The sequence below is a fragment of the Paracoccus sp. NFXS7 genome, from assembly GCF_040148865.1.
Taxonomy (GTDB): Bacteria; Pseudomonadota; Alphaproteobacteria; order Rhodobacterales; family Rhodobacteraceae; genus Paracoccus; species Paracoccus marcusii.
In genome coordinates this window covers 170,653-225,998 of record NZ_JAKEKV010000006.1, presented here as the reverse complement: position 1 = coordinate 225,998, position 55,346 = coordinate 170,653, and the positions used below count along the sequence as shown (strand labels likewise).

Genomic DNA, 55,346 nt, shown 5'->3' with positions numbered 1-55,346 from the left:
ATACCTGATCCCGTGACGCGGCCCTGGTCCCTGCGCGGCAGGCTGGTGCGCCGGGTCGTGCTGGGGGCCTGCGCCGCGTGGCTGGCGGGGGTGGCGCTGGCCGCGACGGTGATCTCTCACGAGATGTCCGAGCTGATGGATGACAGCCTGGAGGCATCGGCCCGCCTGTCGCTGTCGCTGTACCGTGGCGCGGGTCAGGTCGGGACACTGGCCCCGGGCGACAGCGCGATCCGCATCATTGACGGGGGCGTGGCGGTGACCGACGCGCCCTGGGCGCCGGTCACCGCCGATGGCGGCCAGGACCTGCCCGGCTGGCGGGTGTTCCGCCTGGCCGATCCGGCGGGCGATCTGGTCGTCGAGGTCGGCCACACCACCGCCTGGCGCCGCGACGAGCTGCGCGAAAGCCTGACCTGGCTGGTGGGGCTGATGCTGCCGGTCCTGCTGGCCGCGCCCTTGGCGATCCGCGGGGCGGTCGGGTCGGCGCTGCGGCCCGCGACGCGCTTCGCGGGCGAATTGCGCCGGCGGTCGGCCCAGGACCTGTCCCCCGTCGCGACCCCGGACCTGCCGATCGAACTGGACCCGATCCCGCAGGCGCTGAACGGCTATCTGGACACGATCCGCGCCCGGATCGATGCGGAACGCCAATTCGCCACCAACGCCGCGCACGAGTTGCGCACGCCCATCGCCGCCGCGTCCGGCCAGGCGCAGCTGATCGCGGCGGGTCTGGCCGACGACGCGGCGGCGGGGCGGTTGGCGGGCGCGCTTTCCCGCATGGGCCACCTGGTCGAACGCCTGCTGCAGCTGTCGCGGGCCGAGGCGGGGGCGATGGGCGCGGGCCCGTGCGACCTGATCCGCGTGGCGCGGATGGTCATCGACGACATCGGCCAGCCGGTGATGTTCGACGACGGAGAGATGACGCAGGCCCCGGTGGCCGTCGATCCCGACGCGCTGGCGCTGATCCTGCGCAACCTGTTGCGCAACGCGGTCGACCACGGGACGGGGGACCTGCGGGTGCTGATTTCGGCGGGGCCGGCGTTGACGGTCAGCAATGCGGTCGGGCCGGGCGCGGCCTTTCGCCATGCGACCTTCGACAAGGGCGCGGGGTCGCAGGGTGCCGGGCTGGGCCTGGCCATCGTGACGCGCATGGCCGCGGCCCACGGGATTGCGATGCGCTATGCGATGACCGACGCGCGCGCCCGAGTCACGCTGGATTTCGGGCCCGGGGCGGATGCCTGACGCCGCGCCCGGCGATGCGCATCAAGCGACCTTTTGTCTTTTGCGCGGGTCGGGCATATGCTGGCCCGATGGATCAGGGACAGACAGTGCCACAGCAGGATGAGGGCGATCAGGGGTCGGTGACCCCCGATCCCGCGGGCCCCATGCCCCCTGCACTGAAAAGCGACACGCGGCAGACCAACTGGCGCCGCGCCAACCTGCTGAAATACAGCGCCCATCTGGCGGTACAGCGGGCGCTGGCTTCGGGGCAGCTGCAAAAGCGGCCCTGCGAGGTCTGCGGCGCAGAGACGGTCGATGCCCATCACGACCACTATGACCAGCCGCTGGCCGTGCGCTGGCTGTGCCGCACCCATCACGTCAAGCTGCACCATTACGGCGAGGACATGTTCCCTATCGGCAACACGCCCCGGGACCAGGACTGAGGGACGGCTCCGCATCGGGCCCGCGGCCCCGTCCGGGGCGTCCCAAAGTCCCCGGCTCCCGGGCTGCGGCCGTCACCAGGCGTTATAGGCCAGATACTTGCCCGGCATCTTCAGCTCGACGCGGTCGCCCTTGGGGTTGGTCTATCGGGTCACGGACATCTCGAAGTCGATGGCAGACATGATGCCGGTGCCGAACTTCTCCTCGATCAGCGCCTTGATGGTGGGGCCATAGACGCCCACGATCTCGTACAGGCGATAGAGGCAGGGGTCCGTCGGCACCGCCTGGCTCCAGATCTTGGTGGGCGGACAGCAGGTCGGCCGCATCGGCGGGCAGGTCCAGCGCCGTGACCAGTTCCTGCGCCTTGTCGAAGGGAAAGGCGTTCATGCCCATGCAGTCCGAATGCGTGAAGACCTGCGACATGCCGATGCGCTGGGCGATCCCCCGCAGGACAGGCCCTTGGCCTTTCTGGCGGCCAGGATCAGGGCGGTCACGTCCTCGCCGGTCAGGGTGTGGGCAATCTGGTCTTTCATGGTCGTCTCCTTGGGGTGAAGGGGGTTACAGGCCCAGGTCAGTCAGGCCAGGATGATCGGCAGGGCGCGGCCCTTGCGGCCAGCGGAACAGGCGGTCGGCATCGCCGATGGCGACATCGTTGATCGAGGCGTGGCGCGCGGTCATCAGGCCGTCCGCGTCGAACCGGCAGTTCTCGTTGCCGTGAGACCGGAACCACCGGCCCGCGGCATCGTGCCATTCATAACAGAACCGCACCGCGATGCGGTCGGGGGCGTGGCACCACAAAGCCTTGATCAGGCGATAGCTCTGTTCGGCCTGCCACTTGCGGATCAAGAACGCCTGCACCTGGTCGTGGCCATGCAGGAAGTCGGACCGGTTCCGCCAGACGGTGTCGGGCGTATAGGCCAGTGCGACGCGGGCCGGATCGCGGCCGTTCCACGCGTCCTCGGCCATGCGGACCTTGTGGATCGCGTTTTCGCGCGAGAAGGGCGGCACCGGCGGGCGGGTCATTCTCCGATGGCCCGCAGATGCGCCGGGACCGGTTCGGTCAGGTCGATGCGCACCGGATCGGGGCGTTGCGCCGCCCCGCGCGGGGCCTGTCCGGCCAGTTCCGCGGACCGCCTGCCCAGGAATTGCACCAGGTGGTTGCGGATCGGATAGTAGCTCGGGTGATCGGCGATGTCGGTGCGCGCGCGTGGCCGCGGGATGGTGATCTGGACTGATTCCGCCGCCCGCGCAAAGGGTCCGTTCGTCATCAGCAGGATGCGGTCGGCCAGCAGGATCGCCTCGTCGATGTCATGGGTGATCATGAAGACGGTCCGGTTGGTGCCGCCCCAGATCTTCAGCAGCTCGTCCTGGATGGTGCCGCGGGTCAGCGCGTCCAGCGCGCCGAACGGCTCGTCCAAGAGCAGCTGCTTGGGGTGGTTGGCAAAGGCGCGGGCGATGGACACGCGCTGGCGCATCCCGCCCGACAGCTGGCTGGGCTTGCGGTGGATCGCCTCCGCGCTCAGCCCGACCATCGACAGGTACCGGGTCGCGACCTCGTCGACCTGTGCGCGCATCCGGTCAGGATGGCGGGCGCACCCCGAAGCGGACATTGCCAAGCGCGGTCAGCCACGGCAGCAGCGCGTAGTTCTGGAAGACCACGCCGCGGTCCAGGCTGGGGCCGGAAATCTCGGCCCCGTCCATGGTCACGACGCCGGAGGTGGTTTGCGCCAAGCCCGCCAGGATGTTCGTGATCGTCTGTTTTCCGCAGCCCGAATGGCACAGGATCACCACGAATGCGCCCCGGTCTATCCTGGCGGGGCGGTGATGACGGATGCCCAGATGCGCATCCTGGCCCGCGACACCGTGCTGAACGCCATGCGCGAGGCGGGCGGCATGGTGTCGGGCCGCGACGGCGCCGCGGCCCTGCTGGGCGTTGCGGCCACGACGCTGTATTCGCGGCTGGCCAAGTACGGCGTGCTGGAGGCCGAGTGTGCACCCCCCCGCGGTCCCGACCAGCCAAGCCAAGGGGCGAGGCGGCGGCCCTGACGGCACGCGATGACCCAGGGTCCGGCGGGGCCCCAACGAACCCCGGTGCGGGCAGCAGCATCACGGGGACATGGCGCCGATGGCCGCCAGCCGGTTCAGGATGTCGGGCCGCGCAAGCGTGCCGGCCGTCAGCCCGCTCTCAAGGTCGCTCAGGGCATCGCGCAATTCGGACAGGCCCAGCAGCGCCACGGACCCGGCCATCCGATGGGCCAGATGCGCCGCGTCCGACAGGGTCGCCGGATCGGCCGTCAGGTCATCCAGCCGGGCCAGCCCGTCGTGGAACTCAGACAAAATGCGGTTCAGCATCCTGTCGGCATGCTCCGCCCCGATGTTGCCGGCCAGATGGCGCCGGGCGGCGTCCCTGGCCGGGGACGCGCCGCGCATGGTCGCGACGCGATCCAGCAAGGGGTCGAGGGCCTGGAAGGACAGCGGCTTTGTCAGCGTGGCCGACATGCCCGCCGCCTGGAACCGGTCCTGATCCGCGGGCCGGGCATGGGCCGTCAGGGCGATGATCGGCGTAGCGACGTTCGGGCCTTGCGCGCGGATCCGCGTCGCGGCGGTAATGCCGTCCATGCGGGGCATGCTGATGTCCATGAAGATCAAGTCGAATCGCTGCGCCAGCGCGGCATCCACGCCCTGTTGCCCGTCCACGGCCTCGACGACGTCGCTGTTGCGGGCATGCAGCATGTCGCGGACGACCATCCGGTTAACCTCGTTGTCCTCGACCACCAGCACGCGGCGCCGGGGACTGGGCGCGGGGAGCGCAGGGCGGGCGGGGGTCGTTACCGGGGGCGGCAGCGGCTGGTCGGCCAGCGGCACTGTCAGGATGAAGCAGGCGCCCTGTCCGATCGCGCTCTCCACGCGGATGTCGCCGTCCATCAGCCGGGTCAGGCGGCGCACGATGCCAAGGCCCAGGCCCGTCCCCTCGACCGTGCGGCGGAACGACGGGTCGAGGGTCACGAACTCCTGGAAGATGCGTGCGTGATCCTCGGGGGCGATGCCGATGCCGGTGTCATGCACGCGGAATTCGACCAGACCGCGCTGTCGCCGGTCGATGGTGACGGTGATGCGGCCGCCTTCGGTGAACTTGATGGCATTGCCGATCAGGTTCATCAGGATCTGCGTCAGGCGCGCCGGATCGCCCAGGACAGGGCAGGCTGCGTCCCCGATCATCTGCGCCGACAGCGTGTTCCCGCGTTGCCGCGCCCGCGCCTGCAGCGCCTCCAGAAGGTCTAGCACCAGCCTGTGCGGGTCGAAGGCAACCTGCTCCAGCCGCATGGCCCCCGCATCGGCCCGCGCGATGTCCAGGACCGAATTGACATGCCCCAGCAGCAGGGCGCCCGATTGGGCCATGACCTCGGCATAGCGGCGCTGCTGCGGGTTCAGCGGGGTGGCGGACAGCAGGTCCAGCGTGCCCAGCAGGCCGTTCAGGGGGGTCCGCATCTCGTGGCTCATGACGGTCAGCATCTCGTCCTTGGCACGCTCTCCGGCGACGGCGCGGTCGCGGGCGCGGATCAGCTCATCAGCCTCCTGCACCTGGCGGGTGACGTCGCGCACGAAGGCGATCATGACCGGCCCCCGTTCGCTGGGCGCGCGGGCGACGGTGACCTCGATGGGAAAGATCTCGCCGGACTTGCGCATCGCCGTCGCCCGGACCGGACGGCCCGGATCGGTGGCCGGTGTGGAGATGTCGGCCAGGAACCCCCGCACCTCGGCGCGGGCGGCCTCGGGGACGATCAGGGTCAGCATGTCGACGCCCAATGCCTCTTCCGCGCCATAGCCATAGATACGCTGCGCGGATTCGTTGAAATCCAGGATGCGGCCGTCGGTGTCGGCCACGACGATGGCGTCGTGGGATGTGGCGATCACCGTGCGCAGCCGTGCGTGCGTCGTGGCGATCCGTGCCGCCTGGCGCCGTGCGCGGTCCGCCATGACCGCGAGCGCCGCGACCACCAGCGTCACCGCCACGACCATCATCCCGACAAGCAGGGCCAGGTCGTGCATGGCCGCGGACACCTGTTCGCGCTGGCGGTCGGACTGCCCCGAAAACAGCCGCACCCCCTCCAGCGACGCGGACCGCACCACCGGGCGCAGGGCCGCAACCCGGGCCTGCAGCGTAGGCAGCGCGTCGCGCAGCCGGTCGTCGGACCCGTCGATCAGCGGCACGATGGCGTCCAGCGCGGCCTCTGTCTGGTCCAGCCTGCGGCGGGCGGGGTCGTCCTGACGCAGGGTCTGGAACACGCGTCCGGTCGTCAGCGTCCGCATGCGGGAATAGAGGATGTCGAACCGCGTCCTGACCTCGGCCGGCATCGCGGGGTCGCCGGGCTGCTCGCGGGCGTCGCCGACCGCGACCAGCAGGGCCAGCAGCTCGACCTCTGACTGGGCCAGCGACCACTGGATGCTGTCTGAATTCGCGGTGGCAAGCTGATCGATCTGGCGCCGCGCATCCGCGCTGACGACCCAGACCACGAACCCGCACACGGCGATCGAGACCGTCAGGACGGCCACCGCGACCTGCAGCCGGGTGCGGATGGCGCTCATGGTACCGGGGCGGTGCTGAGACGGTTGAGCTGCCAGATGCTGCGGGAGTAGATCACCTCGGTCTGGTACTGCCGGTCGGCGTCATAGGGATAGACGATCCACAGCGGTCCCTTGTCGCGAACCGACATCTCGCGGTCGTCCATCAGATAGGCCACCAGGGGCACGTCCGGGCCGATCTCGGCCAGGGGTATGCTGATGGCATAGTCGTTGATCGCGGTCGCCGACACCTCTCCTGTGCTGCCGGGGCCGGTGGCGATGCCGGCATCCGCCAGGATGCGGGCCAGCGGGACGCCGGTGAATCCGTGCACCCCTTCGGTCCAGACGGTCGAGGTGCTGATCTGCGCCTCGCCCAGGGCCTGCAGCGCCGGCAGGCCATAGCTGCGCGACCCGTCCGGGCCGTCGACGCTGAGAAGGGCCGCCTCCTGTGCCAGAGCCGGCCCGGCCAGGGCAAGGGCGGCGGACAGAAGGGTGCCGTGGAGGAATGTGCGAACCATGAGGGTATCCCGATGCAGTCTGGCGATCATGGTCGGAAATGTCGCATGGACGACACAGACACGCACGACATCATTCGTATCGGACGCTATACGAACGGATAGTCCGGTTGTATCCTTTGGCGCAGACGGGCGGGCCATGCGGATACGGGCGGATCGAAGAACTCCGATCATCGGGTATCACGGACCCCGGCAACACAGGCTAGCATGTCTGGCTTGCCGCGTAAGAGGTGAAGTCGTGAAAATTTTACTGGCTGATGACCATGACCTGATCCGAGAGACCCTGGTCCTGTATCTGGGCGCGCAGATCGACGCCCAGGTCGTCGAGGTCGGCGATGTCGCCGGCGCGGAACGGGCGATCGCGCAGGCGGGGGATGTTCCCTTCGATCTGGCGCTGCTGGATTACGACATGCCGGGGATGGACGGGCTGGCGGGACTGGCCGTGATCCGCGGCCTGATGGATCCGCGCCCCGTCGCGATCCTGTCGGGGACCGCCTCGCGCAGCGTGGCGCGGGACGCAATGGCGGCGGGGGCGCGGGGCTTTCTGCCCAAGACGATGAACGCGCGGTCGCTGGCCGCGGCCGTGACCTTCATCGCGTCCGGAGAGATCTTCGTGCCCTACGGCTATCTGGAACAGGACGACCACGCCCCCGTGGGCGAATTGACCGCACGCGAGACCCAGGTCCTGCGCGGCCTGACCGAGGGGCGGTCGAACAAGGCTGTCGGATCGTGTGACGCTGAACCTGGGTGTGACCGGACGCGGCGGGGCAGGGCGGAACCCCGACCTGAGCTATGCCCTGACCTGGCGCGCGACGGACCGCCTGTCGCTCAGCTATGCCAGCAGGCCCATCCGCATGGACGGGTCCTGGAGCGGCCTGCTGGACGGCAGGCTGCGGGCCGAACTGACCCTGCCGCGCATCCCCCTGCCTGCGGGACGGGGGGCCGATTGCCGGATGCGCGTCACGCTGCCCGATCCGACCCGCGATGCGCTGGTCCTGTCCTGTGGCCTCAGGCTGACCGAGCGGCTGTCCCTGGGCGTTTCGGCCCATGCCTATGCGTCGGGGGTGCAACGGCCGTGGGACCCTGATTACACCTACAGCGCGACCTGGAAGGTGACCGACCGCCTGCGCATCGGCTATGGCAATTACGCCGCCAACCGGTTTCCCTGGAACCGGGGCGACGGGCCCGGCGCCGGGCTGCGCGACGGCACCCTGTCGCTGACCTACGATCTGTCCTTCTGAGAGAGCCCGATGACCCGCATCCGCCTTGTCCTGCTGATCCTGCTGATGGCCATCGCCCCGCCCACCGTGTCGCGGGCTGACGTCTGGATGGGAGAGACGGTCTTCAGCCCCGTCCTGGGGCGTGCGCTGTCCTACGACATCTACCTGCCGCCGGGCAGCGAAGGGGGCACGCGTGCCTATCCGGTGCTGTACCTGCTGCATGGCGGCGGGACGGGGCAGCCGTCGGACTGGTTCACCCTGGCGGGGATCGACCAGGTCCTGGACCGGCTGATCGCCCAGGGGCGGATCAGGCCCTTGATCGCGGTTGCGCCCGACGGTCGGCGGCCGGATGACGGGCCGGCCAGCTATTTCCTGGACGATGCGGACGGGGCCGCCCGGTGGCAGACCGCCTTTCTGGACGACGCGATGCCGGGGATCGAGGCCCGTCACCCGGTGCTGCCCGGACGGCGGGCGGTCATGGGCATTTCGATGGGCGGGTTCGCCGCGCTGGTCTATCGGCTAGAGCATCCCGACCTGTTCGCCGGGGCCGCCGCCCTCAGCCCGGCGCTGCGCACGGACGACCAGCTGCTGGCCTTGTCGCCGGGTGACTATGCCGACCGTTTCGCGACCCTGCTGGGCCCGGATCTTGAGGGTGCGGCGCGGCTGACCGACCGGTGGGCCGCGTTCCGGCCCGCAGCGATGGCCGCGTCGGCGGATGCGGCCCGGCTGGCTCGCATCCCGTCGATCCATGTCCAGACCGGGTCGGATGACAGCTTCTTCGAGGGCACGGCCCAGCTGCACGTCGCCCTGCGCGATGCGGGCATCCGCCACCGTTTCCGCGTGATCGAAGCGGGCCATGACTGGCCCGCATGGCAATGCATGCTGGAGGACGCGCTGCTGCATGTCGATGCCGTGCTGTCGCGCGGCTATGGCGAATAGTTGTGCCTAATGCGCCGGGACGTGGGCGTCGTGGTCCTGCCGCGCGTCGCCCGATCCGCCTGTGCGCCGTTCGTGGCGCAGCAGATCGCCCCGCCGCCATTCCTCATAGCGCAAGCGCGTCGACGCGCTTGCATGATTGCGCAGGGCAGGGGCGTCCTTCCACAGGTCGAGGGAATAGGGTGTCATCAGCAGGCTTTCGACCCGGTTGCGCGCGGTCAGGATGACCGAATGCACCGGCAGCAGGATGTGGTGATAGTCGATGGGCCCATGATCGGGCCGCGCCATGGCGCGCCCGGCCTCGGCCAGGTGCCTGGCCTTGGCCCAACGCCCGCGCCACAGGATCCGGTGCAGCGGAGAGAACAGCTCTCCGTTCAGGTCGACGGGGCAATCCTGGGGGGTCTGCCCGGAACAGTGCCGCGCGCCCGTCCACAGCACCGGCTGGCGTCCGTCGGCCGTCATGATCGCGTCGCCCGCGCGGACATCGCGAACCGCGATCACGCCGGCGCGGGCGACGTCGACCTGCACGTCCGGTCCGAAACAGGGCGCCGCTGCCTGTCGCTGCGGGGCGGGTGCGATGTCATAGGCGCCGTTGCCGACCTGGAACGTCTGCGGCAGCGTGGCAAAGGAGCGGTCGCCGTTCGTGATCATGATCGGCCCGATCCAGGGCGACCCCGCCGCGGGCTGCATGACCGAGGTGTTGATCCGGGCATAGTGATCCCCCAGCCCCGACAGGTCGCCCTGGATATTGGCGGTCTGGCCGGGGTTCATGGGCCGGTATTCCGCCACCTGCCGGCCCGACCCGTCAAAGACCTTCATCCCGGTGATGCCGCTTCTGCCGGTCAGCTCGGTCCCCGTGTCGTCGATGGCCGTGATCTCGATCCGGTGATCCTTGGCCCACATCTGGCGACCCCATTGCACCGTGGCCGTGCCTTGAGAGGAGTTGGTGCCGACGGCGGGATCGACGATCAGCTGATCGCCCCGAATGCTGAACGTGATCACGGGAATGTCCTTCTGCAGGGTTTTCCCGACCCTTAGGGATTTGCATGTTCTGCAAGGTTAACATCCCGCGCGACGCAGGCCTTTTTTGCCGATCGTGGTTGACCGGGCGTTAATGTCGGGCTGTCCCGCCATCGTGTGCCAGAATGCCGGCGCAGGCCGCGCCGGGAGTCGGAATGCCGGATTGATCGGGCGCGGCCGGTCTGGGGGATGCATCCGGACCCGCGTCGGTTCGGCGCAGCTGATGGCTGCATGGCCCGATTCATGCCCCCGCGTCATCCTCCCGGATCGCCGTGCGAATGTCGGGAGCGGTTTTGGGCGAGCGTGCCAGCCGCATCACCCGACGGTCAAGGGCCACTCACGACTGTGCCCAGTCCGATCGGACCGGGCACGGTGTTCCGTTCTAGCGGCGGCCGTGGAACCGCGGCCTATTGCGCGGCGCGCATCAGGCCTGTGGACCAGAACAGTGTTTCGCCGGAACTGTCGTCGGTGCCGTCATTGTCGGTGACCACCCAGCCCATACCGGCCGCGTCGACTGCGAACCCCTCGACTTTGTCCAGGACATAGCCGTTCTGCGCCTTGAGGTCGGGGATCAGGTCGCGGACCAGCTCCTTGGTCACGACGGGCAGGGGGGCGCCCAGCCCTGCGGGCACCATCTCTGACAGCGGCACGCGGAACAGCGCCTTGAGCACGGCGGCGTCGCCGATCAGGTTGTCGCGTTCGATCAGATAGGCCCAGTCACCGTCGATGGCGATTTCCGAAAGGCCCGTCCAGCCGTCGCCCGCAGGGTCCAGCGGATAGGCGACGGCGCCCCAGTCCTGCGTCAGCAGGTCATAGGAGACCAGCTTGACCTGGCCGGCGGGGTCGTCGCCCCATTCGCGCTGGACGGCCATCCACAGGCGGTCGCCCTGCCGGGCGATCCCCTCGAACCCATAGCGGTCCTCGTGGGCCAGCAGTTCGGCGGGCAGGCCGATCTCCTCCTGGATCTCGCCCTGGGCGTCGACATGGATGATGGCGTGGGGGATCAGGTGGTCGCTGCGACCCTCGGACGCCAGCCAGAAGCCGCCCTGACCGTCGGGCGTGATGCCCTCCAGGTCCAGCTTCTGCGCCGGATCACCATTGCGGGTCACGATCGTCTTGGCGGTGATCCGCGCGGGTGTCCGCGTGGCGTCGATGGCATGGATCGCGGGCTGCGCGCCATAGGCGCTGTCCGACACGGCGAACAGCTGGCCCGGTGCATCACCCGCGGCTAGGCCCGACAGCGCGCCCCATCCGATCAGCCCGTCCGCGCCCTCCGCGGTGATCGTCGGATAGCGGGGGGGACCGTCGGTTGCGCCGAACAGCATGACGTGGGCGCGCGCGCCGCCCTCTGCGCCCAGATCGGCCTCGTTGGCGGTGACCAGCAGGTCGCGGGCGGGCAGGGCCACGATGCCTTCGGGGCTGATGCCCGACGGCAGCAGTTGCGTCAGCCGCGGCGCCGCCAGGTCGCTGACATCGTAGACGCCGATCAGCGATCCGCGTTCCGAGACGACGAAGACATGCGGGATGCCGTCAAAGGTCGCGACCTCGATCGATTCCGGTTCGACACCCTTGGCGTCCGAGCGCTTGTCGGGATAGTGGCCCGCCCGGATGACCGCGTGTTCGAAGCTGCTGCCCGAGTCGTAGACGACCGTGCCGTCGCGGTGAAAGATGCTCCATCCGCGCGATCCGCCCTGATAGTCGCCCTCGTTCGCGGTGGCGAAATGGTCGGCGTCGATCCACTTTACCGCATCGGGTTCGCGCGGAACGTCCGTCAGCGCCCCGTCAAAGGTCAGCGCCCCGTCGTCGCGCGTGTCGATGTCGTCCAGGCTGACCGTGCCGGCGCTGAAATGCGCGGCGATGGTGCCATCCGCGCCGATCACGACGACATGGTTGTTTTCCTGCAGGGTGACGACGATCTCTCCCGCAGCGTTGATGTCAACATATTCCGGCTCGGGGTCGTCGGGGGCGATGTCCGCCAGACCGGTCAGGTCGATGCGGGTCTGCCCGTCGCAGTCCAGTGTGCCGTCGGTGACGGCCAGCGTGACCACATGGCCCGCGGGCATCTGCGGCAGGGCACCGTCGTTCAGGTCCTCGTCGCGCTGATTCTCGATCGCGACGGCCAGAAAGCTGCCGTCATCGGTACGGGCGACCGCATCCGGCTGCCCGCCCAGGTCGCAGGATGCCAGCACCGCGCGGGTCTTCAGGTCCAGCACCCGCAGCTGCCCCGAGGGTTCGGTGAACGAGGTCGACGTGTCCACGCCCACATACACCCGGTCGTCGATGATCACGGCAGTGGTGGGTTCCCCGTCCATCGGCACGGTGCCCAGGGGCAGGGGGGCGGCCGGGTCGGTGATGTCCAGAAAGCCCAGCACCCCAAGCGGGCTGTCGGAATAGACCAGCGTGTTGCCGTCTTCGGAGGCCGAGATGATCTCGGCCGAGGTCGGGCGCGACCGGTCCTCTGCCGCGGCCATGTTGTCGGGCGTGGCGAATGTCGCGATCCGGTCGAAGGTGGTCTGAGCCATCGCAGGCATGGCCGTGGCCAGCGCGACGGCCGACGTCAGAAGGGCAAGTCTTTGCACCGTGGAATCCCCCGTTTTGGTTCGGGGTCCTCTTTGATCACGGTCGGTGACGGCCTTGCGACACTCTGATGGCGCTTGTGCGACAGTGGGCGGTCATGGCCCGTCCGGCGGCGCCCCTTCCGGGCCGACCGGAGGCGGGGCGCCGGTGAAGCCGGCCATGTGGTCGTCCAAGGCGCGGCCGAACGCATCGCGCCCCGTCCCGCGTGCGACATAGGCGGCCAGGTTGGGGTGGTCGTCCAGCATCCCGTCCGCCATCCGCAGGACCGACACCATCAGCAGATCGCCCGGCCCGAATTCGCCGCCGAACCAGTCCGCCGTGCCAAGCCGGTCCGACGCCTCGTGCAGGCGCTCGTCGATGCGGGCCATGACCGCGGGCAGGCGGGGTGCGGACCAGGGCGCGTCGGCCTCGAACAGCATGGCCATGGCGTGGTCCATGAACGGCGGTTCCAGCGTGTTCAGGGCGGCGAATGCCCATTCCAGCTGCATCGCCCGCGCCGCCGCCGTGCCTGGCATCAGGCCGGGGAAGCGTTCGGCAATGTGCCAGACGATCGCACCGCTTTCGAACAGGATCAGGTCACCGTCCTCCAGCGTCGGCACCTGGCCGAAGGGCTGGCGCGCCCGGTGCGGCGGCCGCTTCTGCGCGCCTTGGGACAGCAGGCGCACGGAATAGGGCTGGCCCACCTCCTCCAGCGCCCACCGGACGCGCAGGTCACGGACCTGGCCCCTGGCGAAATCCGGAACCCAGTCGAAGGCGGTGATGGTGATCTTGGCCGCGGGATCAACCGGCATGGCGGCCCCCCGCATCCTGCATTTCGGGGGGGCCGTCCCGCGTCGCGGCGGGGTCCATCCACACCGTCTCCCATCCGTGGCCGTCGGGGTCGTCGAAGGCACCGCCATACATGAAGCCCTGGTCCTCGACCTGGCGCGTGTCGTGCCCGCCCGCCTCGCGCGCGCGGCGGTGGATGTCGTCGACGGCCGCGCGGCTGTCGAAGGTCAGGCATAGAAGCACGCCCGACTGGGTACGGGCGTCGACGATGCGCTTGTCGGTGAAGGTGGCGTAGAAGGTGTGATCCAGCAGCATCACGTGGATGGCGTCGGACCAGACCATTCCGCTGGCCTGTTCGTTCGAGAAGGCCTCGTTCTTTGTAAAGCCGATCGCCTCGTAAAAGGCGGTCGCCCGCGCCACGTCCGTGACGGGCAGGTTGACGAAGATCATCCGGGTCATCGATTCGCTCCTCCTGTGCAGTTGACAGGATGGGGGCGATTGGTTACCTGAGGCAACCATGAAGTTACAAAAAGAAACCATCAGGCCGGAACCCGCCCATGGCCGCTGGTACGACGATGCCTGCGGCAGTGCCTTTGGCATGGAATTGCTGGGCGAACGCTGGACCCTGCTGATCCTGCGCGAACTGATGTTCGGGCCGCGCCGGTTCACCGACCTGCGCGCGGACCTGCCCGGCATCAGCGCCAAGATCCTGACCGAACGGCTGGCCGGGATGGAGCGCAGCGGCATCCTGGCCCGCATCACCCTGTCCGACCCGGTGCCCGCGCAGGTCTATCAGCTGACGCCTTGGGGCCGGTCGGCCGAACCCATCCTGCAGGAGATCGGGCGGTGGGCTGCCGCCTCTCCGCTGCATGACCCGACGCTGCCCCTGTCGGCGGCGTCATTCATCATGTCCCTGCGGACCATGCTGGATCGCCAGGCGGCCGCGGGCCTGACTCTGACGGTGGCGATCACCATCGGCGGCTCCTCCTTCGGCCTGCGTCTTGAACAGGCGTGTCTGGATGTCACCCGCGGGCTTCCCGACGCGGCCGATCTGGTCTTCGAGGCGGATGCGGCACCCCGTATGGCCGCGCTGTTCTATGGCAAGGTCGCACCTGAAACGGTCGGCGTGACCTGTAGGGGCGCGGCTTGCGACCTGCGTCGCTTCATGGACCTGTTCAATCTTCCGGAAAAATCCGCCCCGCCGAATGTTGCGGATTGATATATGCAAAGCGACCCGGCTCGATTGCGAAATGACGGCCGAAACTGCCAATATATATATATTGACGTATTGTGACGGTGGTTAATGGATAAATTTACCGTTTGAGATTGCGGCGGGAAATTAATAATACAAATAGACTACAGCACCTTAGCACCGCGCGACGCCCGCTGTGGTTGTCTGCGCAATTTTTTTGCGCGCAGGCCGGTCGATCGCGGGACTGTTGTCACAGTCACGGACATGTCTTATTCCCGCAATCGATGCCGAACCTGTATGCTTTTCGCAATATTATCGTGCGAACGATTCAATTTCCGGTCGGTGCGGTGCGGCACGATGAATGATGCCCGTTTTGACGCATGGAGTATTTAATGAGCTGTTCCCCTGACCTGCCGGTGCGCAACCTTGTCACGTCGGCGAAGAGCATGCGGTCTGTCATGACGGAACGGACGTCGACGACCTGCCCCGTTGGAAACGTCTAGGACCGTGGCATATTGCGACCACAAGGATGATCAGGTGAATTTCAGCCAGTTCCTTTTCCACACGTCCTTTCCGTTCGACGATCTGCGTCGGTCCGCCCTGCACAGCGCGATGGGCGCCCCCACCCGATCGTGGCCGGCCTCCGGCCTTTGGGATCACCTTCAACGATCGGCAAGACCATGACCGGCGCCGCAACGTGGAGGCACGCATCCATCGCGGATGGCAGCCGGTTTGACGCGATCGTCGTGGGCTCTGGCGCGGCAGGTGGCGTCGCCGCCACCGCGCTGGCCGAGGCGGGGATGCGCGTGGCGGTCCTAGAGGCCGGCGATGCCGGGCCCGGCCGCATCAACCCCGTGACCAAGGCCCTGACGGCCGTGGCCCGGTTCCTGGACAGGACCAGGGCCGAAAGCCGGATGCCGCCCAGCCTGGCCCGCTTTGGCGAACGCGCCTTTCGACTGTTGGGCCGCGCTCGCCAGCCGGTCCAGTCGCGTTGCTTTGCCTGGGCGATGGCCCCCAACGTGCTGGTCGACGACCGCGACTGTCCCTACCAGACCGAGGATGGCAGCCAGTTCCTGTGGTTCCGCGCCCGCCAGCCGGGGGGGCGCATGACCGTTCCCGGCCATGGGCGCCAGTACTATCGTCTGTCCGGCATGAAGTCGGATGGCTCGAACAGCGCCGACAATGCCTGGCCCTTTGCGCTGGAGGATGTCGCCGACTGGTACGGATGGGTCGAGGACAAGCTGCAGCTGCGCGGCGGCGATCAGGCCGTTCCCGGCCCGGACACCAGCCGCCTGGCCGGCGTCCTGCAGCCCACCCCGTCCGAGCAGGCGATCATCGGCGCGATCCGGTCCAGATGGCCGCGGGCGCGGCCGGTGCTGGGGAATTTCGCGCCGCCCCTGTCATGGCTGGACATCGCGGCCGGCACGGGCCGCATGGCGTTCCAGGCCGGCGCCGTGGTGCGCCGCGTCCTGAAGGATCCGTCGGGCGCGGTCAGCGGGGTCGAGTGGATCGACGGCCGCACGGGCGCGGTCCGGACCGTCCACGCGCCGGTCGTGTTCCTCTGCGCCTCGGCGATCGAGAGCACGCGCATTTTGCTGCTGTCGCGGTCGGTGGGCGATGATGCGGGCATTGGGACGGAATCGCCAGCCCTGGGCCGGCACCTGATGGACCACGCGGTCATGAGCGGAACCGGATATCGCGACGGAGCGGACGACGTCCTGCCCGAACAGGCCGAGCCCGGCCGCTGCATCCACATTCCGCCCGACCCCTCGCTGCATCCGTCGATCAGCATGCAGATCCATGTCCATCCCCGTCCCGACGGGGCCGCGCGCGTCGACATCGTCTCGTTCGCCGAGATGCTGCCCGACCCGTGGAACCGGGTGACGCTGTCGCCGTCGCAGACCGACCGGTACGGCATCCCGGTCCCGGTGATCCGCTTCCGCCATTCGGCGGAACAGCGCGCCCTGGCGGACCGTCAGGCGCAGATCATCCGCGAGCTGTCGGCGGATATCGGTCTGACGGACGTGATCTTGAACACCGACCTGTCACCCGGCGGCACCAGCGTGCATGAATGCGGCACGGCGCGGATGGGAACCGACCCCGCGACATCCGTCGTGGACATGCACAACGAATGCTGGGACGTGCCGGGCCTTTATGTCACGGACGGGGCGTGCTTTCCGCGCCAGCATGTCCACAACCCGACCCTGACGATGATGATGCTGACCGCACGCGCCGCGGCGCATGCGGCCGCCCGCTGATCAGCGCTGGCCCGCAAGCTTGCGGGCCACCATCGCCATCAGCGGGGTGGGATAGCGCATCCCAAGCGTGACGATGCAGGTCCGGTCCAGAATCTCCAGCGTGCGGGCGCACATGTCGGGTGTGTATTCGATGTCGCGCTTGGCCCAGGCCCAGGGGTTCATCTTGGGATGGAAGGTCCGCTTGTTCAGGATCGGCTCCCAGTTGGTGTACAGGTGCTTGGAGCTGTCGCGCAGGCGGTTGTGCACGCCCCGGCGGCCGGTCAGCTCGATCGCCTTCTCTCGGGTCGGGGCCAGGATCGACAGGCTGACGGCCGAAGCGGGATCGTTGTGCGGGGTGACCCTGAATTCGCTGCTGTGCTGCAAGATATCGGCCAGGACGGCGCGGCGCTTCTGCATCCGGCGCAGCATGGGGACCACCTTCTTCAGCTGGACGCGCAGCATGGCGCCGTCCATCTCGGTGACCTTCATGTTCATGCCGACGAATTCGGGCTCGTTCAGCCGGTCGCCGTGCTGGCGTACCATCGATCCCAGATCGTGATAGCTGCGCGCGCGGATGAAATAGCGTTCGTCGCTGGTCAGGACGGCCCCGCCTTCGCCGATGTTCATGTTCTTCATGCGGTTGAAGCTGAAGACGCCCAGATCGCCGATCGCCCCGCAATGCCGGTCCTTGTATCGGATGCCCACGGCCTGGGACGAATCCTCGATGACGATCAGGCCATGTTCTTTGGCGATCGCCATGATCGCGTCCATGTCGCAGGGCGCGTTGACCATGTGCACGGGGATGATCGCGCGGGTATAGGGGGTGATCTTGGCCCGGACGTCCTCGGGGTCCATGGTCAGCGTCTCGTCGATGTCGACCAGGATCGGCACGGCCCCGACCTGCACCGGCGCGGCGGCGGTCGCCATCCAGGTATAGGCCGGCACCAGCACCTCGTCGCCCGGACCGATCCCGGCGGCGGCCAGGGCCGCGACCAGCGCGCTAGTCCCCGAATTGACGGCCAGCACATGTGCGGCGCCGGTCTGGGCGGCCATCTCGCGTTCGAACAGGGCCGTCCGGCTGGCCCCGCTGTCATAGCGCAGCAGGCTGCCGCTTGCGATGGCGCGGCCGACCGCGAACCACTCTCTCAGACCGACGTCAGGCACTGTCCGCTCCGTATGCGATGGGCGCTGGATTGCGCGCCGTGCACCATCCCGCGCCAGGGCCTGCAGGGCAAGGGGAAGATGCCGAATCCACCCGGTTATCGATGCTGCGGCGGCCCGTTCCGCCCCCCACAATGGCGTGATTCCACTTGCGGTGGCGAGGCGGGGCCGTCGCACAGCGCTGGCGGGCCTGCCCGACTTTGGTGGCAGCGCGGCGCGGCCCGGCTGGCCATGATGGGAAAGCCGCTGCACCATCTGTAAGCAATCCGAGGGGCGCTCATGGACGATCATGCTGATGTCGATCTGGCCCGCGCCAGTGTCAGGGCCGTGGCCGACGACGTGGCGGGGACGCTGGTGGGCCACGACTGGCTGGTCGAACGTCTGCTGATCGCGTACCTGACCGGCGGCCATGTCCTGCTGGAGGGGCCGCCAGGCATCGCCAAGACGCGCGCGGTCAAGCAGCTGGCGGCGCGTCTGCCAGGCGAGCATGCGCGCATCCAGTGCACCCCCGACCTGCTGCCGTCGGATCTGACCGGCAGCCAGGTGTTCCGTCCCGAGACCGGCGGCTTCGACTTTCTGCCCGGCCCGGTCTTTCACAACATCGTCCTGGTGGACGAGATCAACCGCGCGCCCCCCAAGGTCCAGTCGGCCCTGCTGGAGGCGATGGCCGAAGGGCAGGTCACCACCGGCGGCGTGACACGCCCCCTGCCGCATCCCTTCATGGTCGTGGCCACCCAGAACCCGATCGAGCACGAGGGCACCTTTCCGCTGCCCGAGGCGCAGATGGACCGCTTTCTGCTGCACCTGCGGCTGGACCTGCCGGGCGCCGAGGACGAACGCGCCATCCTGGACCTGGTCGAGGCCGAGGGCCGGGGCAGCATGGCGGCCGTGCTGTCGCAGGTGACGGCCGCCGACCTGGATCGCGCGCGCCTGCAGGTCGCGGGGGTGACGTTGGCCCCCGTGCTCAAGGATTTCATTATCCGGCTGGTTTTGGCGACGCGGCCCGGCGGGGTGCTGGCAGAGGCGGTCGAACACCCGGTTTCTCCGCGCGGGACGCTGGCGCTGGCCGCGGCGGTGCGCGCGCGCGCCTGGCTGCAGGGCCGTGATCACGGCCTGCCCGAGGACGTGCAGGCCCTGGCCCCCGATGCCTTGGCCCACCGGCTGGTCCCGAACTGGAAGGCCGCCAGCGAAGGGCAGGACGGCCGCCGCCTGATCGCCGAGGCGCTGCGCCAGGTGACCCCGTGGTAGGGGCGCCATGAGCGGCTGGCGGTCCGCGCCCGGCATCGCCCTGACGCTGGAGGCGCTGGTCGACCTGCAGGCGGGGCAGGGCGCCATGCCCCGGCAGCGGCCCATGGCGCGGCGGGCGGGGGTCATGGCCTCGCGCCATCCGGGCAGCGGCATGGACCTGAGGGAGATCCGCGCCTATGTCCCCGGCGACGATCCGCGCCGGATGGACCCTTCGGCCAGCGCGCGCACGGGCGTGCCGCATGTGCGCGCCCTGCACGAGGATCGCGACGACATCACGCTGCTGATCGCCGATCTGCGCGGGCCGATGCTGTGGGGCACGGGCGACGCGCTGCGGTCGGTGCGCGGCGCGCGGCATCTGGCGGGGCTTGGCTGGCAGGCGGTGGCGCGCCAGGGTGCAGTCGGCCTGATCGTCGCCGAAGGGGCGGGGGTCCGCGTGTTGCCGCCCGCGATCGGCGCGGGCCATATGCTGACCCTGTGCCGCCTGCTGGTCGACCGCCATGCCGTCGCCCTGGCCGATCCCCCCGGCACGGCGCCCCTGACCGAGGCGCTGTCCCTGGCCGCCCGCACCGCGCCGACGGGTGCCCATGTCGTCCTGGCCACCCTGCCCGATGGCTGGCAGGGGGCCGATGCCGCGCTGTCACGCCTGGCCCGCGGCCGCCGGGTGGAGGTCGCGCTGATCCTGGACCCGCTGGAGACCGCGCCACCCGCCCGCCCGCTGCCGGTTCGACAGGGCGGCGCCACGCGGCTGCTGCGCCTGCAGCCCGCCGATCTGGGTGGCCAGACCGACCGCCTGGCCGCGATGGGCGCCGTTGCGCGACGGGTCGAGCCGTGACGCCCGAGGCCATGACCCATGACCTGCTGATGCAGGCCCTGTCCCCGGTCCGCCTGCCCACGCCGATGGCCATCCTGTCGACGGCAGAGATGGCCGCGCTTCTGGCACTGGGCATCATCGCGGGGCTGGTGCTGGCCTTGGCGCTGCTGCCCTTCACGCGCCGTCGGGCGGCCCGCCCGCGTTTGCGCGTGGCGGCGCTGCGGGGGCTGCCGGTGCCGGACCGCCTGCTGGCCATCGCCCGCGTGCTGGGCCATCTGCCCGCGGCGCTGCGCCCGGCCGCCTATGGCGCGGCCCCGCCACCGTCCGACCGCCGGATCGAGGCGATCGCCCGCGGCGCCCGCCTGCGTCGCCTGTGGCGCAGATGAGCCTGGCCGCACCTTGGCTGCTGGCGCTGCTGCCGCTGCCGCTGTTGCTGCGCTGGCTTCTGCCGCCGGTGGTCCGGCCCCGCGCGGCGCTGGACGTGCCCGACCACCTGTTGCCTCATGCCACGCCTGGCAGCTTGCCGCCGCTGCACCGCGCCCCGTGGCTGGCGGCCGCGGCCTGGGTGCTGCTTGTCATCGCCCTGGCGGGGCCGCAGGTGGAACGCCAGGCCCAGGTGGTTCCCGCCAGCGGGCGGGACATCGTCCTGGCACTGGATTTGTCGGGCAGCATGGAGCAGGCCGATTTCACCCTGGACGGTCAGCCCGTCAGCCGCCTGGATGCGGTCAAGCGCACCGCCCGCGCCTTTGTGCAAAGCCGGACGGGCGACCGGATCGGCCTGGTGATCTTCGGCGGACGCGCCTATGTCGCGGCGCCGCTGACCTTCGATCTGAACGCCGTCGTGCAGGCCATCGACGAGGCGCAGATCGGCGTGTCGGGCCGCGGCACGGCCATCGCCGACGGCCTGGGCCTGGCGATCCGCAGGTTGCAGGACAGCACGTCGCCCGGCCGGGTCGTGGTTCTGCTGTCGGACGGGGTCGACACCTCGGGCAGCGTGCTGGCGGTGGACGCGGCGCGCCTGGCGGCGTCGCACGGGCTGCGCATCCACACCATCGCCCTGGGCCCCGAGGACCTGGAGACCCGTCCCACCGCCCGCGACGCCGTCGACGTGGCGACCCTGCGCGCGGTGGCCGAAACCGCAGGGGGCGCGCTGTTTCGCGTGCGCGACACCGCTGACCTGACCGCGATGGCGCAGGCGCTGGACCGGCTGGAGCCTAGCCCGGGCGAACGGCCGCCGCTGCGCTATTGGCGGTCGCTGTGGATCTGGCCCGCGATGCTGTGCGTCGCCTGCCTGATGCTGGCCGCGATCCGGAGGCGGGAATGACCGGCGCGCTGCTGCTGCGGCCGTGGTGGCTGGCGGGTCTGGTGCCGCTTCTGGCGCTGGCGTGGTGGCTGGACCGTCGCGGGCCGTCCGCCGGCGGGTGGGAACAGGTCATGCCGGCGCACATGCTGGCCGCGATGCGCGCGCTTGGCGCCTTGGGCGGCAGCACCGGCCGGTGGGGTCCGCTGCTGCCCGTGGGGGCGGCCGCGCTGCTGGTGCTGGGCCTGTCCGGGCCGGCGCTGCCGCGCGCCGATGCGCCCGTCCTGGCGCGCACCGACAGCGTGCTGATCGCCATCGACCTGTCCCCTTCGGTCGCGCGGGGACCGGCGCTGGCACAGGCGCAACAGGCCGCCGCCGCCCTGCTGCAGGGGCTGGCCGGCCGGCCCGTCGGCCTGATCCTCTACAGCGGAGAGGCCTATGCCGCATCCGCCCCCACCACCGATCCGCGCACGCTGCAGACGCTGATCGCGGTCCTGGATGCCGACACGGTGCCCGGTCAGGGCAGCAGGCCCGCAGCCGCCATCGGCCTGGCCGGGCAGATGTTCGGCGATGCAGGGCAGGCCGATCTGGTCCTGATCTCGGACGGGGCCGGGGTCGATGGCCAGGCTGTGGCCGAGGCCGGGCGTCTGGCCGCCCTGGGCACGCGCATCTGGGCGGTCCGGGTCGTGGGCGCCGCGCCGCAGGCGCCCACCCCTGCGCCCGATGCGCTGGCGCAGCTGGTGCAATCGGGCGGTCAGATGGTGCTGGCACAGGATGTCGACGGCTTGGCCGACCGGCTGCGCCAGGGGGGCGATCGCCGTCGCGATCCGGCGGTGACGGCCCTGGGCTATCGCGATCTGGGGCCGTTCCTGGCCGCGCTGGCCGCCCTGCCGCTGCTACAGATGCTGAGGCGGCGGCAATGAGGGCGGCGGCGGTCCTTCTGGTCCTGGCCGTGGCGGCGCTGGTCCTTGCCGGCCCCGCGGCGCTTGGTGCGCTGGCGCTGCGGGCGGGGTGGGACCGGGTCGCGCTGATCCTGCTAAACGATCCGGGCGCACGGGGCGTGGCCCATTACCGGTTGGGCGACCACGGCCTGGCCGATGCCGATTTCGCCCGCGCGGGCCGGTCGCAGACCTACAACCGCGCGCTGTCGCTGGCCGCCACGGGCGACTATCCCCTGGCGGTCGCCTATTTCGACGCGGTGCTGTTCGCCAACCCCGCCGACGAACAGGCCCGCGCCAGCCGCGACCTGGTGGCGACGATGTTTCCGCCGCAGCAGGGCGACAGCGTCGCGCCGGGTCGCATCCTGGGGCGGGGCGGGCGTCCCGCCCCGGACGAGATGATCGCCAACGCCCTGACCGACGCCGCTGCCGAAAGCTGGCGCCGACCGGTCGAGGCGCGGGGCATGGCCGCCAGCGACGCGTGGCTGGAAACCATCGCCGACGATCCGGGCGAATTCCTGGCGCTGCGGTTGCAGGCCGAACACGACCGGCGCGCCGGGCTGGGCCTGATCCGGCCCGAGGCTGGTGACCCGTGGTGATCCGGCTGATCCTCTTGCTGCTGATTCTGGCCACGCCGCTGCGCGCCGAAAGCCCCGCGCCCCTGGCCCCCGGAGAGGCGCGCCTGCTGATCCTGCACGATCACGGCAACCCCGTCGTGGCCGAGATGGTGCGCCTGACGCTGCGCGGCGAATACGACCTGACCGTGTCGCTGGAAAGCCTGACCTTTCCGTCGTCCGACGCCTATGACTGGATGCAGATCGACCGCGACCGCTGGTTCCAGGAACGCATCGGCGGGCGGATGATCCAGATCTTCGAACGGGACATCGCGCTGTTTCCGCGCCGGGCAGGGGACCTGACCATCGGTCCGCTGACCCATAACCTGACCAACATCACCCGCAGCGGCGTCCGCGAGGAGGTCAGCGTCACGTCTGGCACCACGCGCCTGACGGTCAAGCCCTTTCCCCATTCGGGCCGCCCCCTGACGGCACGCAGGCTGGTGCTGACGGACGAGCTGTCCGCACCGCCCGGCCGCCTGGCCAAGGACGACATCCTGACCCGCCGCGTCACCATCGAGGCTCTGGGCGCGATGGCGCATCACCTGCCGCCGCGCCCCGACATCGCCCAGCCCTGGCTGATCAGCTTTACCCTGCCGGAAACCCGCGAGACGATCCCCACCCCGGACGGCCCGGTCGCCCGCGTGGTCTGGGAATGGCAGATGCGCCCCCGCACGGGCGAGCCAGGCGTCCTGCCCGCGATCCCCTTTCCCTGGCTGGACACCGACAGCCGCCGGATCGAGGTGGCGGCGATGAAGCCCATTCCCTTCGGCTTCGCGGGTTTCAGCACCGCATCGGGAACGGGCGTCGCCCTGCATTGGCAGATGGCGGGGCTGGCGCTGTCGGGCGGGGTGGTCGCGCTGGCCGTGGTGCTGTGGGGCAGGCTGCCCGCGATCGGGCGCGGCCTGCGCCGGCTGCGGCCCGGCCCGCATGCGGCCGCGATGCGCAGGGCGGCAGCCAGCGGCGATCTGACCGGGCTGCGTGCAGCCGCCGCGGCACATCTGGCGTGGCGCGGGGGCGGCGGGCCGCGCAGGCAGGCCCTGCTGCGCCAGCTGGACCACCAGATCTATGCCCCCGCCGGCGCGCGAGGATTCGACGCGATGCGCTGGTTGCGCGACTGGTCGCGGGCCTAGCGGTTCCGCCGGGACGTCGCGCGGGCCTGCAGCTGATCCAGCGCGTCGGCATTGGCCCGGCCCCAGGCATAGACCGTCTCGACCAGGTCGACGAAGCGCCTGCCAAGCGGCGTCAGGCTGTATTCGACCGCCGGCGGAACCGTGCTTTCGACATGGCGGTCGATCAGGCCGCTGTCCTCCATCTCGCGCAGGGTCTGGACCAGCATCTTCTTGGAGATCCCGGGCAGGCTGCGCAGCAGCACCCCGTTGCGCGCCGCGCCCCCGTGCTGGGCATGCAGCGTGTGCAGGATCATGCTGGTCCATTTCGTGGCAAAGATCTCCATCGTGCGGCGGGGGGCGCAATCCTCGCGCCAGTCGGTGTCGATGCTGCCGGGTTCCATGGTGGTTACCTTTCGGTGGCTATGTCCCAATTTGGTGCCGTCTGGCACGACCGCGCCGCGCTGACTAGATCCTCTGACAGCACAAAGACAGGAGAGATTCATGACCCGCACCGCATTGGTCGTCGGCGCCACCGGCATTCAGGGCCAGGCCATCGCCGCCCAACTGGTCCGCGACGGATGGGCCGTCCTGGGCCTCAGCCGCAATCCGCAGCCGCAGGAGGGCGTGACGCCCGTGGCCGCCGACCTGCTGGACCCCGCATCCGTCGCCGCCGCCCTGGACGGTCTGGCCCCGACGCATGTGTTCCTGACCACCTGGCTGCGCCAGCCGACCGAGGCCGAGAACATCCGCGTCAACGCCCTGATGCTGCGCAACCTGTTCGACGGTCTGCGTCCGCTTGGCACCGTGCGCCACGCGGCGCTGGTGACCGGGCTGAAGCATTACCTTGGACCGTTCGAGGCCTATGGCAAGGGCAGCCTGCCCAAGACCCCGTTCCGCGAGGATCAGGGGCGGCTGGACGTCGCGAACTTCTATTACGCGCAGGAGGATGAACTGTTCGAGGCCGCGCGCAGCGACGGCTTCACCTACAGCATCCACCGCCCCCACACCGTCATCGGCAAGGCGGTCGGGAACGCCATGAACATGGGCACCACCTTGGCCGTCTATGCCGCCATCTGCCGCGAGACCGGGCGCCCGTTCCGCTTTCCCGGATCGGCCGTGCAGTGGAACGGCCTGACGGACATGACCGACGCCCGCCAGCTGGCCGCCCAGGTCATCTGGGCGGCGACCACACCCGCCGCGCATGACCAGGCCTTCAATATCGTCAACGGCGACGTCTTTCGCTGGAACTGGATGTGGCACCGTCTGGCCGACTGGTTCGGCGTCAAAGCCGAGGATTTCGACGGCACCGAACGCCCCTTGGCCGACCAGATGGCGGACGACGCCGCGATCTGGGCACGCATCGCCGAACGCGAAGGGCTGGCCGAGCCGGACATCACCCGCCTGGTGTCGCCGTGGCACACCGACGCCGACCTGGGTCGGCCGATCGAGGTCGTGACCGACATGTCCAAAAGCCGCAAGCTGGGCTTCACCGCCTATCAGGCGACGGATGAGGCGTTCTTCGACCTGTTCGAACAGCTCGAGGCGGACCGGATCATCCCCCACCGCTGACCGTCCAAAGACGTGCATCTGCTGCGGTGAGGATGTCGGGCGACCGGCATCCTCATCGCCGCGGACGGAATGAATGATGGTTTGCCTGGCCCATGGCCGACAATGCTTTGGTCATGCGACGGAGGCGCACGACGACACTCACGACGACCACAGAACCGCATCAGGTCAGTTGATCATATCATGACGGTGAGGTGATGGCGGAGACGAAGGGATTCGAACCCTCGAGACCCTTTCGGGCCTGCACCCTTAGCAGGGGTGTGCCTTCGACCACTCGGCCACGTCTCCGCCGACCCGTATATGGATGTCGCCAAGGGGGGGCAAGGGGCTTTCTGGCCCCTTTTTGCAGATCTCCGCGCGGCGCCGTCCAAGGGGTTAGACGGCGCCGGGCCGTGGCGCGCGACAGTTCGTCCTCTTGGAACTGGGGCTGGAACCCGGAAGGCATTGACGCGATAGTCGGATGACGCAACCGGATGGCAGGACATGACCGAAATCTCTCGTCGCAAGTCGGATCACCTGCGCATCGTCACCGAAGGCCGCGGGGCGCAGGACCGGCTGGACAGCGGGTTCGACCAGGTCCGGTTCCTGCATCAGGCGCTGCCCGATCTGGACATGGATGCCGTCGATACGGGAACGCGGTTCCTGGGGCGCAGCCTGGGGGCGCCGCTGCTGATCTCGGCCATGACCGGCGGTCCAGAGGAGGCGGAACGCATCAACCTGCACATCGCCGAGGCCTGTGCCCATCACCGCATCGCCTTGTCCGTCGGATCGCAGCGCATCGCGGTCGAAGCGGGCGGCAATGGCGGCCTGGGCGCCAGCCTGCGGGCACGGGCGCCCCAGATTCCGATCCTGGGCAATATCGGCGCGGTCCAGCTGAACTATGGCTTTGGCGTGGCGCAGGCGCAGCGCGCGGTGGACATGATCCAGGCCGACGCGCTGATCCTGCACCTGAACCCGCTGCAGGAGGCGATCCAGGAGGGGGGAGACCGCAATTTTGCGGCCCTGCTGCCTCGGATCGAGGAACTTGCCACCAGCCTGCCAGTCCCTCTGGGCGTCAAGGAGGTCGGTGCGGGGCTGTCGGCGCCCGTGGCACGTCGTCTGATCGATGCGGGCGTGACGATCCTGGACGTCGCCGGCGCCGGCGGCACCAGCTGGGCGCGTGTCGAGGCCGAACGCGGTCCCGACCGCCTGCAGGCGCTGGCGGTGCCGTTCCACGACTGGGGCATCCCCACGACCGCGTCGCTGCGCGCCATCGCGCCGATGATGGGGCCGGACCGGGTTCTGGTCGGGTCGGGCGGGGTGCGTCACGGGCTGGACGCCGCGCGGGCCATCCGCCTTGGCGCGGACCTCGTGGGGCAGGCGGCCCGCGCGCTGCCCGCCGCGCGCCACAGCGCCGAGGCCCTGTCCGATCACCTGTCCGACGTCGTGACCCAGCTGCGCATCGCGATGTTCTGCACCGGATCGGGCGACCTTGCGGCGCTGCGCCGCGCGCCTTTGCTGGTGCCGGGGCCGGGTGGCCAATGGTCGCAAGCAACGGGGATGGAAACCGGCGATGCGGGACTGTAGTCTGCGCGGATCGCCGGTCCGGGGGACAAGATGAGCGCACATGCCCTGCCCAAGGCAGATCTGACCGCCACCAGCCTGATCGTCTCGAGCGGCATCATCGCCGCTTGGCTGGCCCTGCATGTGCATGCGCTGTGGTTTCTGGACGCAGCGGCGCATCCCATCCTGGCGATCGCAAATTTCCTGGGGCTGACCTGGCTGTCGGTCGGTTTGTTCATCATCGCGCATGACGCGATGCACGGGTCGGTGGTGCCGGGGCGTCCGCGCGCCAATGCGGCGATGGGCCAGCTGGTCCTGTGGCTGTATGCCGGATTTTCGTGGCGCAAGATGATCGTCAAGCACATGGCCCATCACCGCCATGCCGGAACCGACGACGACCCCGATTTCGACCATGGCGGCCCGGTCCGCTGGTACGCCCACTTCATCGGCACCTATTTCGGCTGGCGCGAGGGGCTGCTGCTGCCGGTCATCGTGACGGTCTATGCGCTGATCCTGGGGGATCGCTGGATGTACGTGGTCTTCTGGCCGCTGCCGTCGATCCTGGCGTCGATCCAGCTGTTCGTGTTCGGCACCTGGCTGCCGCACCGCCCCGGCCACGACGCGTTCCCGGACCGCCACAATGCGCGGTCGTCGCGGATCAGCGACCCCGTGTCGCTGCTGACCTGCTTTCACTTTGGCGGTTATCATCACGAACACCACCTGCACCCGACGGTGCCTTGGTGGCGCCTGCCCAGCACCCGCACCAAGGGGGACACCGCATGACCAATTTCCTGATCGTCGTCGCCACCGTGCTGGTGATGGAGCTGACGGCCTATTCCGTCCACCGCTGGATCATGCATGGCCCCCTGGGCTGGGGCTGGCACAAGTCCCACCACGAGGAACACGACCACGCGCTGGAAAAGAACGACCTGTACGGCCTGGTCTTTGCGGTGATCGCCACGGTGCTGTTCACGGTGGGCTGGATCTGGGCACCGGTCCTGTGGTGGATCGCCTTGGGCATGACCGTCTATGGGCTGATCTATTTCGTCCTGCATGACGGGCTGGTGCATCAGCGCTGGCCGTTCCGCTATGTCCCGCGCAAGGGCTATGCCCGCCGCCTGTATCAGGCCCACCGCCTGCACCATGCGGTCGAGGGGCGCGACCATTGCGTCAGCTTCGGCTTCATCTATGCGCCCCCGGTCGACAAGCTGAAGCAGGACCTTAAGACGTCGGGCGTGCTGCGGGCCGAGGCGCAGGAGCGCACGTGACCCATGACGTGCTGCTGGCAGGGGCGGGCCTTGCGAACGGGCTGATCGCCCTGGCGCTGCGCGCGGCGCGGCCCGACCTGCGCGTGCTGTTGCTGGACCATGCCGCGGGACCGTCAGACGGCCACACCTGGTCCTGCCACGACCCCGACCTGTCGCCGAACTGGCTGGCGCGGCTGAAGCCCCTGCGCCGCGCCAACTGGCCCGACCAGGAGGTGCGCTTTCCCCGCCATGCCCGGCGGCTGGCCACCGGTTACGGGTCGCTGGACGGGGCGGCGCTGGCGGATGCGGTGGTCCGGTCGGGCGCCGAGATCCGCTGGAACTGCGACATCGCCCTGCTGGATGCGCAGGGGGCGACACTGTCCTGCGGCACCCGGATCGAGGCGGGCGCGGTCCTGGACGGGCGGGGCGCGCAGCCGTCGCGGCATCTGACCGTGGGTTTCCAGAAATTCGTGGGTGTCGAGATCGAGACCGACCGCCCCCACGGCGTGCCCCGTCCGATGATCATGGACGCGACCGTCACCCAGCAGGACGGGTACCGCTTCATCTATCTGCTGCCCTTCTCTCCGACGCGCATCCTGATCGAGGACACGCGCTATTCCGATGGCGGCGATCTGGACGACGACGCGCTGGCGGCGGCGTCCCACGACTATGCCCGCCAGCAGGGCTGGACCGGGGCCGAGGTCCGGCGCGAACGCGGCATCCTTCCCATTGCGCTGGCCCATGATGCGGCGGGCTTCTGGGCCGATCACGCGGCGGGGCCTGTTCCCGTGGGACTGCGCGCGGGGTTCTTTCACCCGGTCACCGGCTATTCGCTGCCCTATGCGGCGCAGGTGGCGGACGTGGTGGCGGGCCTGTCCGGGCCGCCCGGCACCGACGCGCTGCGCGGCGCCATCCGCGATTACGCGATCGACCGGGCACGCCGCGACCGCTTTCTGCGCCTTTTGAACCGGATGCTGTTCCGCGGCTGCGCGCCCGACCGGCGCTATACCCTGCTGCAGCGGTTCTACCGCATGCCGCATGGACTGATCGAACGGTTCTATGCTGGCCGGCTGAGCGTGGCGGATCAGCTGCGCATTGTGACCGGCAAGCCTCCCATTCCCCTTGGCACGGCCATCCGCTGCCTGCCCGAACGTCCCCTGCTGAAGGAAAACGCATGAACGCCCATTCGCCCGCGGCCAAGACCGCCATCGTGATCGGCGCAGGCTTTGGCGGGCTGGCCCTGGCCATCCGCCTGCAGTCCGCGGGCATCGCCACCACCCTGGTCGAGGCCCGGGACAAGCCCGGCGGGCGCGCCTATGTCTGGCACGATCAGGGCCATGTCTTCGACGCGGGCCCGACCGTCATCACCGACCCCGATGCGCTAAAAGAGCTGTGGGCGCTGACCGGGCAGGACATGGCGCGCGACGTGACGCTGATGCCGGTGTCGCCCTTCTATCGGCTGATGTGGCCGGGCGGGAAGGTCTTCGATTACGTGAACGAGGCCGATCAGCTGGAGCGCCAGATCGCCCAGTTCAACCCGGACGACCTGGAAGGATACCGCCGCTTCCGCGATTACGCGGAGGCGGTGTACCAGGAGGGCTACGTCAAGCTGGGCACCGTGCCCTTCCTCAAGCTGGGCCAGATGCTCAAGGCCGCGCCCGCGCTGATGAAGCTGGAGGCCTATAAGTCTGTCCATGCCAAGGTCGCGACCTTCATCAAGGACCCCTATCTGCGGCAGGCGTTTTCGTATCACACGCTGCTGGTGGGCGGGAATCCCTTCTCGACCAGCTCGATCTATGCGCTGATCCACGCGCTGGAGCGGCGCGGCGGGGTGTGGTTCGCCAAGGGCGGCACCAACCAGCTGGTCGCGGGCATGGTCGCGCTGTTCGAACGGCTTGGCGGCCAGATGTTGCTGAACGCCAAGGTCGCCCGGATCGAGACCGAGGGCGCGCGGACCACGGGCGTCACCCTGGCCGACGGGCGGTCTTTAAGGGCCGACATGGTCGCCAGCAACGGCGACGTCATGCACAACTATCGCGACCTGCTGGGCCACACGGCCCGCGGGCAGAGCCGCGCGAAATCGCTGGACCGCAAGCGCTGGTCCATGTCGCTGTTCGTGCTGCATTTCGGTCTGCGCGAGGCGCCCAAGGACATCGCCCACCACACCATCCTGTTCGGCCCCCGCTACAAGGAGCTGGTCAACGAGATCTTCAAGGGTCCGAAGCTGGCCGAGGATTTCTCGCTGTACCTGCATTCGCCCTGCACCACCGATCCGGACATGGCGCCTCCGGGCATGTCCACGCATTACGTGCTGGCCCCGGTGCCGCATCTGGGCCGCGCCGAGATCGATTGGGCGGTCGAGGGGCCGCGCTATGCCGACCGCATCCTGGCGTCCCTGGAGGAGCGGCTGATCCCGAACCTGCGCGCCAACCTGACCATGACGCGCATCTTCACGCCCGCCGATTTCGCCAGCGAACTGAACGCCCATCACGGCAGCGCCTTCTCGGTCGAGCCGATCCTGACGCAATCCGCGTGGTTCCGGCCGCACAACCGCGACAAGACGATCCGCAACTTCTATCTGGTCGGCGCGGGCACCCATCCGGGCGCGGGCATTCCGGGCGTCGTGGGCTCGGCCAAGGCCACGGCCCAGGTGATGCTGTCCGACCTGGCGGGCGCATGAGCGATCTGGTCCTGACCTCGACCGAGGCGATCACCCAAGGGTCGCAAAGCTTTGCCACGGCGGCCAAGCTGATGCCGCCGGGCATCCGCGACGACACGGTGATGCTCTATGCCTGGTGCCGCCACGCGGATGACGTGATCGACGGTCAGGCCCTGGGCAGCCGCCCCGAGGCGGTGAACGACCCGCAGGCGCGGCTGGACGGCCTGCGTGCCGACACGCTGGCGGCCCTGCAGGGCGACGGTCCGGTGACCCCGCCCTTTGCGGCGTTGCGCGCGGTGGCGCGGCGGCATGATTTCCCGCAGGCCTGGCCCATGGACCTGATCGAAGGCTTTGCGATGGATGTCGAGGCGCGCGACTATCGCACGCTGGACGACGTGCTGGAATATTCCTATCACGTCGCGGGCATCGTCGGCGTGATGATGGCCCGTGTGATGGGCGTGCGCGACGATCCTGTCCTGGACCGTGCCTGCGACCTGGGGCTGGCGTTCCAGCTGACCAACATCGCGCGCGACGTGATCGACGACGCGCGCATCGGGCGGTGCTATCTGCCAGGCGACTGGCTGGATCAGGCGGGCGCGCGGGTCGACGGGCCGGTGCCGTCGCCGGAACTGTACACCGTGATCTTGCGGCTGCTGGATGCGGCCGAACCCTATTACGCGTCGGCGCGTGTGGGTCTGGCGGACCTGCCGCCGCGCTGTGCCTGGTCGATCGCGGCCGCCCTACGGATCTATCGCGCCATCGGCCTGCGCATCCGCAAGGGCGGGCCGCAGGCCTATCGCCAGCGGATCAGCACGTCCAAGGCGGCCAAGATCGGCCTGCTGGGCATCGGGGGCTGGGACGTCGCGCGGTCACGCCTGCCGGGGGCGGGCGTGTCGCGGCAGGGCCTCTGGACCCGGCCGCACCACGCCTAGGCGCGGGCGGCGTAGGGCAGCACCCGTTCCAGCAGCGCCGCGATTTCCGGCGCCTGCAGGCGCTTGCTGCGCAGCATCGCGTCCAACTGGGCGCGGCTGGCTTCATAGTGGCGGGACACGTTCTGCAGGTCTGACACGGCCAGAAGGCCGCGCCGGGGGCCGGGGGCCGCCGCATCGCGGCCGGTATCCTTGCCAAGCGCCGCCTGGTCGCCCACGACGTCCAGCAGGTCGTCATAGGACTGGAACACCCGGCCCAGCTGACGGCCAAAGTCGATCATCTGGGTCTGCTCCTCGGCGTCGAACTCCTTGATCACGGCCAGCATCTCCAGCCCGGCGATGAACAGCACGCCGGTCTTCAGGTCCTGTTCCTGTTCGACCCCCGCGCCGTTCTTGGCTGCGTGCAGGTCCAGGTCCTGGCCGGCGCACAAGCCCTGCGGCCCCAGGGACCGCGACAGGATCCGCACCAGCTGCGCCCGCACCGTGCCCGACGCGCCGCGCGCACCGGCCAGCAGGGCCATCGCCTCGGTGATCAGGGCGATGCCGCCCAGCACGGCGCGGCTTTCGCCATGCGCCACATGGGTCGCGGGCTGGCCGCGGCGCAGCCCGGCATCGTCCATGCAGGGCAGGTCGTCGAAGATCAGCGATGCGGCATGCACCATCTCGACCGCGCAGGCGGCGTCGACGATCGTGTCGCAGACCCCGCCCGAAGCCTCGGCCGCCAGCAGCATCAGCATGCCGCGGAAACGCTTGCCCGAGGACAGCGCGCCATGGCTCATGGCCGCGCCGAGCGGCTGCGACACGGCACCGAATCCCTGGGCGATCTCCTCAAGTCTGGTCTGCAGAAGGGTGGCGTGGATCGGGTTGACGTCTCGTCTCATCAGTGCCTTCGCGCTTGGGTTCTGACCTGGCGGGAAGGTCAGGCCGGGGCGGCACCCCGTGACCCGTCATCCACCGTCAACAGTCCCCATGTTGGAACGGTTCACGCCCGATTGCGAGCCTTTTCGACGGCGACGCGGGGTCGCGCGGCAATTTGTCCAACAAGGTCAGTGGACCGGCGCGCCGATGGCCGCGCGCAGCCATGCATCCTTGGCCGGAAACACCCGCGCCGCATCGTGATCGGCCAGGATCGTCCGGCGCGCGGCGCGGCGCAGGTCGGCCGCGTCACCCGGATTGTCCAGCACCCAGGCCATCGCGTCCGCGACCTCGTCCGCGTCGTCCATGTCGACGATCAGGCCGTTCTCCATGTCACGGACCAGTTCGCGCACCGGGGCGGTGTTCGATCCGATCACCAGGCATCCGGTGGCCATCGCCTCGGACAGGGACCAGGAGGTGACGAAGGGCTCGGTGAAATAGACATGCGCGTGCGAGGCCTGCAGCGTGCGGACATATTCATCGCGCGGGCGCATGGCGTTCACGTGGATGCGGCGGTGATCCAGGTCCAGCTGGTCGATCATCCGCAGCCACCAGCTGTCGCCGCGCGCCAGCGGTCGGCCATAGGACACGCTGTCATTGGCCAGGATCACCGTGTCGAAGTCGTCACGCCGCGCCTGCAGGCGGGCGACGCCGCGCAGGAATTGCGGAAAGCCGCGCAAGGGCTCCATCCCGCGGGTGGCATAGGTGATCACGGGGCGGTCGGCGGGCAGGCGCAGCCAGTCGAAATCGATGCGCGCCTGCGGGTCGGGGCGGTGCAGGTCGCAATCGACCCCATCGGGCATCACGGTGATCTGGCGGCGCAGGACCGGAGGAAATCGGCTCGCCTGGAACAGCGTCGGGCACCAGCTGGCATCGGCCAGGTCGAATTCGCCGGTGATCGGCAGGTTGCGCATCCGGTCCGAGATCATCACCGCCAGGTCGGCGGGCTTTTCCGCCCGGCGCTTGTCCCAGTTGCGGTCGGTGTAATACCATTCGTGATAGGCGACATAGGTGCAGTCCGGCCAGACCAGCTTGACCCCCAGCCCCACGCCCCAGCCCGCATGGGCCACCACGACGTCCGGGACATAGCCTTCGGAATGGCGCATGCGGAACATCAGCTCGGTCGCGCCCCGGCAGTTCTGCGCGGCGTGGTCCAGGATGTGGCGCGGATCGCCCGTGGGGATCGTGGTGTCGCGCAGCGCGAATCGGCGGGTGCGGATGCCGTCATGGGCAGGCTCGGCGTCGATGCCGCCATGCATGAAGGTGACGTCCCAGCCCTGGCCCGCCAGCCAGCGGCCCAGGAACTCGAACTGACCGGGGCCGGACAGGTGCAGGAACAGGATGCGCGGCCGCTGCGCCACGGATGCCGCGACCGTCATGACCGGGGAACCGTCTGCCAGCCCGTGCAGCCCGCCGCCAGCAGCGGCTGCTGATCGGTGCGGTTCACGATGGCCTGCACGCGGGCATGGGCGACGCCCAGGTCCAGCCGCGCCTTGGTCGCGACCAGGAACGTCGCATCGCCGTCCAGGACCGCGTGGACTGCGGGAAACGCGGCCTGCAGCAGGTCGCGGATCGCGGGCAGGGGGCCCGTTCCATGGATCAGCAGGACGCCGCCATCGCCCGAAAGGCGCCGCCCGGCGTGGCGGATGCGCGCCAGCGCCTCCGGACCGTGCAGCCACTCGTCATCCGCCCCCGCGACGATCGCATCCAGCCGCGGCGCGTCGGGTGCCGCATCCGACAGCTGCGCTGGCCGGAACGCCGCGCCAAGGTCAAGCGCCTGCATCGCCGCCAGGGGCCAGCCCACCGCGGGGTGATGCACCGTCAGGCCGGGCACCAGGGCCAGCGCCGCAATGGCCAGCGGCAGATGCGCCGGCCCTGTCACCATCACGTGCCGCAGGGCCGATGTCGCGCAGAGCAGCCCAAGGCAGCGACGCGCCCAACCCTCGACCGGCATGGCCGGGTTCAGCGCGTCGATCACGCCCAGGGGGGTGCCGTCATCGCTCAGCACCTGCACCCGGCGGTCGTCCAGCAGGCGCAGCGCCGCCCCATCCGGGCGGTGCAGGCCGTGATTGATCGCCCGCGCGCGGGCCCGGACCGGGGCGTCGGTCGCCCGCAGCCAGGCGCGGTGGAAGGGCGTGACCCAGGAAAACGCGTCGCGGTTGTCCAGCAGCTCGACCGCCTGCTGGACGGCGATGGCCAGCGGACCGTCCAGGTCCAGCGACAGGGGCAGGCCGCCGGGCTGCGTACCGGCCAGGGTCACGCGCCGCGCGCGCCAGGCATGGCGCTGGACGGGGCCGGTCTGGGGCCGCGTTTCGGCGCGGTTCAGGTGCAGGTCGGACAGTGACGACAGGCGGGGGTTCAGCACGTGGATCAGGTCCGCCCCGCGCCGCAGGGCCAGCAGGCGCACCGGCACGCCAAGGGCAGGGGCACAGACGCATCCGTCGCCGCTGTCCGTCAGCGCATCGCCCAGCAGGCGCATCGCGACACCGGTCAGCGGATCGTCGGCCCGCGCCTCTGCCGGGCGCAGACCAAGTCTGGGGTCATCATGGGTCAGCTGGGCGGTCATCGTGGGGCCCGCGCGGACATTACAGCCGACTGAAGAAGGCGCCGCCCAGGGGCGTGGCGCCATCCGCGGTCAGCAACGCATCCATCCGCGGAACGGCGACGCCAAGACCCAGGGCAACCTGGATGCCCCGGACCCCGCGCGGCGCGGACCAGCCGCGCACGGCCAGCATCACCCGCTGCCAGACGGCGGACCCCGTGGCGGTGTCGCGGATGTCGCTGCGCAGATGCGCGGTGTGGATCACCGTGATCCAGCTGGCGGAATGGGTCCGCATCGGTTCGAAAGCGAAAAGCGCAAAGGCCACGGGCTCGGCCTCCAGCGACACAGCGACAGCACCGTGATAGCCGCTGTCGTCATGGACCTGTGCCAGCAGGCGTTCCACCTGCGGCTGGTCGAAGGGCAGGTCCGCGAACAGGCTTTCCCGGTGCATCTGTCGGGCCAACGGCACGATCAGGTCGGGCCGGGCCGCGTGCCTGCCGACGGTGACATCGGTGCGGCGCAGCAGGGCGGGGGGCAGGTCGGTGTGGAGTGTCATGATCCCAAGCGGCCCAGCCTTGCCGTTGCCGACATGCTGGGCCTGTCCAATGACCGCAGGCCGGTCCTTACGAATACAGCGGGCGGTCGTTGCGGGCGTGGCGGGCGGCCAGCGATCGTCCTTCGCGACCCTTCAGGAACGGGATGGCCGGATCGGTCTCGGTCATCGCGTCGAAATCGGGGAAGATCGCGCGCAGTTCGGACAGCTGGTCCTGGCTGAGAAAAGTCAGCGCCTGACGCCCGGGGAACAGGCTTTCGGCCTCGATCCCCTCGACCGACAGGATCTGGTGGTCTGCGAACATCAGGTGCAGGTACTGGACGCTGCGGGCGTCGCCGTCCACGTCGATGCCGTTCACGCCGATCAGCTGCTTGACCGCGACCAGTACCTCGGGGGCGCCGAACATCGTCTCGGCGATGGCCGAGCGGATGACGACGCGGTGCTGGGGCGAAAAGCGGATGTCGCGCAGGGGCAGGCCGTTGCCGAAGGCGCCGGCGGGCACCAGGATCGGCAGCAGCTTGGGATTCCCCGCCAGATCGACCGCGTCCAGCCTGCGCGAACCGATCCAGGCCAGCGCCTTGGGGCCGTTGCGGGTGATGACCGTGTCGCCCTGGCGCAGGGTCTCGATCGGAACCGCGCCGCGGGGGGTGTCGATCAGCGTGCCGGCGGTGAAGCAGACCGCGTTGATCGCCTCGAAGTTGGCAAAGCCCGACCGTGATGCCACAGTCGATCCGTCGCGAAGCGTCATCGTCCCATAGGAGACCGTGCCCTGCAGGATGCGCGGATAGGCCAGGATCGACCCGATGTCGCTGTCGCTGTAGACGTTGGTGACCAGGTCGGCCTTGCCGTCGCCGTCGGTGTCCATGGTGACGTTTCCGCTGGACAGCGTCAGGGTCCAGTCCCCGCGCAGGTTCAGCGTGTCCTGACCCTTGCCGCCATCCAGCTTGGCGCCGCTGCGCATCTTGTCGGCATCCGACAGGCTGTGGTCCGGCTTCATGTCGAACCACAGGACGTCGTCGCCCTTCCCAAGGTCCACGCGCCCGCCGAACGACTGCTCCAGCTTCAGCGTGTCGTCGCCGTCGCCGGTAGAGATCGTCTCGAAGGTGGTGCGCGACAGGTGGGCCATGTCGTCACCGGTGCCCATGTCAACCTGGCCGAAGGCGACGCGGGCGCCCTGGCCGGACAGGTTTCCGCCCTCCAGCGTGTCGTCGCCGCCCTTCATGCTGATGTCGTACACGCTGCGGTTGTCGCCCGGCTCGGTTTGCCGGCTGAACGCCCAGTCCGACAACGTGACGTTCTGGGTTCCCTCCGAGGAGTTGCCCTGAAGAATGGTCGCGCCATCGCCATCATAGCTGCCAAAGATCGTGGCCATGACAGTCATCCCTCTTGAAAACGATTCTTGTTAACCCTGTTTCAATGGCGTTACGCCCGCACCCCGGCGGTTGTCAACAAAATCCACGCGCCCGCGCCGCGTGGGCGCGTTTTTCACGACCCGCGTCGCACATCGTGCAATTGGTTGATTAAACTATGAACTTTCCGGTTCACATTGCACGTTGTGCAGGGCCGGTCAGGGTTGATCCGACGCGGAGGCCGGAGGCCGGCGTCCGCGTCGGCTCTGCAACTGGAGGCTGTAAATTTGTGCGCTGTTAACTGTTTATTTACGGGTCAGCGGAACAGCAGCACGGATCTGCGGGAATCGATCAGCATGCGCGTGGTGACCGATCCGATGATCAACCGGCGGATGCGGCTGTGCCCATAGGCCCCCATGACCAGCAGGTCGTGATCCTGCTGTTCGATCCGTGCGATCAGCGCGCTGTCGGCGCTGCCGTCCAGCAGTTCTGCGCGCGCATCGCGGCCGGCGGCGCGCAGGCGCAGGATCGCCTCCTCCAGCTGGACCTGCGCCTCGCGGCTGGCCGGGGCGGCCATCGCCACCTCGATCCGCAGCCCGTCGAAGACCGGGCTGGAGGCCACGTGATCGACTGCCTTCATCGCCGAGGCCCCGCCGTCAAAGGCCAGCATCACGCTGGCGATGGGGCGGAAGGCGCGGGCGGCGACCAGGACCGGCACCTTGGCCGCGCGGACCACGCGTTCCAGGTTCGATCCGGGATGGTCGGCCGCGAAATCGGCGGCCTCTCCGCGCTTGCCGATCACGATCAGGGCGGGGCCTGCGGCCTTGCCGGTCGCATGGGCGATCAGGTCGCCCTGTTCCAGGCGCGTCTCGACCCGCGCGGCGCCGGCGCCCAGGGTCAGGTTGCGCGCATCCTCCAGCAGGGCGCGGCCCTGGGCGTTCGCCAGGCGCGCGCGCTGTTCGTCAAGGCTTGCCAGCTCGTCCAGCAGGGCGCTGCGCGCGCCAAGGCGGATCGTGCCGGACAGGTCCTGCGACGGGGCGGGGGACCTGCGGCCCAGGACGTGCAGCAGCTCGACCGGCATGCCGCTGCGCGCCGCAAGCCAGCCCGCATGTTCGCACACCGAGGCCGCGTAGACCGAGCCGTCCACCAGGGCGATGATCTTGTCGTTCATGTGCCGTCTCCCCCTCTAATGCGCCGTCAGCTTGTCCAGGGCGCCGGGCTTGTCATGGATGGCAAGCCGGTCGACCAGCGTCTCCGAGGCGGCGTTCATGCCGATCAGCTGCACCTGCGCGCCGTCGCGCCGGAACTTCAGGATCGCCATGTCCAGCGCCTGCACCGAGCTGATGTCCCAGATATGCGCCCCTCTGACATCGATGGTGACATGATCCAGCGGTTCTGCAAAGTCGAACGCGGCCATGAAATCCTCGACCGAGGCATAGAACATCTGCCCTTCGACGACATAGGTCCGGCTGCGGCCGTCCGTCGACAGGGTCGAGGTCACGCGGAACAGCTGCGCGATCTTGGCGGCGAAGAAGATCCCCGACAGCAGCACGCCCACCAGCACCCCGATGGCCAGGTTGTGGGTCCAGACGACCGTGGCGACGGTTGCCAGCATCACCACCGAGGACGAGCGCGGATGGGTGCGCAGGTTGGCCAGCGACGACCAGCTGAAGGTGCCGATGGATACCATGATCATGATCGCGACCAGCGCCGGCATGGGGATGCGGCTGACCAGATCGCCCAGACCCACCACCAGGATCAGCAGCGCCACCCCGGCGGTGAAGGACGACAGCCGCCCCCGCCCGCCGGATTTGACGTTGATCATCGACTGTCCGATCATGGCGCAGCCCGCCATGCCTCCGATGAAGCCGGTGGCGGTGTTGGCCAGGCCCTGGCCGATGCATTCCTGGTTGCGGTTGCTGCGCGTGTCGGTCAGCTCGTCCACCAGGTTCTGGGTCATCAGGCTTTCCAGCAGGCCCACGATGGCGACCGCGATGGAATAGGGCAGGATGATCTGCAGCGTCTCCAGCGTCAGCGGGATGTCGGGGATCAGGAACATCGGCAGCGTGTCGGGCAGCGCGCCCATGTCGCCCACCGTGCGCACGTCCCATCCGAAGGTCATCGCAAGTCCGGTCAGCACGACGATGGTGACCAGCGGCGACGGGATCGCCTTGGTGATGCGCGGGAACAGGTAGATGATCGCCAGCGACGCCGCGACCAGCACGTAGGTGAACCAGGTCACGCCGGGTGCGGACAGGTCCAGTTCGGGCAGCTGCGCCATGAAGATCAGGATCGCCAGTGCGTTCACGAACCCGGTCATCACCGATTTCGAGACAAAGCGCATGAAGCGTCCCAGACCGGCCAGGCCGCAGCCGATCTGGATGAGGCCGGCCAGCACGGTGGCCGCCAGCAGGTATTCAAGCCCGTGATCGCGCACCAGCGTGATCATCAGCACCGCCGTCGCCGCCGTCGCGGCCGAGATCATGCCGGGACGCCCGCCGGTGATCGCGGTGATGACCGCGATCGAGAAGCTGGCATACAGCCCCACCTTGGGGTCCACGCCCGCGATGATGGAAAAGGCGATGGCCTCGGGGATAAGCGCCAGGGCCACGACAAGGCCCGAAAGCAGGTCGGGCCTGATGTTGCCCAGCCATTCATTCTTGTAGGTCGTCAGTGAAAACATGTGTCATCCGTTCCTGACCGGGCCGTCGTGGCCTGCGGTCCGACAGTCAAATGTCAAGGTTCGAATTGTCCGGCGGATCGGCGGCCGGAAGAGCCACCCGGAATCTCACCGGGTCCATGCACGTGTCGGGCTGATAGCCGCAAAGAGGCCGCTGGCGCAACCCCCTTGCGGTCGGGGGGCCTCAGCCGCGGGTGCGCAGCAGGCCCATGATGTCCTTGGTCCGCTCCAGGATCGGCATGGCGACGGCCGCCGCGCGGTCGGAACCGTCGGCCAGGATCGCGTCGATCTGGGCGGGGTCGGCCATGTATTCGGACATGCGCCGGGTGATGGGGGACAGCGCCTCGACCGCGACCTCGGCCAGGGCGGGCTTGAACGCGCCGAAGCCCTGACCCTCGAACCGGGCCAGGACCTGGTCGGGGGTCTCGTCCGTCAGGGCGGCATAGATGTTGATCAGGTTGCGCGCCTCGGGGCGGTCCTTCAGACCGTCCATCTGGCCGGGCAGGGGGTCGGCATCGGTGCGCGCCTTGCGGATCTTCTGGGCGATGGTGTCGGCATCGTCGGTCAGGTTGATGCGGCTGGCATCCGACGGATCGGATTTCGACATCTTCTTGGAGCCGTCGCGCAGGGACATGACCTTGGTGGCCACGCCTTCGATCAGCGGTTCGGTGATCGGGAAATGCGTGACGCCGTAATCGTGGTTGAACTTGGCCGCGATGTCGCGGGTCAGTTCCAGGTGCTGCTTCTGATCCTCTCCGACGGGCACGGCGGTCGCCTGATAGGTCAGGATGTCGGCCGCCATCAGCGCCGGATAGGCCAGAAGGCCCAGGCTGACGTTCTCGGCGTTCTTGCCGGCCTTGTCCTTGAACTGGGTCATCCGGTACATCCAGCCCACGCGCGCGACCGTGTTGAACAGCCACGCCATCTCGGCATGGGCGCTGACCTGGGACTGGTTGAACAGGATCGACTGCGCGGGGTCCACGCCCGACGCCATGAAGGCCGCCGCCGCCTCGCGCGTGCGCGACAGCAGGATCTGGGGGTCCTGCCAGACGGTGATCGCGTGCAGGTCAACGATGCAGTAGATCGTCTGCGCGTCCGGGCCCTGCAGGGCCGCGAACCGCTTGAGCGCGCCAAGGTAGTTGCCAAGCGTCAGCCCGCCCGACGGCTGGATGCCGGAAAAGATGCGCGGGCGGAACTGGGCGTTGATCGGGTCGGACATGAGCGGCCTGCCTTGGAATTTCCTGCCCGCTGGCTTAGCGGTTGACCGGTGCCTTCGCAACCCAAGGAAACCCCATGCGATCAAGCCTGCCTGAATCGCCGCTGAACCCGCTGCCGCCCGTGATCTGGCTGCTGACCCTGCCCGTCATCGCCTCCGAGGCGATCTTTGCCCTGGGCGGCGCGGGCCTGATCGGCGGGGCCGAGGGCGTGGGCCTGCGCCTGTCCGCGATCCGCATGGCGGCGTTTCCGCCCGAACTGGCGCAGCGGGCCTGGACGTTGGGGGCGTTCGATCTGGAACAGATGTACCGGTTCCTCAGCTTCGTGTTCATCCATGTCAACGCCATGCATGCGCTGTTCGTCGTGGTGTTCACGCTGGCCCTGGGGAACATGGTCGCGCAGAACTTCCGCCCCTGGGCGGTGCTGGCGCTGTATTTCGGGTCGGCCATCGGCGGTGCGCTGGTCTATGCCGCGATCATCCAGGCGGTGGGCGCGCGGTCCGCGCCGCTGATCGGCGGCTATCCGGCGGTCTATGGGCTGGTGGGGGCGTTCACCTTCCTGATCTGGACGCGGCTGGCGGCAGAGAACGCGAACCGGATGCGGGCCTTCACGCTGATCGGCATGCTGCTGCTGTTCCAGCTGGTCTTCGGCCTGATCTTCGGCGGCGCGGGCCTTGGCTGGATTGCCGAGATCGCGGGCTTTGGGTTCGGGTTCGCGCTGTCCTTCGTGCTGGTCGACGGGGGCATGGCCCGCGCGCTGGCGCAGCTGCGCCAGCGTTAACCGCGCCGGACGGCGGCGCGCAGCTCCGACGGGCGATAGCCAACGATGACAAAGGCCAGCGCGAAATAAAGCGCGGCGCCGCCAAAGACCAGGATCGCCAGCCCCGCGCCGCGACCCAGGCCCGCGGCCTCCAGCCAGCCGCGGGTCGCCCAGAGGACGGCAGCCATCAGCGCCGATGCCAGCAGGATGCGCGGGAACGACCGGCGCAGGCGCGCATCGGCGCGCGCCGCCTGACCCATCGACCGGGTGCCCCACCACAGCTGCGCCACCATGATCCAGGCCGCGATGGTCGTGCCAAGCGCCGCCGCCAGGAACCCGAAGATCGGCATCAGGCCAAAGGCCGCGACGGCGTTCACCACCATCGAGATCAGGGCAAAGCGGAACGGGGTCCTGGTATCCTCGCGCGCGAAATACAGTGGCTGCAGGATCTTCTGCAGCACGAAGGCGGGCAGGCCGAAGGCATAGACAATCAGCGCCGCCGCCGTCTGCTGTGTGTCGAAGGCGGTGAAGGCGCCGCGTTCGAACAGCGTGCTGACCATCGGTTCCGCGATCACCGCGATCGCGAAGGCCGAGGGCAGCGTCAGGAACAGCCCGAATTCCGTGGCGCGGGAATAGGCCGATTGGCCGCCCGCGTGATCCTCGGCCCGGATGCGACGGGCCAGTTCGGGCAGCAGGACGACCGCGACCGCCGCGCCCACCACGCCCAGAGGCAGCTGATACAGCCGGTCGGAATAGGACAGCCAGGCGATCGCGCCCTCGAACCGGGATCCGACCTGGCGGCCAACCAGCAGGTTGATCTGCACGACGCCGCCCGCGAAGGCCGCGGGCAGGGCCACCGCGATCAGGCGGCGCATGTCGGGCGTCAGGCGCGGGCGGTGCGGCCAGAACGTGTATCCGGTCCGCCGCGCGTCCCACCAGACCAGCGCCAGCTGCGCCACCCCGGTGACGGGCGTGGCCCAGGCCAGGGTCAGGCCCAGGTCCCATCCCTGCCAGCGCCCAAGCCCCATCGCCACGATGAACAGCAGGTTCAGCAGCACCGGCGCCGCCGCCGCGGCCGTAAATCGCCCGTTCGCGTTCAAGACGCCCGAGATCATCGAGGCCATCGAGATCAGCAGGATATAGGGGAACGTGATCCGCCCGTATTCGACCGCCAGGTCGAACCGTTCATCGCCCGCGAACCCCGACGCCATCAGCCAGACCAGCCCCGGCATGAAGATCATCGCCACCGCCGACAGCGCCAGCACCGTCATGAACAGCCCCGAGAACGCCTCGCGCGCGAAACGCTGCGCGTCAGCCGGATCGTCCAGCTTCTTCGAGAACATCGGGATGAAGGCGGTGTTGAACGCGCCCTCGGCGAAGAAGCGGCGGAACATGTTGGGCAGGGACAGCGCGATCAGGAACGCCTCAGCCACGGCGCCGGTGCCCAGCCAGGCGGCCATCAGGATGTCGCGCACGAAACCCGACGCGCGCGAGATCAGCGTCCATAGCCCAACGGAGAGGAACCCCCGCACCAATCCGGATTTCATGCCTGTTCAGCCTCGGCCCGTTTCACGCCGTCGGCGATCGCCGTGCGCAGTTTCTTTTCCAGCCCGTCACGTTTCGCGGGGCTGTGCAGCTTCAGGCCGAACATGTCCTTGACATAGAAGCTGTCGACCACCTGCGCCCCATAGGTCGCAATGACGGCGCTGACAATCTGGATGTGGTTCGCGGCCAGCGTCCGCGTCAGGTCGTACAGCAGGCCGGGGCGGTCGCGGGTGTCGACCTCGATGATGGTATAGATGTCGCTGCCTTCGTTGTCGAAGGTGATGTGGGTCGGGAACTTGAACTCTCGGTTGCGCTTTTTCGGCTTGTCCCTGCTTGCAAAGGCCTCGCGGGCGACGATCTCTCCGGCCAGGGTGCGCAGGATGGTCTGGCGCAGGCGGGGCAGGCGATCCTCGGCAAAGGGGTGGCCCTCCGCGTCCTGGACCCAGAATACCGCCGTCGCATATCCGTCCCGCGTGGTATAGGTCCGCGCGTCGACCACGTTCGCCCCGGTCAGCGTCAGCGCGCCCGCCAGACGCGAGAAGATGCCCGGATGGTCCGACAGCACGAAGGCCGCGCGGGTCGCATCCCGGTCGGGATCGGCGCGCAGGTCGATGCGGATCTCGTCCGCGCCCAGGCCGGACAGAAGGTCGGCGAAGACGGCCTGCGTCTGCGTCTGCAGGCCCGACCAATAGGCGTCGTAATGGCGCCCCAGTTCGGCGCGGATGGTGCGGGCGTCCCAGCCCTTGGCAATCAGCAGGTGGCGCAGCGAACGTTTCGCCTCGGTCTGGCGACGGTCGCGGTTCAGCTCCTCCAGCCCGTTCTCCAGCGCGGCCGCGGTCTCCTGGTGCAGCTGGCGCAGCAGCGCGGCCTTCCAGTTGTTCCAGGTGCCGGGCCCCACGCCGCGGATGTCGCAGACGGTCAGCACCAGAAGCATGTCCAGCCGCTTGCGCGTCTTCACCGCCTTGGCAAAGTCGCGCAGCGTGCGCGGGTCGCTGATGTCGCGTTTCTGCGCCACGTCGGACATCAGCAGGTGATGGCGCACCAGCCATTCGACCGTGTCGATGTCGTCCTGGGCAAAGCCGAAGCGCGCCGCGATCCGCCGCGCGATGCGCGCCCCCAGGATCGAATGATCCTCGGGGCGGCCCTTGCCGATGTCGTGCAGCAGGGTCGCCAGATACAGCACGCGACGGTTCACGCCGGCCTGGATGATCTCCGACGACAGTGGCAGGTCCTCGGGGTGTTCGCCGCGCTCGATCTCGGCCAGGGCGGCGACGCATTGGATGGAGTGTTCGTCCACGGTGTAATGGTGATACAGGTTGAACTGCATCATCGCCACGACGGGTTCGAATTCCGGGATGAAGGCGGCCAGCACGCCCAGTTCGTTCATGCGCCGCAGCGCGCGTTCGGGGTTTCCATGCCGCAGCAGCAGGTCCATGAAGATGCGGATCGCCTCAGGGTCGGACTGCACCTTGTCGTCGATGCGGTCCAGGTTCGCGGCCACCAGGCGCAGCGCCTCGGGGTGGATCAGCACGCCGGTGCGCAGGGCCTCCTCGAACAGGCGCAGGATGTTCAGTGGGTCGGCCAGGAAAGTCGCCTCGGTTTCATAGGACAGGCGACCCTGCTGATCGACGAAACCCGCGCGCATCTTGCGCCGCCGACGGAAGATGCGGCCCAGGAAGGGTGCTGCGCGGACATGGCGGGTCTCCAGTTCCGTCAGGAAGACGCGGGTCAGCTCTCCGACGCGAGTGGCGTGGCGGAAATAGTCCTGCATGAAGTACTCGACCGCGCGCCGGGCGGTGGTATCGACATAGCCCATGCGCCGCGCCACCTCGACCTGCATGTCAAAGGACAGCACGTCCGACGGCCGCCCCGCGATCAGATGCAGGTGGCTGCGCACCGCCCACAGGAAATCCTCGGCCTGCCAGAAGGCCAGATGCTCGTCGCGGGTGAAGACGCCCAGATCGACCAGCTCGACCGCCCGGTCGACGCGGTGGATGTATTTCGCGATCCAGTACAGCGTCTGCAGGTCGCGCAGGCCGCCCTTGCCCTCCTTGACGTTGGGTTCCAGGACATAGCGCTGGCCGCCCTGCCGGGTGTGGCGCGCGGCGCGTTCCTCCAGCTTGGCCTCGATGAATTCGGGGATGGTCCGCTCGAACAGTTCCGCCCACAGGCGGGTGCGCAGCTCCTCGGCCAGGGGGGCGTGGCCCGTGACCAGGCGGTGTTCCACCAGAGAGGTGCGGATCGTCATATCCGCCGCACCAAGGCGCAGGCAGTCGTCCACGCTGCGGATCGAATGGCCGATCTTCAGCTTCAGATCCCACAGCATGTACAGCATCGATTCGACGACGCTTTCCGCCCAGGGGGTGATCTTCCACGGGGTCAGGAACAGCAGGTCCACATCGGAGGAGGGCGCCATCTCGGCCCGGCCATAGCCGCCGACGGCCAGCACGGCCAGGCGCTGCGTCTTGGACGAGGACTGCTGGGGGTGCAGGCGCGTCGTGGCCACGTGGTGGACCGCGGTGACCAGCGCATCCGTCATCATGGCGATGGCACGCACCGTCTCGCGCGCGGCGCGGGGATGGGTGGCAAAGGCGGCCTCGATCGCCTCCATCGTCACGGATCGCGTCAGGGCCAGCATCGCCACGGTCTGCGCGCGGATCTGGCGGGGGTCGGTGGTTCCCGCCAGCTGCCGGTCCAGGCGGGCCAGCAGCTGGTCGGTGTCCAGGTCGGGTCGGGCCGCGACGATGGTCATCGGTCGGTGCGTCCGGCCCCGGTCACGACCCCAGCCCGCGCGCATTGCGCGGTGCGGGGTCCAGCACGACCAACTGGCCGCCGCGGATGGTGGCGACCGCCAGGCCACGCTGAACGGTGCCATCGCGCTGCAGGCGGAAGACGCCGCCCACGCCGTTGAAGCCCGCGCGCTGCGTCAGGCCCGTGGTGGTCAGCGCGTTGCGCTGTCCATTGCGCACCAGCGAGGAGATCGCCGCGACCCCGTCATAGGCCAGAGAGGCCAGCTGATGGGGCGCCTCGCCATAGGCACCGGCATAGCGGGCCTCGAACTGGCGCTGCAGGGTCTGGTCGGGGATCGCGAACCACCCCTCGGCCAGCTGCGGCATGCCAAGACGCGACGAAGGCTGGTCCCACCGGGTCAGGCCGATCATCTGCGTGCCGGGCGACCGCACGCCCGCCGCGGCCAGCTGTTCGGTCAGATAGGGCAGGACGGCCTGGTTGTTGGCGGTCATGAAGACCGCGTCGATCGACCCCGACGTCGCGGCCTGGGTGATGCGGGGCACCACGCCGTCGACCCCGGTGATCGAGACCGGGTGGTCGACCCGACCCGCCATGCGGGCGCCGTTGCGGGCGATCGCGGCCTCGATCGCGCGGCCGCCCAGCTGGCCCGCCACGTCGTTCTCGGCCACGACCAGCACGTTGCGCTTGTTCTGCGTCATGCCGTACCCGACCAGGCGGTCGGCCACGTTCTCGAAGCTGTTGCCCAGGATAAAGACGTTGCCGCCCGCGACCTGGGTGTTGTTGGAAAATGTCAGCACGTTGATGTTGCGCGCCTTCATGGCGTTGCCCACCGCGTTGGCGCCTTCGGCGAACAGCGGGCCCAGCACGATCTGCGCGCCCGCGTCGGCGGCGGCGTTGGCCTGGGCCACCGCGCTTTCGGTCGATGCGCCGCTGTCATAGACGCGCAGGTCGATGGTCGCGCCCTGGGCGTCGGCCGCGGCCATGCGGGCCGCGTTCTTCAGGCTGCGGGCCAGCCATTCCAGGTCGTCCGACCCGGTCCCGCCCGGCGCCAGCAGCGCCACGCGCACCGGTTCGGACGGGTCGATCAGGGGGCCCGTCTCGGGGCCGCTGGCCTGCGTGGTGCCGCCGATCGGCTCGCACGCGGCCAGAAACAGGGCCGATACCACCGTCGCCGCTTTCAAAAGGACATGGCGCAGACCCGCAGGCCGGGTTGTGGCGAAGGCTGACATGTGAAACTTCCCTGCTTTATGTTATGACGCGCGCGGATGGCGGCAGCCTATGTCCTGTCTTTGCGATTGGCAATCAGCGCCGGCCCCGTGCGGGCCGGAACCGGAGGCAGGATGACCGACCGCCGCGACCCCCCGAACCATGGGCCGAACCCCAGGCCGAACCCTGGGCCGAACCCTATGCCGAACTCTGGGCAGGACCCCGCCCGCCGCCTGGCCGCGCATGTCGAGGCCGCGCGCCTGGACCCCGGCCTGTACCTGGTCGCGACCCCCATCGGGGCTGCCCGCGACATCACGCTGCGCGCGCTGGACGTGCTGAACAGCGCCGACATGCTGGCGGCCGAGGACACGCGCGTGCTGCGCCATCTTCTGGACATCCACGGCGTGCCGCTGCGCGGGCGGCGCATCCTGTCCTATCACGACCACAACGGCGACCGGGCGCGTCCCGCGCTGCTGGCGGCGCTGTCGGACGGGGCCAGCGTGGCGTACTGTTCCGATGCGGGCACGCCGCTGGTGGCCGATCCCGGCTATCGGCTGGCGCTGGACGCTGCAGAGGCCGGGGCGCGGGTGCATGCGCTGCCGGGGCCATCCTCGGCGCTGGCGGCGCTGACGCTGGCGGGGCTGCCAAGCGACCGGTTCCTGTTCCTGGGCTTTCCACCGCCCACCCAGTCCGCGCGCCAGACCTGGCTGCGCCGCTGGATGGCGGTCGATTCGACGCTGATCCTGTTCGAGAGTCCGCGCCGCGTGTCCCGCACGCTGGAGGATCTGGCCCTGATCGACCCCGCCCGCATCACCGTCGTCGCGCGCGAGCTGACCAAGAAGTTCGAGGAGGTGATCCGCGGCACCGCCGCCGACCTGTCCGCCGATCCGCGCATGGCCACGCTGAAGGGCGAGGTGGTGATGGTTCTTGACCGCCCCTCTGCCGTGGAGATGGACGAGGACCACGTGCGCGCCGTCCTGACTGCGCATATGCGCACCATGTCCGTCAAGGACGCCGCCCGCGAGGCCGCGCAGGAGCTGGGCCTGCCGCGCCGCGACGTCTATCAGCTGGCGCTTGGGCTAGCGGATCGTGACTGAGCTTGGCGGCAGGCGCGCGGGCCGGGGCCGCACCGCCGACCTGTCCGGTCGCCTGGCCGAGGAAGCTGTTTTGCGCCTGTATCACCAGCACGGTGCACAGGTTCTGGCGACGCGCTGGCGCGGGCAGGGGGCCGAGATCGACCTGATCGTGCAGGACGGTCCCGACCTGGTCTTCGTCGAGGTCAAGGCGTCGCGCAGCCATGCCGACGCCGCCCTGCACCTGCTGCCCGCGCAGATGCGCCGGATCACCCAAGCAGCGCTGGAATATTGCGACCGACAGGGCCTGGGCGAGGTTTCCATGCGTTTCGACGTGGCGTTGGTGGATGCCACCGGTCGGGTGGAGCTGATCCGCAATGCCTTCGGCGAGGTCTGAGGCAGGCTTGCATCCGCCCCGGCGGCGGGTCACAACTTGTCCGAAATTCAGGAGGGCCCCATGAGCCTGTATGTCGCCTTGCAGATGGACCCGATCGAGGATGTCTCGATCCACGCCGACAGCACCTTCCGCATCGGCCTGGAGGCCGAGGCCCGCGGCCATCGGCTGTTCCAGTACACCGTCGATCAGCTGCGCTATGACGAAGGGCGCATCGTCGTGCGCGGCCGCCCCGTCACCCTGCGCCGGACCGAGGGCGACCATGTCACCTTCGGCGACTGGACCGAGGTCGAGGCGGGCGATTTCGACGTGATCTGGCTGCGCCAGGACCCGCCCTTCGACATGGGTTACGTGACCTCGACCCATCTGCTGGACCGGGTGCATCCCCAGACGCTGGTGGTCAACGACCCGTTCTGGGTCCGGAACTGCCCCGAAAAGCTGATGGTGCTGGATTTTCCCGACCTGACACCGCCCACCATGATCGCCCGCGACCCCGCTGCCTTCAAGGCGTTCCGGGCGCGCCACGGAGAGATCATTGTCAAGCCGCTTTACGGCAATGGCGGGGCGGGGGTGTTCCACCTGAAGCCCGGCGACCCGAACCTGTCGGCCCTGCTGGAGACCTTCGCGGGCATCAACCGCGAACCCATGATCGCGCAGAAATACCTGCCCGCCGTGGTCAAGGGCGACAAGCGCATCATCCTGGTCGACGGCGAACCCGTGGGCGCCATCAACCGCGTCCCGCAGGAGGGCGAGGCCCGTTCGAACATGCATGTCGGCGGGCGCGCCGAGAAGATCGGCCTGACCGAGCGCGAATTCGAGATCTGCACCCGCATCGCTCCCGTGCTGCGCGAGAAGGGCCTGATCTTCACCGGCATCGACGTCATCGACGGCTGGCTGACCGAGATCAACGTGACCTCTCCCACCGGCATCCAGGAGCTGGAGCGGTTCGACGGTATCAATGCCGCCGAGGCCATCTGGGAGGCGATCGAGCGGCGCGTGGCCGCCAAGGGCTAACCCCCCGCGACGAAGGGCAGGCGATAGCTGATCGCCTCGGCCAGGTGGCGGGTCAGGACATGGTCCGACCCGTCCAGATCAGCGATGGTGCGCGCGCTGCGCAAGATGCGGTGATAACCGCGGGCCGTCAGGCCCAGCCTTTCCGACGCCTTCAGGATCAGCGCGCGCCCGTCCGCATCGGGCGCGGCGATCGCGTCCAGCAGCGGTGGCGGCGCATCGGCGTTCACCGTCACGCCGGGATGGTTGCGGAACCGCTTTGCCTGGATCGCGCGGGCCGCCGCGACGCGGGCCGCCACCGTCGCGGACGTGTCGCCCGCCGGCAGGTCCAGGTCGGTCAGGCTGACGCCCGGCACCTCCAGCCGCAGATCGAACCGGTCCATCAGCGGCCCGGAGATCTTGCCCAGATAGCTGTCGCCGCAGACCGGCGCGCGCGAACAGGCCCGGCCCGGATCGGCCAGATAGCCGCAGCGGCAAGGGTTGGCCGCCGCGATCAGCAGGAACCGGCTGGGATAGCGGATATGCGCGTTGGCGCGGCTGACGAAGACCTCGCCCGTCTCGACCGGCTGGCGCAGGCTTTCCAGCACCTTGCGGTCGAATTCCGGCAGCTCGTCCAGAAACAGCACGCCGTTATGGGCCAGGCTGATCTCTCCCGGCTTGGCCTTGGGGCCGCCGCCGACGATGGCCGGGGATGACGCGGTGTGGTGCGGGCTTTGAAAGGGCGCGCGGCGCGAGATCTGGCCGTTCTTCAGCAGCCCCGCTACCGAATGCACCATCGAGGTCTCCAGCGCCTCGCGTGCGGTCAGGGGCGGCATCAGGCCGGGCAGGCGCGCCGACAGCATGGATTTGCCCGCGCCGGGGGGACCGACCATCAGCAGATGATGACGCCCCGCGGCGGCGATCTCCAGCGCGCGTTTGGCGCGTTCCTGGCCGCGGACATCGGACAGGCACGGGGGCTGGGGACCGTCGACGACCTGGCCGGGGCGGGCCGGCGCGATGGGCGCGCGGTCGGTCAGGTGATCGACCACGGCGCGCAGCGTGTCGGCGGCCAGAACGGGAACCTGTTCGATCCACGCGGCCTCGGCGCCGCAGGCGCGCGGACAGATCAGCGCGCGGTCGTCATCCGCGGCCGCGACGGCGGCAGGCAGCGCGCCCGCGACCGCGACCAGCCGCCCGTCCAGCGCCAACTCGCCCAGGGCCACGCAGCGGGCCAGTTCCTCCCGGGGCACGATGTCCAGCGCGGCCAGCACCGCCAGCGCGATTGGCAGGTCGAAATGCGACCCCTCCTTGGGCAGATCGGCAGGGGACAGGTTCACGGTCAGCCGCTTGTTCGGCAGCGCAATGGCCAGCGCGCCAAAGGCCGCACGGACGCGTTCCTTGGCCTCGCTGACGGCCTTGTCGGGCAGACCCACGATGGAGAAGCCGGGTAGGCCCGCCGCCACGGCGCATTGCACCTCGACCAGGCGGGCCTCGATGCCTTCGAAGGCCACGGAATAGGCGATGGCGACCATGTTACCCCTCGGTTGTCCCGGAATGGTTAACGGCAGCGGGCTTAAGGAAGCGTTAACGGGCGCGCTTTCCTTGCGGCAGCGGCGCCGCGTCGCTATCTGGGGCGCAGGACCGATGGGGGTGGCGCATGCAGGGCAGGCGGATATTGCTGATCGTGGGCGGCGGGATCGCGGCCTTCAAGGCGCCGGCGCTGATCCGGCTGCTGCGCGCGGCGGGCGCGTCGGTGACGCCGGTGCTGACAGCTGCGGGCGCGCAGTTCACCACGCCCATGACCCTGTCCGTGCTGGCCGGAGAGCCGGTGCACGACACGCTGTGGGATCAGGGTGCCGAGGCCGAGATCGGCCATATCCAGCTGTCGCGCCGGGCCGATCTGGTGGTCGTGGCGCCCGCCACCGCCGATCTGATGGCGCGGATGGCGCAGGGGCTGGCGAATGATCTGGCCTCGACCCTGCTGCTGGCCACGGACAAGCGCGTGCTGATCGCGCCCGCGATGAACGTCCGCATGTGGGAGCATCCGGCGACGCAGCGCAACCTGGCCACGCTGCGCGGCGATGGCATCATGGTCGTGGGCCCGGACGAGGGCGACATGGCCTGCGGCGAATACGGCCCCGGTCGGATGGCCGAGCCCGAGGCGATCGTGGCCGCGATCCGTGCGGCCCTGACCGATGGGCCGCTGACGGGGCGGCATGTGATCGTGACCTCGGGGCCCACGCATGAGCCGATCGACCCGGTGCGCTATATCGCCAACCGCTCCAGCGGGGCGCAGGGGGCGGCGATCGCGGCGGCCCTGCGCGATCTGGGCGCGCGGGTCAGCTTCGTGACCGGACCGGCCAGCGTGCCCGCGCCCGCGGGCGTGGCGGTGATCCCGGTCGAGACTGCGGCCCAGATGCAGGCGGCGGTCGAGGCGGCGCTGCCCGCCGATGCGGCGGTGATGGCGGCGGCGGTGGCCGATTGGCGCGTGGCCAATGGCAGCGACCAGAAGATCAAGAAGACCGGTGCGCCGCCCGCCCTGCAGATGGCCGAGAACCCGGATATCCTGGCCTGGCTCAGCCGCGATGCGCGCAGGCCGCGCCTGGTCGTGGGCTTTGCGGCCGAGACGCAGGACGTGGTGGCGCATGCGACCGCCAAGCGGGCGCGCAAGGGCTGCGACTGGATCGTGGCGAATGATGTCAGCCCGGCCACGGGCATCATGGGCGGCAGCCACAACACCGTCACGCTGATCACCGAAGCCGGGGTCGAGGACTGGCCGCGGATGGACAAGCATGCCGTGGCCGCCCGGTTGGCCGCGCGGATCGCGGAGGCATTGGCATGAGAACCTATCTGGACTGGAACGCCACCACGCCGCTGCGCCCCGAGGTCAAGGCCGCCATCACCGAGGCGCTGGAAATCTCTGGCAACCCGTCATCGGTCCATACCGAGGGGCGGGCCGCCAAGATGGCACTGGAACGCGCCCGCGAGCAGGTGGCCGTGGCCCTGGGCGCAGACGGGGCCGACGTGGTCTTCACCGCGGGTGCGACCGAGGCCGCGGCGATGGTCCTGGGGCAGGGTAAGTTCCACTGCGCCCCCGTGGAACACAGCGCCGTCAAGGTCTGGTGCGAGGCGGACCTTGCCGTTGACGGCGACGGCTTCGTCACCGTGACCGACCCCGCACGAACCAGCCTGCAGCTGGCCAACAACGAGACCGGCGTGATGCAGGACCTGCCGCAGGGGCTGCATTCCAGCGACCTGACGCAGGCCTTCGGCAAGGTGCCCATGGCGTTCAACTGGCTTGGCGTGACGGCAGGCTTCGTCAGCGCACACAAGCTGGGCGGGCCGAAGGGAATCGGTGCGCTGATCCTGAAGAAAGGCACCGACCTGCCTCCGCTGATCAAGGGCGGCGGGCAGGAGCAGGGGCGCCGTGCGGGGACCGAGAACCTGATCGGCATCCTGGCCTTTGCCGCCGCCGCTACGGCCGCGCAGCGTGATCTGGACGCCGGGCTGTGGGACGCGGTCCGCGAGCGGCGCGACGCGCTGGAGGCGCGGATCTGCGACATCGCGCCCGGCGCGGTGATCGTCGGAAAGGCCGCGCAGCGCTTGCCGAACACGACATGCCTTCTTACATCGGGGTGGAAGGGCGAAACCCAGGTCATGCAGATGGATCTGGCAGGGTTCGCGATCTCGGCCGGCTCGGCCTGTTCGTCGGGCAAGGTCCGGGCCAGCGGTGCCCTGCAGGCGATGGGGTTCGATGATCAGCTTGCGCAATCGGCGATCCGGATCTCGATAAGCCCCGCTGTTGGGGACGATCAGATCAACCGATTTGCGGATGCTTGGGAAAAGGCGTATTCACGCTGGCGCGACAGGAATGGACCGACCGCGGCCATTTGAGGAAAAGGACTGAAGGATGACGGACATCACCGATCTTGACGTGCGCGAAGGCGTAGACCGGGAAACGGTCGAGACTGTCCAGAACATGGGCAGCTACAAATACGGCTGGAACACCGAGATCGAGATGGACTATGCGCCCAAGGGCGTGAACGAGGATATCGTCCGTCTGATCTCGGCCAAGAACCAGGAACCGGAATGGATGACCGAATGGCGGCTGGAAGCCTATCGCCGCTGGGTCACCATGGCAGAGCCGAAATGGGCGATGCTGAACTATCCCGAGATCGACTATCAGGACCAGTATTACTATGCGCGTCCCAAGAGCATGGAGGAGAAGCCCAAGTCGCTGGACGACGTGGACCCCAAGCTGCTGGCGACCTATGACAAGCTGGGCATCCCGCTGCGCGAGCAGATGATCCTGGCGGGCGTCGAGGGCGCCGAGGATGCGCCCGCCGAGGGTCGCCGCGTGGCCGTGGACGCCGTCTTCGACAGCGTCAGCCTGGGCACGACCTTCAAGGACGAGCTGGCCAAGGCCGGGGTGATCTTCTGTTCGATCAGCGAGGCGATCCGCGAGCATCCCGAACTGGTGCGCAAGTACCTGGGATCGGTCGTGCCGCAGTCGGACAACTATTTCGCGACGCTGAACAGCGCCGTCTTCTCGGATGGCAGCTTCGTCTACATCCCGCCCGGCGTGAAGTGCCCGATGGAGCTGTCGACCTATTTCCGCATCAATGCGGAGAACACCGGCCAGTTCGAACGGACCCTGATCATCGCCGACAAGGGCGCCCATGTCAGCTATCTGGAAGGCTGCACCGCGCCCAAGCGCGACACAAACCAGCTGCATGCCGCAGTCGTTGAGCTGGTCATCCTTGAGGATGCCGAGATCAAGTACTCGACCGTCCAGAACTGGTTCCCCGGCGACGAGGACGGCAAGGGCGGCATCTACAACTTCGTCACCAAGCGCGCCGATTGCCGCGGCGACCGGGCCAAGGTGATGTGGACGCAGGTCGAGACCGGCTCGGCGATCACCTGGAAGTACCCGTCCTGCATCCTGCGCGGCAATGAGAGCCAGGGCGAGTTCTATTCGATCGCCATCGCCAACAACTGGCAGCAGGCCGATACCGGCACCAAGATGATCCACCTGGGCAAGAACACGCGCTCGCGGATCGTGTCCAAGGGGATTTCAGCAGGGCAGGCGCAGAACACCTATCGCGGGCTGGTCACCATGCACCCGCGCGCCACGAACAGCCGCAACTATACCCAGTGCGACAGCCTGCTGATCGGCGACAAGTGCGGGGCGCATACCGTGCCCTATATCGAGGTCAAGAACAGCAGCAGCCGCGTGGAACACGAGGCGACGACCAGCAAGGTCGACGACGACCAGCTGTTCTATTGCCGGTCGCGCGGGATGGACGAGGAAGAGGCCGTGGCGCTGGTCGTCAACGGGTTCTGCCGCGAGGTCCTGCAGGCCCTGCCCATGGAATTCGCCATGGAGGCGCAGGCGCTGGTCGCGATCTCGCTGGAAGGCTCGGTGGGCTGATCGATCCGGCCGGGCATTGCTGCCCGGCCACCATAGATGCGGCGCCCCGGTGGCGCCTTTGCCGTTTGAGGGAAATATGCTGAAAATCAACAACCTGCACGTCAAACTTGAGGACGAGGACAAGCAGATCCT

At 69.0% G+C, this 55,346-nt stretch carries 55 protein-coding genes, 1 tRNA gene, 1 pseudogene and 1 other annotated feature (2 of these 58 only partly in view); of the genes and pseudogenes, 31 read left to right on the top strand and 26 right to left on the bottom strand.

Translation table 11 applies throughout. The annotated features are described in order from the left end of the window. The 3 genes from LZ686_RS12155 to LZ686_RS12145 form a co-directional block, all read left to right on the top strand. Positions 1–16 carry the 3' portion of a response regulator transcription factor gene (locus tag LZ686_RS12155; protein WP_045984055.1) on the top strand. 638 nt of this gene lie to the left of the window's left edge, so the window shows 16 of its 654 coding nt (coding positions 639–654); the start codon falls outside the window, past its left edge; the stop codon is at positions 14–16. Then, positions 13–1,236 carry a sensor histidine kinase gene (locus tag LZ686_RS12150; protein ID WP_349547959.1) on the top strand — a complete coding sequence of 408 codons (1,224 nt, stop codon included), beginning with the start codon at positions 13–15 and terminating at the stop codon, positions 1,234–1,236. Before LZ686_RS12155 ends, LZ686_RS12150 begins: the two co-directional genes overlap by 4 nt. 86 nt (positions 1,237–1,322) lie before the next feature. Beyond that, positions 1,323–1,658 carry a hypothetical protein gene (locus tag LZ686_RS12145; protein WP_349547958.1) on the top strand — a complete coding sequence of 112 codons (336 nt, stop codon included), beginning with the start codon at positions 1,323–1,325 and terminating at the stop codon, positions 1,656–1,658. Between the two features lie 141 nt (positions 1,659–1,799). On the opposite strand, the gene LZ686_RS12140 is transcribed toward LZ686_RS12145, so the two are convergent. The 5 genes from LZ686_RS12140 to LZ686_RS12120 are packed head-to-tail and all read right to left on the bottom strand — an operon-like array spanning position 1,800 to position 3,447. Beyond that, positions 1,800–1,982 carry a cyanase gene (locus tag LZ686_RS12140; protein ID WP_349547957.1) on the bottom strand — a complete coding sequence of 61 codons (183 nt, stop codon included), beginning with the start codon at positions 1,980–1,982 and terminating at the stop codon, positions 1,800–1,802. A gap of 57 nt (positions 1,983–2,039) precedes the next feature. Beyond that, on the bottom strand, positions 2,040–2,189 hold the full coding sequence (locus tag LZ686_RS12135) for a hypothetical protein (protein ID WP_349547956.1): 150 nt from the start codon (positions 2,187–2,189) through the stop codon (positions 2,040–2,042). Positions 2,190–2,214: 25 nt separating this feature from the next. After that, positions 2,215–2,679 (bottom strand): nuclear transport factor 2 family protein, encoded by a 465-nt coding sequence (locus LZ686_RS12130; RefSeq protein WP_349547955.1) that lies wholly within the window; start codon positions 2,677–2,679, stop codon positions 2,215–2,217. After that, on the bottom strand, positions 2,676–3,230 hold the full coding sequence (locus LZ686_RS12125; RefSeq protein WP_349547954.1) for an ABC transporter ATP-binding protein: 555 nt from the start codon (positions 3,228–3,230) through the stop codon (positions 2,676–2,678). The genes LZ686_RS12130 and LZ686_RS12125 overlap by 4 nt, the downstream gene beginning before the upstream one ends. Positions 3,231–3,234: 4 nt before the next feature. Next, a complete protein-coding gene (locus LZ686_RS12120) occupies positions 3,235–3,447 on the bottom strand; it encodes an ATP-binding cassette domain-containing protein (protein WP_349547953.1) in 213 nt (70 codons plus the stop codon). A gap of 33 nt (positions 3,448–3,480) precedes the next feature. On the opposite strand from LZ686_RS12120, the gene LZ686_RS12115 reads away from it, so the two are divergent. Next, a complete protein-coding gene (locus LZ686_RS12115; RefSeq protein WP_349547952.1) occupies positions 3,481–3,702 on the top strand; it encodes a hypothetical protein in 222 nt (73 codons plus the stop codon). 60 nt (positions 3,703–3,762) lie between these two features. Here the strand turns inward: LZ686_RS12115 and LZ686_RS12110 are convergent, their stop codons facing one another. Then, positions 3,763–6,243, bottom strand: a complete 2,481-nt coding sequence (locus tag LZ686_RS12110) for a hybrid sensor histidine kinase/response regulator (RefSeq protein WP_349547951.1) — start codon at positions 6,241–6,243, stop codon at positions 3,763–3,765. Continuing rightward, the gene (locus tag LZ686_RS12105) at positions 6,240–6,737 is read right to left on the bottom strand and encodes a putative pterin-binding protein (protein ID WP_349547950.1); all 498 of its coding nucleotides are present in this window, start codon (positions 6,735–6,737) and stop codon (positions 6,240–6,242) included. Before LZ686_RS12105 ends, LZ686_RS12110 begins: the two co-directional genes overlap by 4 nt. Here LZ686_RS12105 and LZ686_RS18835 point away from each other — a divergent pair. The 3 genes and pseudogenes from LZ686_RS18835 to LZ686_RS12090 form a co-directional block, all read left to right on the top strand. Further along, a pseudogene (locus tag LZ686_RS18835) lies at positions 6,736–7,260 on the top strand (response regulator); the annotation flags it as partial. The gene LZ686_RS12105 and the pseudogene LZ686_RS18835 overlap by 2 nt on opposite strands. Positions 7,261–7,465: 205 nt before the next feature. Next, positions 7,466–7,975, top strand: a complete 510-nt coding sequence (locus LZ686_RS12095) for a hypothetical protein (protein WP_349547948.1) — start codon at positions 7,466–7,468, stop codon at positions 7,973–7,975. Between the two features lie 9 nt (positions 7,976–7,984). Next, positions 7,985–8,893, top strand: coding sequence for an alpha/beta hydrolase (locus LZ686_RS12090; RefSeq protein WP_349547947.1), 909 nt, complete (start codon positions 7,985–7,987; stop codon positions 8,891–8,893). 6 nt (positions 8,894–8,899) lie between these two features. Here the strand turns inward: LZ686_RS12090 and LZ686_RS12085 are convergent, their stop codons facing one another. The 4 genes from LZ686_RS12085 to LZ686_RS12070 all read right to left on the bottom strand — a co-directional run bounded on the left by LZ686_RS12085 (position 8,900) and on the right by LZ686_RS12070 (position 13,714). Then, positions 8,900–9,892, bottom strand: a complete 993-nt coding sequence (locus tag LZ686_RS12085; RefSeq protein WP_349547946.1) for a Hint domain-containing protein — start codon at positions 9,890–9,892, stop codon at positions 8,900–8,902. Positions 9,893–10,317: 425 nt separating this feature from the next. Continuing rightward, a complete protein-coding gene (locus LZ686_RS12080; protein WP_349547978.1) occupies positions 10,318–12,441 on the bottom strand; it encodes an esterase-like activity of phytase family protein in 2,124 nt (707 codons plus the stop codon). A gap of 141 nt (positions 12,442–12,582) precedes the next feature. Further along, entirely contained in the window at positions 12,583–13,278 is a 696-nt protein-coding gene (locus LZ686_RS12075; protein ID WP_349547945.1) for a glutathione S-transferase family protein, read from the bottom strand. Beyond that, the gene (locus LZ686_RS12070; protein WP_349547944.1) at positions 13,268–13,714 is read right to left on the bottom strand and encodes a VOC family protein; all 447 of its coding nucleotides are present in this window, start codon (positions 13,712–13,714) and stop codon (positions 13,268–13,270) included. Before LZ686_RS12070 ends, LZ686_RS12075 begins: the two co-directional genes overlap by 11 nt. A gap of 58 nt (positions 13,715–13,772) precedes the next feature. On the opposite strand from LZ686_RS12070, the gene LZ686_RS12065 reads away from it, so the two are divergent. Further along, complete coding sequence (locus tag LZ686_RS12065) at positions 13,773–14,474, top strand: winged helix-turn-helix transcriptional regulator (RefSeq protein ID WP_349547943.1); 702 nt, start codon at positions 13,773–13,775, stop codon at positions 14,472–14,474. A 653-nt stretch (positions 14,475–15,127) separates the two neighbouring features. Further along, the gene (locus tag LZ686_RS12060; RefSeq protein ID WP_349547942.1) at positions 15,128–16,705 is read left to right on the top strand and encodes a GMC oxidoreductase; all 1,578 of its coding nucleotides are present in this window, start codon (positions 15,128–15,130) and stop codon (positions 16,703–16,705) included. On the opposite strand, the gene LZ686_RS12055 is transcribed toward LZ686_RS12060, so the two are convergent. Continuing rightward, complete coding sequence (locus LZ686_RS12055; RefSeq protein WP_349547941.1) at positions 16,706–17,848, bottom strand: DegT/DnrJ/EryC1/StrS family aminotransferase; 1,143 nt, start codon at positions 17,846–17,848, stop codon at positions 16,706–16,708. 276 nt (positions 17,849–18,124) lie between these two features. On the opposite strand from LZ686_RS12055, the gene LZ686_RS12050 reads away from it, so the two are divergent. From LZ686_RS12050 to LZ686_RS12020, 7 genes are read left to right on the top strand one after another with little or no spacing between them, the layout of a single operon-like run. Continuing rightward, a complete protein-coding gene (locus tag LZ686_RS12050) occupies positions 18,125–19,093 on the top strand; it encodes an AAA family ATPase (protein ID WP_295168821.1) in 969 nt (322 codons plus the stop codon). Positions 19,094–19,100: 7 nt separating this feature from the next. Next, on the top strand, positions 19,101–19,925 hold the full coding sequence (locus tag LZ686_RS12045) for a DUF58 domain-containing protein (RefSeq protein WP_349547940.1): 825 nt from the start codon (positions 19,101–19,103) through the stop codon (positions 19,923–19,925). Next, positions 19,922–20,290 (top strand): hypothetical protein, encoded by a 369-nt coding sequence (locus LZ686_RS12040; protein ID WP_349547939.1) that lies wholly within the window; start codon positions 19,922–19,924, stop codon positions 20,288–20,290. Before LZ686_RS12045 ends, LZ686_RS12040 begins: the two co-directional genes overlap by 4 nt. Beyond that, a complete protein-coding gene (locus LZ686_RS12035; protein ID WP_349547938.1) occupies positions 20,287–21,228 on the top strand; it encodes a VWA domain-containing protein in 942 nt (313 codons plus the stop codon). The genes LZ686_RS12040 and LZ686_RS12035 overlap by 4 nt, the downstream gene beginning before the upstream one ends. Next, the gene (locus LZ686_RS12030; protein ID WP_349547937.1) at positions 21,225–22,127 is read left to right on the top strand and encodes a VWA domain-containing protein; all 903 of its coding nucleotides are present in this window, start codon (positions 21,225–21,227) and stop codon (positions 22,125–22,127) included. The genes LZ686_RS12035 and LZ686_RS12030 overlap by 4 nt, the downstream gene beginning before the upstream one ends. Beyond that, on the top strand, positions 22,124–22,741 hold the full coding sequence (locus LZ686_RS12025) for a tetratricopeptide repeat protein (protein WP_349547936.1): 618 nt from the start codon (positions 22,124–22,126) through the stop codon (positions 22,739–22,741). The genes LZ686_RS12030 and LZ686_RS12025 overlap by 4 nt, the downstream gene beginning before the upstream one ends. Next, on the top strand, positions 22,738–23,889 hold the full coding sequence (locus LZ686_RS12020) for a hypothetical protein (protein WP_349547935.1): 1,152 nt from the start codon (positions 22,738–22,740) through the stop codon (positions 23,887–23,889). The genes LZ686_RS12025 and LZ686_RS12020 overlap by 4 nt, the downstream gene beginning before the upstream one ends. On the opposite strand, the gene LZ686_RS12015 is transcribed toward LZ686_RS12020, so the two are convergent. After that, entirely contained in the window at positions 23,886–24,269 is a 384-nt protein-coding gene (locus LZ686_RS12015) for a winged helix-turn-helix transcriptional regulator (protein ID WP_046000940.1), read from the bottom strand. The two genes, LZ686_RS12020 and LZ686_RS12015, sit on opposite strands and share 4 nt — an antisense overlap. A 100-nt stretch (positions 24,270–24,369) precedes the next feature. Between LZ686_RS12015 and LZ686_RS12010 the strand changes: the two genes are divergently transcribed. After that, positions 24,370–25,437 carry an SDR family oxidoreductase gene (locus tag LZ686_RS12010; protein WP_148910696.1) on the top strand — a complete coding sequence of 356 codons (1,068 nt, stop codon included), beginning with the start codon at positions 24,370–24,372 and terminating at the stop codon, positions 25,435–25,437. 195 nt (positions 25,438–25,632) lie between these two features. Here LZ686_RS12010 and LZ686_RS12005 read toward each other — a convergent pair. After that, a tRNA-Ser gene (locus LZ686_RS12005) sits at positions 25,633–25,722 on the bottom strand. 195 nt (positions 25,723–25,917) lie between these two features. Here LZ686_RS12005 and fni point away from each other — a divergent pair. From fni to LZ686_RS11975, 6 genes are read left to right on the top strand one after another with little or no spacing between them, the layout of a single operon-like run. Then, positions 25,918–27,000, top strand: a complete 1,083-nt coding sequence (fni, locus tag LZ686_RS12000) for a type 2 isopentenyl-diphosphate Delta-isomerase (RefSeq protein WP_349547934.1) — start codon at positions 25,918–25,920, stop codon at positions 26,998–27,000. Positions 27,001–27,030: 30 nt separating this feature from the next. Further along, complete coding sequence (locus tag LZ686_RS11995) at positions 27,031–27,759, top strand: fatty acid desaturase (protein WP_349547933.1); 729 nt, start codon at positions 27,031–27,033, stop codon at positions 27,757–27,759. Next, complete coding sequence (locus LZ686_RS11990; protein WP_045982218.1) at positions 27,756–28,244, top strand: sterol desaturase family protein; 489 nt, start codon at positions 27,756–27,758, stop codon at positions 28,242–28,244. The genes LZ686_RS11995 and LZ686_RS11990 overlap by 4 nt, the downstream gene beginning before the upstream one ends. Beyond that, a complete protein-coding gene (crtY, locus tag LZ686_RS11985; RefSeq protein ID WP_349547932.1) occupies positions 28,241–29,401 on the top strand; it encodes a lycopene beta-cyclase CrtY in 1,161 nt (386 codons plus the stop codon). The genes LZ686_RS11990 and crtY overlap by 4 nt, the downstream gene beginning before the upstream one ends. Beyond that, positions 29,398–30,903 (top strand): phytoene desaturase, encoded by a 1,506-nt coding sequence (locus LZ686_RS11980; protein ID WP_349547931.1) that lies wholly within the window; start codon positions 29,398–29,400, stop codon positions 30,901–30,903. Before crtY ends, LZ686_RS11980 begins: the two co-directional genes overlap by 4 nt. Next, complete coding sequence (locus tag LZ686_RS11975) at positions 30,900–31,814, top strand: phytoene/squalene synthase family protein (RefSeq protein ID WP_273742818.1); 915 nt, start codon at positions 30,900–30,902, stop codon at positions 31,812–31,814. Before LZ686_RS11980 ends, LZ686_RS11975 begins: the two co-directional genes overlap by 4 nt. Here the strand turns inward: LZ686_RS11975 and LZ686_RS11970 are convergent. The 8 genes from LZ686_RS11970 to trpS form a co-directional block, all read right to left on the bottom strand. After that, complete coding sequence (locus LZ686_RS11970; RefSeq protein WP_052714724.1) at positions 31,811–32,692, bottom strand: polyprenyl synthetase family protein; 882 nt, start codon at positions 32,690–32,692, stop codon at positions 31,811–31,813. The two genes, LZ686_RS11975 and LZ686_RS11970, sit on opposite strands and share 4 nt — an antisense overlap. Positions 32,693–32,857: 165 nt before the next feature. Further along, positions 32,858–34,105, bottom strand: coding sequence for a glycosyltransferase family 4 protein (locus tag LZ686_RS11965; RefSeq protein WP_349547930.1), 1,248 nt, complete (start codon positions 34,103–34,105; stop codon positions 32,858–32,860). Next, positions 34,102–35,292, bottom strand: a complete 1,191-nt coding sequence (locus tag LZ686_RS11960; protein ID WP_349547929.1) for a hypothetical protein — start codon at positions 35,290–35,292, stop codon at positions 34,102–34,104. The genes LZ686_RS11965 and LZ686_RS11960 overlap by 4 nt, the downstream gene beginning before the upstream one ends. A gap of 19 nt (positions 35,293–35,311) precedes the next feature. Further along, positions 35,312–35,824, bottom strand: a complete 513-nt coding sequence (locus LZ686_RS11955; protein WP_349547928.1) for a hypothetical protein — start codon at positions 35,822–35,824, stop codon at positions 35,312–35,314. Between the two features lie 67 nt (positions 35,825–35,891). Further along, positions 35,892–37,193 carry a Hint domain-containing protein gene (locus tag LZ686_RS11950; RefSeq protein WP_349547927.1) on the bottom strand — a complete coding sequence of 434 codons (1,302 nt, stop codon included), beginning with the start codon at positions 37,191–37,193 and terminating at the stop codon, positions 35,892–35,894. Positions 37,194–37,486: 293 nt separating this feature from the next. After that, positions 37,487–38,341 (bottom strand): universal stress protein, encoded by an 855-nt coding sequence (locus tag LZ686_RS11945; protein WP_349547926.1) that lies wholly within the window; start codon positions 38,339–38,341, stop codon positions 37,487–37,489. Between the two features lie 15 nt (positions 38,342–38,356). Next, on the bottom strand, positions 38,357–39,853 hold the full coding sequence (locus LZ686_RS11940; protein ID WP_349547925.1) for a SulP family inorganic anion transporter: 1,497 nt from the start codon (positions 39,851–39,853) through the stop codon (positions 38,357–38,359). 63 nt (positions 39,854–39,916) lie between these two features. Then, positions 39,917–39,972, bottom strand: a sequence feature (sul1 is cis-regulatory element that is thought to sense ions involved in sulfur or methionine metabolism; They are found in Alphaproteobacteria). Positions 39,973–40,034: 62 nt separating this feature from the next. Further along, complete coding sequence (gene trpS, locus LZ686_RS11935) at positions 40,035–41,069, bottom strand: tryptophan--tRNA ligase (RefSeq protein WP_045982226.1); 1,035 nt, start codon at positions 41,067–41,069, stop codon at positions 40,035–40,037. 74 nt (positions 41,070–41,143) lie between these two features. Between trpS and LZ686_RS11930 the strand changes: the two genes are divergently transcribed. After that, the gene (locus tag LZ686_RS11930) at positions 41,144–41,845 is read left to right on the top strand and encodes a rhomboid family intramembrane serine protease (RefSeq protein WP_349547924.1); all 702 of its coding nucleotides are present in this window, start codon (positions 41,144–41,146) and stop codon (positions 41,843–41,845) included. Here the strand turns inward: LZ686_RS11930 and murJ are convergent. From murJ to LZ686_RS11915, 3 genes are read right to left on the bottom strand one after another with little or no spacing between them, the layout of a single operon-like run. Beyond that, entirely contained in the window at positions 41,842–43,371 is a 1,530-nt protein-coding gene (murJ, locus tag LZ686_RS11925) for a murein biosynthesis integral membrane protein MurJ (RefSeq protein ID WP_127898130.1), read from the bottom strand. The two genes, LZ686_RS11930 and murJ, sit on opposite strands and share 4 nt — an antisense overlap. Continuing rightward, positions 43,368–46,121 (bottom strand): [protein-PII] uridylyltransferase, encoded by a 2,754-nt coding sequence (locus LZ686_RS11920; protein ID WP_349547923.1) that lies wholly within the window; start codon positions 46,119–46,121, stop codon positions 43,368–43,370. Before LZ686_RS11920 ends, murJ begins: the two co-directional genes overlap by 4 nt. 22 nt (positions 46,122–46,143) lie before the next feature. After that, positions 46,144–47,349, bottom strand: coding sequence for a penicillin-binding protein activator (locus LZ686_RS11915; protein ID WP_349547922.1), 1,206 nt, complete (start codon positions 47,347–47,349; stop codon positions 46,144–46,146). Between the two features lie 177 nt (positions 47,350–47,526). Between LZ686_RS11915 and rsmI the strand changes: the two genes are divergently transcribed. The 3 genes from rsmI to gshB are packed head-to-tail and all read left to right on the top strand — an operon-like array spanning position 47,527 to position 49,807. Beyond that, complete coding sequence (rsmI, locus tag LZ686_RS11910) at positions 47,527–48,423, top strand: 16S rRNA (cytidine(1402)-2'-O)-methyltransferase (protein ID WP_502922008.1); 897 nt, start codon at positions 47,527–47,529, stop codon at positions 48,421–48,423. Further along, entirely contained in the window at positions 48,416–48,796 is a 381-nt protein-coding gene (locus LZ686_RS11905; protein WP_349547920.1) for a YraN family protein, read from the top strand. The genes rsmI and LZ686_RS11905 overlap by 8 nt, the downstream gene beginning before the upstream one ends. A gap of 60 nt (positions 48,797–48,856) precedes the next feature. Further along, positions 48,857–49,807: a glutathione synthase gene (gshB, locus tag LZ686_RS11900; protein ID WP_045982231.1), complete on the top strand. Its 951-nt coding sequence runs from the start codon at positions 48,857–48,859 to the stop codon at positions 49,805–49,807. On the opposite strand, the gene LZ686_RS11895 is transcribed toward gshB, so the two are convergent. Then, on the bottom strand, positions 49,804–51,315 hold the full coding sequence (locus tag LZ686_RS11895; RefSeq protein ID WP_273742828.1) for a YifB family Mg chelatase-like AAA ATPase: 1,512 nt from the start codon (positions 51,313–51,315) through the stop codon (positions 49,804–49,806). The genes gshB and LZ686_RS11895 overlap by 4 nt on opposite strands. 125 nt (positions 51,316–51,440) lie before the next feature. Between LZ686_RS11895 and coaBC the strand changes: the two genes are divergently transcribed. From coaBC to sufC, 4 genes are all read left to right on the top strand, one after another. Continuing rightward, positions 51,441–52,625 (top strand): bifunctional phosphopantothenoylcysteine decarboxylase/phosphopantothenate--cysteine ligase CoaBC, encoded by a 1,185-nt coding sequence (gene coaBC / locus LZ686_RS11890; RefSeq protein WP_347918378.1) that lies wholly within the window; start codon positions 51,441–51,443, stop codon positions 52,623–52,625. Continuing rightward, on the top strand, positions 52,616–53,677 hold the full coding sequence (locus tag LZ686_RS11885; protein WP_349547977.1) for a cysteine desulfurase family protein: 1,062 nt from the start codon (positions 52,616–52,618) through the stop codon (positions 53,675–53,677). Before coaBC ends, LZ686_RS11885 begins: the two co-directional genes overlap by 10 nt. A 16-nt stretch (positions 53,678–53,693) precedes the next feature. Further along, positions 53,694–55,214, top strand: a complete 1,521-nt coding sequence (gene sufB, locus LZ686_RS11880; RefSeq protein WP_045982235.1) for a Fe-S cluster assembly protein SufB — start codon at positions 53,694–53,696, stop codon at positions 55,212–55,214. 76 nt (positions 55,215–55,290) lie between these two features. Further along, positions 55,291–55,346, top strand: the 5' portion of a protein-coding gene (gene sufC / locus LZ686_RS11875; RefSeq protein ID WP_045982236.1) for a Fe-S cluster assembly ATPase SufC. It continues 700 nt past the right edge of the window; 56 of the gene's 756 nt are visible here — the first part of the coding sequence; the start codon lies at positions 55,291–55,293; its stop codon lies off the right edge, out of view.

Bases quoted from the DNA above. Each gene is read 5' to 3' on its own strand.
- LZ686_RS11955 (WP_349547928.1), bottom strand. From the start codon at position 35,824: ATGACACTCCACACCGACCTGCCCCCCGCCCTGCTGCGCCGCACCGAT.
- LZ686_RS11965 (WP_349547930.1), bottom strand. From the start codon at position 34,105: ATGACGGTCGCGGCATCCGTGGCGCAGCGGCCGCGCATCCTGTTCCTG.
- LZ686_RS12135 (WP_349547956.1), bottom strand. From the start codon at position 2,189: ATGAAAGACCAGATTGCCCACACCCTGACCGGCGAGGACGTGACCGCC.
- sufB (WP_045982235.1), top strand. From the start codon at position 53,694: ATGACGGACATCACCGATCTTGACGTGCGCGAAGGCGTAGACCGGGAA.
- murJ (WP_127898130.1), bottom strand. From the start codon at position 43,371: ATGAAATCCGGATTGGTGCGGGGGTTCCTCTCCGTTGGGCTATGGACG.
- LZ686_RS12115 (WP_349547952.1), top strand. From the start codon at position 3,481: ATGACGGATGCCCAGATGCGCATCCTGGCCCGCGACACCGTGCTGAAC.
- LZ686_RS12025 (WP_349547936.1), top strand. From the start codon at position 22,124: ATGAGGGCGGCGGCGGTCCTTCTGGTCCTGGCCGTGGCGGCGCTGGTC.
- LZ686_RS12050 (WP_295168821.1), top strand. From the start codon at position 18,125: ATGGACGATCATGCTGATGTCGATCTGGCCCGCGCCAGTGTCAGGGCC.
- LZ686_RS12090 (WP_349547947.1), top strand. From the start codon at position 7,985: ATGACCCGCATCCGCCTTGTCCTGCTGATCCTGCTGATGGCCATCGCC.
- LZ686_RS12130 (WP_349547955.1), bottom strand. From the start codon at position 2,679: ATGACCCGCCCGCCGGTGCCGCCCTTCTCGCGCGAAAACGCGATCCAC.
- LZ686_RS11960 (WP_349547929.1), bottom strand. From the start codon at position 35,292: ATGACCGCCCAGCTGACCCATGATGACCCCAGACTTGGTCTGCGCCCG.
- LZ686_RS12075 (WP_349547945.1), bottom strand. From the start codon at position 13,278: ATGCCGGTTGATCCCGCGGCCAAGATCACCATCACCGCCTTCGACTGG.
- LZ686_RS11970 (WP_052714724.1), bottom strand. From the start codon at position 32,692: ATGAGACGAGACGTCAACCCGATCCACGCCACCCTTCTGCAGACCAGA.
- LZ686_RS11980 (WP_349547931.1), top strand. From the start codon at position 29,398: ATGAACGCCCATTCGCCCGCGGCCAAGACCGCCATCGTGATCGGCGCA.
- LZ686_RS11895 (WP_273742828.1), bottom strand. From the start codon at position 51,315: ATGGTCGCCATCGCCTATTCCGTGGCCTTCGAAGGCATCGAGGCCCGC.
- LZ686_RS11995 (WP_349547933.1), top strand. From the start codon at position 27,031: ATGAGCGCACATGCCCTGCCCAAGGCAGATCTGACCGCCACCAGCCTG.
- LZ686_RS11930 (WP_349547924.1), top strand. From the start codon at position 41,144: ATGCGATCAAGCCTGCCTGAATCGCCGCTGAACCCGCTGCCGCCCGTG.
- LZ686_RS12030 (WP_349547937.1), top strand. From the start codon at position 21,225: ATGACCGGCGCGCTGCTGCTGCGGCCGTGGTGGCTGGCGGGTCTGGTG.
- LZ686_RS11920 (WP_349547923.1), bottom strand. From the start codon at position 46,121: ATGACCATCGTCGCGGCCCGACCCGACCTGGACACCGACCAGCTGCTG.
- LZ686_RS12110 (WP_349547951.1), bottom strand. From the start codon at position 6,243: ATGAGCGCCATCCGCACCCGGCTGCAGGTCGCGGTGGCCGTCCTGACG.
- LZ686_RS12015 (WP_046000940.1), bottom strand. From the start codon at position 24,269: ATGGAACCCGGCAGCATCGACACCGACTGGCGCGAGGATTGCGCCCCC.
- LZ686_RS12105 (WP_349547950.1), bottom strand. From the start codon at position 6,737: ATGGTTCGCACATTCCTCCACGGCACCCTTCTGTCCGCCGCCCTTGCC.
- LZ686_RS12045 (WP_349547940.1), top strand. From the start codon at position 19,101: ATGAGCGGCTGGCGGTCCGCGCCCGGCATCGCCCTGACGCTGGAGGCG.
- LZ686_RS12035 (WP_349547938.1), top strand. From the start codon at position 20,287: ATGAGCCTGGCCGCACCTTGGCTGCTGGCGCTGCTGCCGCTGCCGCTG.
- coaBC (WP_347918378.1), top strand. From the start codon at position 51,441: ATGCAGGGCAGGCGGATATTGCTGATCGTGGGCGGCGGGATCGCGGCC.
- LZ686_RS12080 (WP_349547978.1), bottom strand. From the start codon at position 12,441: ATGCCTGCGATGGCTCAGACCACCTTCGACCGGATCGCGACATTCGCC.
- LZ686_RS11990 (WP_045982218.1), top strand. From the start codon at position 27,756: ATGACCAATTTCCTGATCGTCGTCGCCACCGTGCTGGTGATGGAGCTG.
- LZ686_RS12060 (WP_349547942.1), top strand. From the start codon at position 15,128: ATGACCGGCGCCGCAACGTGGAGGCACGCATCCATCGCGGATGGCAGC.
- LZ686_RS12140 (WP_349547957.1), bottom strand. From the start codon at position 1,982: ATGCGGCCGACCTGCTGTCCGCCCACCAAGATCTGGAGCCAGGCGGTG.
- fni (WP_349547934.1), top strand. From the start codon at position 25,918: ATGACCGAAATCTCTCGTCGCAAGTCGGATCACCTGCGCATCGTCACC.
- LZ686_RS12125 (WP_349547954.1), bottom strand. From the start codon at position 3,230: ATGCGCGCACAGGTCGACGAGGTCGCGACCCGGTACCTGTCGATGGTC.
- LZ686_RS12070 (WP_349547944.1), bottom strand. From the start codon at position 13,714: ATGACCCGGATGATCTTCGTCAACCTGCCCGTCACGGACGTGGCGCGG.
- gshB (WP_045982231.1), top strand. From the start codon at position 48,857: ATGAGCCTGTATGTCGCCTTGCAGATGGACCCGATCGAGGATGTCTCG.
- LZ686_RS11915 (WP_349547922.1), bottom strand. From the start codon at position 47,349: ATGTCAGCCTTCGCCACAACCCGGCCTGCGGGTCTGCGCCATGTCCTT.
- LZ686_RS11940 (WP_349547925.1), bottom strand. From the start codon at position 39,853: ATGTTTTCACTGACGACCTACAAGAATGAATGGCTGGGCAACATCAGG.
- LZ686_RS11950 (WP_349547927.1), bottom strand. From the start codon at position 37,193: ATGGCCACGATCTTTGGCAGCTATGATGGCGATGGCGCGACCATTCTT.
- LZ686_RS11945 (WP_349547926.1), bottom strand. From the start codon at position 38,341: ATGAACGACAAGATCATCGCCCTGGTGGACGGCTCGGTCTACGCGGCC.
- trpS (WP_045982226.1), bottom strand. From the start codon at position 41,069: ATGTCCGACCCGATCAACGCCCAGTTCCGCCCGCGCATCTTTTCCGGC.
- LZ686_RS11975 (WP_273742818.1), top strand. From the start codon at position 30,900: ATGAGCGATCTGGTCCTGACCTCGACCGAGGCGATCACCCAAGGGTCG.
- LZ686_RS12010 (WP_148910696.1), top strand. From the start codon at position 24,370: ATGACCCGCACCGCATTGGTCGTCGGCGCCACCGGCATTCAGGGCCAG.
- rsmI (WP_502922008.1), top strand. From the start codon at position 47,527: ATGCCGAACTCTGGGCAGGACCCCGCCCGCCGCCTGGCCGCGCATGTC.
- LZ686_RS12065 (WP_349547943.1), top strand. From the start codon at position 13,773: ATGAAGTTACAAAAAGAAACCATCAGGCCGGAACCCGCCCATGGCCGC.